The following is a 57,671-nucleotide window of genomic DNA, read 5'->3' as shown; positions in this document are numbered from 1 at the left end:
TGATTTTCTTAACGCGCTCTTCAATATTACTCATATCTCTTCCTATTTAACTTTATGACACCATCACATCCCAAGATGCGAGACGCAATTTTATTAGAACCGATAACACTCTAGCAAGCGTGTTGACGGATTTAGTTATTGCTGATCGACAATTATCAACATCTGTACACAAAAAACAATTCTTTAACGCGAATAATGTACATCAAGACATGTACATGCCACCATTGACATGAATCGTCTCACCTGTTACGTAACTTCCACCTTCACCCGCCAAAAAGCCGACAACAGAGGCTATTTCATTGGGCTGACCTAGTCGTGCCATAGGGATCTGTGCTTGCAGAGTGGCTTTATGCTCCTCTGCCAATCCCGACGTCATATCTGTATCTATGAAGCCAGGGGCTACACAGTTCACCGTAATATTGCGAGACCCTATCTCTCTAGCTAATGCTCGAGAGAAACCCTCTAAGCCTGCTTTGGCTGCCGCATAATTCGCCTGGCCTGCATTACCCATTGAACCCACGACTGAGCTGATGCTGATTATACGTCCCCAACGCACTTTAGTCATGCCACGTAAGCAACCTTTTACTAGGCGATAACTAGAACTTAAGTTGGTGTTGATAACCGAATCCCACTCGTCGTTCTTCATACGCAACATGATATTATCACGAGTAATGCCCGCATTATTCACTAAAATCTCAATCACACCAAACTCATCGGATATGCTCTTCAAGACAGCCTCAACAGACTCAGGAGACGCAACATCCAATACAAGCCCTCGCCCACTATTCCCCAATGCTGCAAGGTAACCACTGATTGCAGCCGCACCCTGATCACTGGTCGCTGTTCCAACCACGATCGCACCTTGGGCTGCCAAATTTTCAGCAATTGCTTTACCTATTCCACGGGTTGCGCCAGTAACCAGCGCGACTTTACCTTCAATACTCATAAGACTTCCTGACAATCTTTATAAACTGAGTGCTTTTTCAAGACCCGCCACATCACAGATTGAAACTACTTCAAGTGACCGGTCAATTTTCTTGTTAAGACCACACAGCACTTTACCGGGACCGCATTCAACCAACGCAGTCACTCCCATCTCGGACATTCGCTGTACTGAAGCCGTCCACAATACAGGATTATACAGCTGCGACAACACATTCTTCTGCAAAATTACGAGATCGTCCGCTATATTGGCATCGACATTTTGCACGATTGGCAAACTGGGCGTAACAAAGTTTAGGCGCGCAAAAGAAGCGGCCAACTCATCAGCTGCAGGTTTCATCAGTTCACAGTGAGAAGGGACGCTGACAGGCAACTCAATTGCGCGCTTGGCACCCGCCTCTTTACAGGCGAGAATACCTCGCTCAACCGCTGCTTTCTCGCCCGCAATAACAACCTGACCTGGACAATTAAAATTCACGGGAGCAACAACTCCACCCTGCTTCGCAGCCTCCAGGCACGCCAATCTGACCGCCTCATCATCCAGCCCTAAAATGGCAGCCATCGCACCAGCACCCGGAGCAACGGCCTGCTGCATTAACTCGCCTCGACGACGAACTAAACGCACACCCTCTTCTAAGGTCAACGCTCCTGCACAAACTAGAGCAGAATACTCACCAAGACTATGCCCAGCCAACACAACTGGCTTCGCTTCACTTAACTGACCCCAAAGACGCCACAAAGCTACGCTGGCGGTTAATAACGCTGGCTGTGTATTTTCAGTCGCATTAAGCACTGACTCTTCACCGCTTTGTACCATAGCCCATAGATCAAAACCAAGCGCTTCCGATGACTGCTCAAAGGTTTCTTGGATAGATGGATAAAGAGCGGCCAACTCTGACAACATTCCAAGCTGTTGAGAACCCTGCCCTGGAAAAACAAAACCCAGCGTATTAGACATATATTCCTCTTATCACCCATCGCAGCCGACATTATACCGGCACAATTCGCCGACGATTCTACACCCTGCGACAGACTACTCTCTAGATAACTGACCCAATTGCGAGGCAATTGTATCACGGATACGGCCCGGCACATCATTATGAATATCAGTAACAGCCTGAGAAATAGCACAAACAAAATGATCTTGGTTTGCACCACCATGACTTTTAATAACAATACCTTGCAAGCCCAAAAAAGCAGCCCCGTTGCGTCGCCCAGGATCTATTTGCTGCTGCAATTCTTTCAAAACAGGACGCGCCAGCCAGCCCAGCATACGTCGATAGATGTTCTGAGAAAAACTGATTCGCAATTTTGAAGCAATAAAGCGTGCCAAACCTTCCGAGCTTTTTAAGGCGATATTGCCTGTAAAACCATCACACACAATAACATCTGCACGATGATCAAACACAGAGTCTGCCTCAATAAAGCCGATGTAATTCAATTGAGACTGCACTTTGAATCGCTCAGCGGCCAAGCGTACCTGCTCATTGCCCTTATAGGTTTCAATTCCTATATTTAACAAAGCCACACGAGGATGCTCAAGCCCCTCGACCGCTTTCACCATTCCAGACCCCATTAAAGCAAACTGCAATAAATGGTCGGCACTGCAGTCTACATTTGCACCCAAATCCAAAAGGTAGCAACACCCTTTCGCGGTAGGAACAGCGCTAATGATCGCAGGACGATCAACACCAGGAAGCATGCCCAGTGTTTTGCGAGCAAGCGCCATCAAGGCACCGGTATTTCCAGCACTCACGCAAGCAGAAACGACACCCTCTTTAACCATCTGCAGAGCTTTAGCCATGGAGGAATGCTGGCGATGCCGAAGCGCATACGATGGCTTATCATCCATTGAGACAGCGTCTTGACAATCAATAACAGTAAGACGGTCTAACAAAAGATCAGAATCGACCAACAAAGGATCAATTAAAGATGACTGACCAATTAAATAGATATGCAATGCAGGGTGCAGTGCGAGAGCGTGGAGACAGGCGGGAACGGTGATGCGGGGACCAAAGTCCCCGCCCATTGTATCAACAGCGATACTCAGTTTTGGAACCAAGCTTACTCGTCGTCTTGCTTAGTAATAACCTGACGACCACGGTAGAAGCCATCTGCACTTACGTGGTGACGACGGTGTGTTTCGCCAGTCGTTGCATCAACTGCCAAAGTAGGACCCGTCAACGCATCGTGCGAACGACGCATATCACGTCTTGAACGGGATTTTTTGTTCTGCTGTACTGCCATGGTAATAAAACTCCTGGTTTAACTCTTGTCAGCCTTGTTTTTTAACTGGGCTAACACACTAAAAGGGTTAGGTTTTTGTTGCTCTGGACTAACGGTCTCGGCCTCACCAAATGACATCTGCACACTGCAATCATGGTGCAAAGGCACAGATGGCAGCCCCAGAATTAATTCATCTTCAACCAAAGCAATAAGATCTGCATCTTCATCGAGCATAAGAAGCGGATCGTAATACCCTGGTAGGTTTCTGGCCTGCTCCTCATTGAGGACCACAGCAAGGCAGATCTCTTCATCAAGATCCAGTGCAACGGGCTCAAGGCAGCGCTGACAGGTCATAAATACTTTGGCCTGAACACTTCCTTTCACTGTTCGCAAATACTGTTCATCTGTTGAGAAATTCAACTCAGCCTGAGCCGTGCCTGTTTCTTGACATAAAAAAGAAACAAGACGGGGCATCGCTGAAAATTCAACGCTGCCAGTAATTTGCGCTTCCCGCTCAGCAAGCTTACGCGGGTCTGCTTTTTTGGGTAATTGACCGTTCGACATAAGCGCGCAATTCTAGGCACTGAATGCCTTCGTGTCAAAGGGATTCAGGGCTTTCATTCAATTAAATTGTGTTTATCATATGAATACTGGTTATTTTATCAAAAAAAGGCTCTTTATGAATAGAAACATCGTGCTTGCCTCTAGCTCACCTTACCGAAAAGCGTTACTTGATAAGCTTGGATTCGCTTATCGTTGCAGAAAGCCCGATGTTGACGAAACACCACTTGCAAACGAGTCGGCAGAAAAACTGGTCGCTAGATTGTCCGCAGCCAAGGCAGAAGTGCTCGCCACCCTATACCCAGACACCTTAATTATTGGTTCAGATCAAGTTGCCACTATTGATGGTGACATCCTCGGCAAACCGGGATCAAAAAACAATGCGACGGCTCAGCTAATGCGCCTATCGGGTCGCTGCGTGCAGTTTTTAACCGGATTATCCTTACACAACACGACGACAGGCATCACGCAAACAGAAGTCGTGCCGTTTAATGTGCACTTTAGGCAGCTCACGCCCGTAATGATCGATCGATACCTTGAACGTGAACAGCCATTTGATTGCGCAGGCAGCTTTAAATCCGAAGGGCTGGGAATCATTTTATTTGATAAACTTGAAGGTGATGACCCCAATACGCTAATTGGACTCCCGCTTATTCGCTTGGTACGAATGCTGGAAAATGAAGGGGTTGAGATTCTTTGAGATGTCTCGCCCCTAAGCGGGCGAGACTCTACTACCAAAACACGTCAACACACCTAAGCCCGCTAGTTTAATTGTGGCACCCACTGAATACTCAACTGCTGACTCAAGTGTTTAGCAATCGAAAGCCCCAGACGATCAAACACACGATCAAAGGGTGATGGTTGATAGGTGTAATTCACCATATGTGGAACCTGAACAACTTCTCGAGCCACGTAACTACTGCTACCAAGACCGTCGATCAAACCCAGCGCCAAAGCTTGCTCTCCGCTCCAGATAAAACCGGTGTAAAGTTGAGAGGTGTCCACCAATCGATCTCCACGACCCTCTTCAACCACGGCAATGAATTGACGATGAGTTGTATCCAGAACCGTCTGCCAGAAGGCCTTATCATCGTCTTTCAGGGGACTAAACGGATCTAAAAAGGCCTTATTTTCACCCGCCGTCAAGGTTCTTCGCTCAATCCCCATCCGGTCAATCAGATCCGTAAAACCGAAACCTGATGAAGTCACGCCGATGGAACCCACTAAACTGGCTTTGTCTGCATAAATTTCATCAGCGGCCACTGCAATGTAATACCCACCTGACGCGCCCAAATCGGTAATCACCGCATAGACTTTTTTGTCCGGATGCAAAGCACGCAAACGCTTAATCTCATCATTAATATAGCCTGCCTGAACTGGGCTACCTCCAGGGCTGTTGATACGCAAAATAACAGCTCGACTTTGATTGGCAGAAAATGCATTGCGCAAGGCCGTTACAACATTATCTGCGCTGGCATCCGCACCATCGGCTATGACCCCTGACACCTCTATAAGCGCCACGTGCTCTTTTCGCTCGACACTCTCTTTTGCACCTGAAAAATCTTTTCCGATAAAAAAAATCGCCAACAATGCGAACAAGTAGCTAAACGTCAAAAACTTAAAGAAGATACCCCAGCGTCTTGAGCGACGCTGCTCAACATTGAGTGAGGAAACGATTTTTTCAATCAAACGCCACTCTTTGCTGTTCGTATCCACTGCCGCTTTTTCTAAAGTCTTTTCCAGCTTCGCATCGGGTTTGGCTTCAGTATACGCCTTATCAAGCGACTCGGTTTTAGCCTGCTGTTCCGGATCATCCCAATGATTATTGCTCACGTAAACCTCCTTTTTAACTTTTAAACGATTCGACGGGAACCAACCCATCCAACCACGTCTCTAGATCGGGAAAATGATGAATTTCTTTTACTGGACCCAATGCCGTCAAGCGATCAATATGGTGTGCGCCATAGCTGACCGCAACCGTATCAATACCTGCGTTATTTCCCATTAACAGGTCATATTCCGTATCACCAATCATTAAGGCTTTCTTACGATCTACGCCCGTCAACCAGATGATTTCATCGAGCATATGTGGATCGGGTTTTGATGTCGTTTCATCCGCACACTTTGACACTTCAAAAAGCACACCCAATCCGGTTTCAGTAAACACACGATCCAACCCCCTGCGACTTTTTCCGGTTGCAACAGCCAAGCGATAGCCCTTGGCCTTCAAACGTTCTAGTGTTTCACGAACACCAGGAAACAAGTGCGTTTTGGTTGGATCTGCCTGCATAAACCGTTGCGCATAAGCGATACGCATTTTCTCAACAAACAGATGATCCGCATCTGGAAAGATGCGCATAATTGCCTCAGGAAGCCCAAGCCCAATAATATTCCTGACCACCTCATCCTGAGGCGGCTCAACGCCGACCTCTTGAGCGGCAGACTGCATACAGGAAATAATTAAGGCTTCCGAATCTATGATGGTTCCATCCCAGTCAAAAATAAGCAATTCGTACACAACACGCTCCAAATTAACTCAATGAGGAATTTTCAACCTGAATAATTCTAACGTGACGATGATGCGCATCCGGCAGGGTCCAGTCTATTGTTTGCCCAACAGACAAGCCCAAGAGAGCACTTCCAATAGGTGCGAAGATCGACAACGTTTCAGTACGCCCATTAATCTCATGAGGATAACACAAGGTCAAATGAAATTGCTTACCACTCTCTTCAACCTCAAATGTGACCGTTGAATTCATTCGAACGACGTCCGCAGGCATCGCATCGACAGGCAGCACTTCCGCTCTCGCCAATTCAGAGCGCAGACCATCAAAACGCTTATCATCACGATACGGCTTTTTATCTAACAATCCCTCAAGTCTATCGACATCTAACTCAGACACTTTAATCGGGGGCAACTCAGACATGTCTCAAAACTCCAAAAAAATAAAAACTCGACTTCCAAGACGAAAAGTCGAGCTCACTCATCAATACGAAATTAAACCGGCACTTCGCCAATACAGAAGATATCGCTGAAAGGATATGCGTAGGCTGATTGCAGTGTAGTTGTTATAAACCCAAACACGCTAAGATTGTGCCAGAGACGGACGACTTAATGAAGTCCAATCACCGATTTTAACCCTTCATCTGCTCTTAAGACGCCCAATGCTAGCGCAAACGCTCTATTTCTTGCTTGAGCGACACAATCGACTCAGGCACCAGAGTAATACGAACGGGCTCACCCTGCGCATCAAGTAACACCATTGCCCCATCAAACACATCATGAAGTGAGGCAAACGTTTTTCCATCCGGCGTACCTAAGTCGGCCACTCTAAATTTGATATCACTTTCGAACGCACCCCGAACTTGGTTTAATCGCTCCATGGCTTCCATTCCCGCTGGCATATAACTTTCATGTACCAAAACAACAACGGGCTTTCCTTCACCAATCACGGATAGATCTGTTGAAAAAGGCTTAACCACTAAATAGGTCAGCACAAGCCATCCCAAGAAACCCAGACCAACCACAACAATCAGCGCTTTAACGGACTTCGCCATGTTCACTCCTCATTACTCTTTGTTGACTGCATATGAACGCACAAAGACAGAGAGGTTCCCAATTTTGATGAAATTTGGAGCTAAAAGCGCTTTATAAGGACGTCTTTTGCCCAGCAAACCTGTTTAAACTGCTCGGCATCACCACCGCGATCGGGATGAAGCGCCATCGCTTGCTGCCGCCATGCTTTTTGAATATTGGATGCATCTACATCATTCTCTAAACCCAAAATGGATAAAGCTTGCTGACGTTCATCTGATTGAACGGGCTGAGATAAGCCACGCCAGAAACGATGCAACAACCGCTCAACATCTTCAGCTTCTGTTTTGGCAAGCTCATTGAGGTCTAAATAATACGCGCGCAAAGGGTCATTTAGCACAAGCCCAGCATCACCCTGAACATAGGGACGTAACTGAATTGATAAGGTATGAATCGACAAGCTGCCCTTACCCGCCTCATGCCACTCATCCCGCAAGCGATAAAGATGATGGAACAGCAGAAAATGCGTTTGAAATAGCTTTAAACTGTCGGTGAACGTATCGGGGTCTAAATGAATGATATTGTCCGATTGAAGCGACTTCAATAAGGCAAACTCACTCACCCCCTGTGGATTGGCTTCTAAAATACGCACGATGGCGCGTATACGCTCTGAGTCAGACAAACCCTGCCTCCCATAAGACAGCAGAGCGCGTGTAGACACGGGCTCTGCTGAGTGAGCTTCATGCAGGGGTCAGGGCTTTTGGTGACACTAACACCCCATTGTTATCGGCATACACGTATTGACCGGGCACAAAGGTTACACCACCAAATGTGACCGGAATATTCAATTCGCCGACGCCCTTTTTGTCCGTTTTCATCGGGTGTGAACCCAACGCTTGCACGCCGACATCTAACTGACTGATGGCATTAACATCACGAATGCATCCATAAATGATCAGACCTTCCCAACCATTCTTTTCAGCTTTTTCAGCCAACATATCGCCCAGCATGGCTTTTCGCATCGATCCGCCACCATCAACGACCAGCACCTTTCCCGCTCCAGGCAAGGCAACTTGCTCACGCACCAAGGAATTATCTTCGAAGGCTTTAATCGTCACAATTTCACCTCCAAAAATCTCTCGCCCCCCAAAGCTTGCGAACATTGGCTCCACCACTTGTACCAAGTCTGGATACTGATCACACAACTCAGGCAATAAATCGATCATGCATTTCTCCTTTTTAAAAAATCAGAACGACAAACAGTGTCGCGCATTTATGCTATGAATGCATTACAACTTTTGCAGAACAGCCAAAAGTGCTTGAGCCGGATGCAGTAGCGATTGTTGATCTAAACGCTTAACTTGCGAGCGACAAGAGTAACCCGTTGCCAACAAGGTCGCTTCGCTATCTGGCTTATTGACCACTTCACTCCAACTTAAACTGTAAATTTGTCTGGATAAACGATAATTTTCCGTCTCATGCCCAAAGGTTCCAGCCATCCCGCAACACCCAACCGAAACGACATCCAACGTTTGCCCCAGCGATTGAAAAATAGTCTGCCACTGACGAATTGAAGGCGCAGCTGACGTTTTTTCCGTACAGTGTGGCATCAGTTTAAAATGCTTTTGCGGCAAATCAGCTTTGAAGGACACAGAGCCCAGCGCATCGGCAAGCCACTCCTGTATCAACTGAACCTTCGGCAGCGTATCGCTCACATCCTTATACTCAGATCGATAGGTGAGCGTCATAGAAGGATCGATACCCACTAAAGGAACACCTGTCGCTTCTAACTGCTGCAAAACCTCTAGATTTCGCTCTGCAATTTTGGCAAAGGCCGCCATAAAACCATGCACATGTAAGGGTTTACCATTTGGCATGAAGGGCGCAACCAGCACATTAAAACCAAGCCGACTGAGCAAATCAATCACATCCAATACCAATGCGGTTTCGAAATAACTGGTAAACGCATCCTGAACAATAATAACTGAACGCTGACGCTGATAATCGCTTAAGCTTTCAATTATTGAAGGTGTCGCCCACTCAATTCCGCGCTCTTCTACGCCCTTTCGAAGCGTGTGCGTACACAACAAAGGACTATCAACCATGCCTATTTTTTTGATCACGGCACGGCCTAAGCCATTTTTCATCAGCCAATTATAAGGCTGAGGAAAACGAGACAGCGCTGGTACCATAAACTCAAGACTTGCGACCATATAGTCTTTTAGGGGCCTTAAATAGCGACCGTAGTAGACCTCAAGAAAACGGGCACGGAAATCCGGCACATTGACTTTGATTGGGCACTGACCAACACAAGACTTACAGGCCAGACACCCCATCATCGCCTCATGAACTTCATGAGAAAAATCATACTCGCCTTTACGCTTCTTCAGGGTATTTTTAATTCTGGATGGCAAAGCTTTAATAAAGCTTGCCTGTCTCACTGCTTGGGCAGCTTCATTCACATCCACGCCCTTCACTGACATAACCCGCAGCCACTCTCTCACCAAAGAGGCACGCCCTTTGGGTGAGTGGATGCGCTGGCGCGTCCCCTTCCAAGACGGACACATGGCATCATTCGGATCATAGTTATAGCAAGCCCCATTGCCATTGCAATTCATGGCTGAGTCGTAGGTTTCACGAACGGCCAAGGGAATTTGACGATCATGTTGCCCACGCGTAGGAACCTCATCAATTTTAAGCAGTTCAGCTCCAGACAAGAGTGGTGTGGCAATTTTACCCGGATTGAGCTGGTTTCGGGGATCAAATGCAGCTTTTACCCGCTGCACTTCTGGGTAAAGCTCACCAAAGAATTCCGGTGCATACTCGGAACGCACACCCTTGCCATGCTCGCCCCACAGCAAGCCTTTATACTGCTGAGTCAGACGCACAACTTCGTCGGTAATTGTTCTAATTAAACCTTCTTGCGCTTCATCCTTCATATCGATTGCGGGGCGCACGTGCAAAACTCCCGCATCAACGTGACCAAACATGCCATACGCCAAGCCGTGATCATCCAAGACCTTACGGAAGTCCATAATAAAATCCGCCAGATTTTCTGGCGGTACAGCCGTGTCTTCAACAAAGGGGATTGGTCGTTTTTGCCCTTTCGCGTTGCCTAGCAAACCAACGGCTTTTTTACGCATAGCCCAAATTTTATTAATTTCTGTCGAACCATAGACAACAGAAAAACCAAAGCTTTTTGCTGGCTGACCACTCACTTCACGTAAGTGTGTCGTTAATTTTTCAACCTTTTGACGCAAAATCTCTTCGTCATCACCGGTATACTCAATCAGGTTGATTCCCTGAATCGCTGGTTCATGTGCCTCTTGAGGAAAATAAGCTCGAACCGTGTCCCAAACAATATCCCCCATGGCAAGGTTCAATACTTTTGAGTCGATAGTCTCAATTGAGGTCGGCCCCCACTCCATCAACGCCTTTGCATCGCGCAAAGAGGCTTCAAAACTGTCGTACTTTACGTTAACCAAAGCCGAGTACTTAGGAATGGGCAAAACATTAAGCTTTGCTTCAGAAATAAAGGCTAAAGACCCTTCAGCACCACACAAGATCGAATTTAAATTAAAACGGCCCGACTCATCGCGAATATGGGCCAAATCATAGCCTGTCAGGCAGCGGTTAAGCTTTGGAAACTTTTCGTCAATGAGATCTTTATGCTCTGAATAAAGATCATCCAACATGCGATGGACATCAGCAACACGCCCTGGCTGCTGCTTGATGTTGTCCAATTCTTCATCTGACAACGCCTTAGACAACCAACGCTCACCACCCAACCATACACTTTCCAGCTCAAGGACATGGTCTCGGGTTTTGCCATAGAGCACTGACCCCTGTCCACTGGCATCAGTATTGATCATTCCACCAATGGTGGCTCGATTACTGGTTGACAACTCGGGGGCAAAAAACAGCCCATAAGGTTTCAAAGCTGCATTTAATTGGTCTTTGACCACCCCCGCCTGCACACGCACCCAACGCTGGTCAGGATTGATCTCGATGATACGATTCATATACTTAGAGCAGTCAACCACCAAACCATCGGTTAAAGACTGCCCATTAGTGCCTGTACCGCCCCCACGCGCACTTAGCACAATACTGTTAAACTGCGGCTCTGACGCGAGCCTTGCCAGATAAATAAGATCTTGTGCATTACGGGGATAAACAATCCCTTGTGGCAACACTTGATAGATACTGTTGTCCGTCGCTAACACAACTCGGTGCGCATACTCAGGGTTTAGGTCACCTTGAAAGCCACGCGTTTTTAGTGTCTCGATAAACTCAAGATAGAGACGTTGTGTAGGGTTAATATCGACAACTCTTGGAATCATTAGACAGCCCTGAAAGAACCTAGAAAAAATAAGCTCAATGATCCCGCATTCAAGGATCAGGATCAAATGCAAATTATTGATGGAGGCATCAGAAATAACTATGTCAGCCTCTGTTCAGCTTCACATTGGCACACTAGACCCTGTTCGAAGCACGTCTGTATCTGTACACTGCCCTTTGCTTTTTAAGCACATTATTTTGAGGCCAACTGTATTATGCGAAACACGTTTTTTAAATCTTTAGGGTATATCACCTTTTCAACCAGCCTTGTGTTGGCAGGTTTTGCACACTCGGCACCCAGCTTTCAATCTGCCCAACCTTTGTCGGCCGGTGCTTGGCCTAATCATAGTCAAGACCTGTGCGCTGTTGCCAATGAGACATTAAAATATTTAAAACAAGGCCCCAGCTATGACCCACAAGCCATTCATGGTGGAACCGTCGATGGCATAAAAGTTCCAACTCATCGTATTCAAGACACCTTGGCATTTATTTGCCAGGTGTATCAAGAGGACTTGGCAACAGGCGCATCACGGCTGACCGATCCTGATTTTATCAACTCAGCTTTTGAACGTGTGCAATGGCTACCGGATCAAGCCAAAGCAAAAAGCCTAAGCCAAGACAAACCGCTGTTGCAGCGCTTACCGTCCGACCAATTGCTGCTAACAAAATATTATGTGCGCATGGCGGATGGCTTTCCAGCCAAAACCGCGCAGTCACCTCATGCCTTATACGGCCTTCCATTTGATGAAGCACATTTAAGTCTTGAAGAGGCGGATGCACGTAGGGATCAGATCACGCGTTATCGATTTGGCAAACAAGCCATTCTAAGAGGCGCGCTTGAAACACAACCGGCTCTAGCTCCCCCACTGATTTGGTTAAGTCGCGCCGATCTTGAAGGTGCATTATTGCAAGGAACCGCCGTTTTAGAAGCCGACAATCAGCGCCGCTACTTCAACGTGCATCGCAACAATGGCATTGCATACGACCGCACACAAAAACCCGAAGATCAGGAACGTTATTGGTATTTTAAAGAAGTTCCAGGCGTGCTGGGGTATGGAAAGGATGCGGACTATAAAATTCCAGTCAAACCAAAAGTGACCGTCGCTGGCGATATTTTTCAACTCGGATTGGGACGTGTTGTCCTATTGCAAACCACTGAGCATGGTCAACCGACCTACAGACTGACCGTTTTGGCGGACACGGGTGGAGCTTTTCATGACAATCTTTACCAGCTTGATTGGTTAAGTGGCTACTTCCGCGACTGGGACCACTACCACGCAAACAACCGTCATATTGCAGACTACGCTAAAACCTGGCTGCTTTTGAAAAAAGAATAAGCTTTTCAAAGGCTCAGCACGCTCTGCTGAGCCTTTGACGACCGCCTATTTACACCCCTTGCGATGCAAACACCTTTGAAACCAGAGCCTGCGCCTCAACTAACAAGGTGTCTAAATGTGCTTGGCTTTTGAAGCTTTCAGCGTAAATTTTATACAACGCCTCTGTGCCACTAGGACGAGCCGCAAACCAACCCGCCTCCGTGACGACCTTCAATCCACCAATAGATGCACCATTCCCGGGTGCCTCGACATAACGTGCAACAATCTCATCTCCTGCCAAGGTGGATTGAGTCACACTCTTAGGATTCATTGCAGATAAAACAGCCTTCTGCTCCGTCGATGCAGACGCATCTATACGACGGTAATAAGGCCGACCATACGCCTGCGTCAGCTCCTCATAATATTGATGAGGTGTTTTGCCCGTCACCGCAAGAATTTCAGCCGCTAAGAGTGAAGGAATAATGCCGTCTTTATCGGTACACCACACCTGACCACGGCGAGTTAAAAAGTTTGCACCAGCACTCTCTTCACCGCCAAAGCCCAAACGACCATTAAACAAGCCTTCAACAAACCATTTGAATCCTACAGGAACCTCATAGAGCGAGCACCCGCGGCCTGCCACAACCTTATCAATAATTGATGAGGAAACGAGGGTCTTGCCGATTGCCACGTCCTTGGACCATTCGGGTCGATGAGTCAATAAGTAATCAATACACACAGCCAAGAAATGATTGGGGTTCATTAAACCATCTGGGCCTACAATCCCATGGCGATCGGCATCAGGGTCATTTGCAAAGGCTAACTGGAAGCTATCTTTGATGTTCAGCAAGTTTGCCATCGCCGCTGTGCTCGAACAATCCATCCGGATTTTTCCGTCGTGATCCGGCGGCATAAAGGCAAAATCTGGGGATTGATCTTCATTCACTATGGAAAGATTCAACTCAAAGGTCTTGGCAATTTCCTGCCATACTTCAAGTGCTGAACCGCCCATAGGATCAACTCCCAAGGTCAAATTAGCTTTTTTAATTGATTCAATATCAATTACTTGCTCAAGATCTTTAATGTAATATTTTACGTAGTCAAATGCCTCAGCTTTGGCCGCTGCTTCGGCTTGATCAACACGCAATACCCCCAACAGATTCTGCTCAAGATACTGATTGGCACGCTGCTCAATCCAACGAGTAACCTCTGCTGCGGCAGGCCCACCATCAGCGGCGTTGTACTTTATACCACCGTCTTCTGGCGGATTATGAGAAGGCGTAATAATCAAGCCATCCGACAGAGCGTCTGGAGAGTGTTGATTATGAACAATGATGGCTCTGGACACCAAGGGCGTTGGTACAAACGCATTTTGAGGATGAACGCGCACGTTGATGCCATTTGCAACCAGCACCTCCAGTGCCGATGCATGAGCAGGTCCTGATAATGCATGTGTATCCATCCCCAGATACAACGGACCCGAAAAGCCCTGCTCCTTACGATAATCCGCAACGGCTTGGCAGATTGCCAGAATATGATGCTCGTTGAAGGATGCCTTCAATGCAGAACCTCGATGACCAGAGGTTCCAAACGCCACCCGTTGATCGGCAAGGGTTGGATTCGGAATGACGTTGACATATGCGTTGAGTAACGCTTGAATATCCATGTTTGACACGCTTTACTTCCTTTGGATTGGGCTTGAGTAGAAATTTGGGAATATCCTACCACGTCAAACAATCTGCGCCAAAGTGAATCCGCCAGATGTACTTTTAGACTTTGAAACGCCCAACCCTAGCTTGCAAATCATTGGCAAGCAACGCAATGCCATCACTGGCCGATGCGATATGACTTGAGCCACTCGACAGCTGCTCCACACTATGGCTGATGCGCACCAAGGTCTGACTGACATCATCAGCAACAGCGGACTGCTCTTCAGTGGCAGTTGCAATTTGAGTGTTCATATCATTGATTGTCAAAATGACCCCTGTAATATCTTGAAGCTTATGCGATGCATGCTCCGCGCACTCAACAGCCACATTTGCCTTTGAATAACTGTTATGCATAACATCAACGGCTCGTCGAGATGCATTTTGCAACTGTTCAATAATTTCACGGATTTCCTCAGTGGAGCTTTGTGTGCGTGTTGCCAGCGTCCTCACCTCATCTGCAACAACAGCGAACCCTCGCCCATATTCACCGGCACGTGCTGCTTCTATAGCCGCATTCAAGGCAAGTAGATTGGTTTGTTCAGCGATGCCACGAATAACCTCCAGTACTTTTCCAATGGACTCTGTATCGTCTTGCAAGCGCAGAATCACATCCACAGCTTTTTGAACCTCTTGAGCCAACAAACCAACCTCATTGGCATTTTTCTTGACGACGACCTCTCCATCTTTAACAGACTGATTACAGGTTTCTGCCGCATAGGCCGCTTGAGCGGCATTGCCTGCAACTTGGGTAACCGTCGCTGCCATTTGAGTCATAGAGGTGGCTGCGAGGGTGACTTCATGACTTTGCTGCTGAACTTGCTGGTTCGTCACCTGGCTTGATGCTGCCAACTGCTCTGCTGCGGCGCCGAGTTGTATCGCCGCATCACTCACTTGCTTGATGATTGATTGCACACCGCCGACAAAGCGGTTAAAGCTCCGCGCTAAATCACCTAATTCATCCTGACGCTCTTCGTTCAAACGCTGAGTTAAATCACCATCACCTGCTGCAATTTGATCCAACGCATAACGAGTAGCATTCACTGGCTTCACAATCATCCGAGAAACAAACACGATAATAACAATCAAAACAAGCAGGGTAATGGAAAAAGCCGTCATCAAGGACACGCGCAGATTCAGCGCCGCCGCCATGACTTCCTCATAGGGCAACGCAACAGCCAAAGACCAACTTTGATTACCCGCGATTGGATAGTATGCCGCGATCACTCTTTGCTGGTTATCCAGTACGAGATCGGAGATTCCCGCTTGCCCCTCCACCATTTTCCTTGAAAAAGAGGCGTATTCGGGTATTGGGGACTCCAATGCATTAACTTTCATGCGTCTGCTCGCATCGGGATGCACAACATATACCCCGCGAGAGTCAATCAGCCAGGCACTGGCATTGTCATCGGACACTTCATCAACAAGCGTGGTTAAGGTATCAAGGGTAACAGTGGCGGCCAACAAACCAATGAGCCGACCTGAGGTATCGAAAACAGACTGCGCCAGTACCACAATCGCATTGCCCGTCGTACCCGAGTAGAGTGGATCGCTGACTACTGTGGTGCGACTTTTTTGGACAATTAACTGTTGAAAATAATTTCGATCCGCTCGGCTCGCTATATTGCCGTTGTGATGATAGGCGTTCCCCTCTAGATCAACAAAAAACATCACTTCGAAGTCACTGCCCATACGCTGGCCATAACCCTGAACGAATGCAAAAATCTCGTCGATATTGCCCCCTGTCAGTGCGGATGTCCGAGCCAGCGTTTGAATCACGGTTAAACGCGCATTCACCCAAGCACTGACACTATCGGCACTGGCTAACGCGACCATGCTGACAGCATTTTCACCCTGGCCAGAGACCGTTCGACTGGTATGCTGAATAACAACATAAGCCGCTAGAGAAAGACAAAAAGCTAAAGGCAAGCTGATAATTAGAATCAACCTAGGGGTCATTTTCAAACGGCTCAACATAGTATTATCCTTATTTGACAATCGACGTTGATCTTATCTTAACTACCTTATACGTGAAATCTATTTTTTAAGACTTAAGAATTAAGTCTTACCTTTCGTGAAGCACACTCCCTCCTAGGAGACACTGACCTCTTGGGAGCGAGTGGCTAATTTCTCATGCTGAGACACTCCAACACTTTTTCTTAAATAACACTGTTTTAAAACGCACCAAAGAGGCTTCCCAAGACCACCAGCAACACCAGTGAAAGTATCGGGAACACCACCGCAACCATAAATACATCCTTATACGCTTCGCGATGCGTGAGTCCACAAATGGCCAGCAGTGTCACAACGGCACCATTGTGCGGCAAACTGTCGAGACCTCCGGTTGCCACTGTCGTCACACGATGCAATAGATCAGGCGAGATGCCCAACTGATTAGCCAATGCCAAGTACTCAGCGCCAAGCGTTTGCAGAGCAATGCTCATCCCCCCCGAGGCTGACCCTGTAACACCTGCCAACACATTGACAGATAAAGCTAGGGATACCAAGGGGTTACCTCCACCTAGATCGTCAACAAACCCTTTAATAATGTCAAATGCGGGTAACGCCGCGATAACCGCACCAAAGCCAACTAAACTGGCCGTATTAAAGATCGGCAGTACCGAAGCATTCGCTCCATCATCTAAGGTGCGACGTAGCTCACCCAAACGACGCCAATTCATCCCGATAAGCAACAATGAGGCAAAGGTTAAAGAAGCAATAATTGCCCAGATCCCTCTGACCGCATCCAAAGACGTACTGCCATAGATTGGCTCGGCGAGATACTGAGTATCCAAACGAGGTATCAGGTGAGTACTCAGTAAATAGTTTAAAACAATGACCAGCACCACAGGGGCAATTGCCAAGGCAAATGGAGGCAAGCCACTTGCTTTGATGTCTGGCTCAATCAGCGTGACATCAAACCCCTCACCCGCGCTCAACTCCCGCTGAGTTTTATCAAAACTGACAGGCTGATCCTCGTGGGCGCCATAGCCTTCACCTACCCCCTTCGCAAGTTTGGCTTGTCTCGACAGCCACCATTGCCCCAATCCAAACATCACCAATGCCGTGATGATGCCTAAAAATGGAGCCGCGAAGGGCGTTGTCCCAAAATGAGGCATAGGAATTGCGTTTTGTATAGCAGGCGTGCCAGGTAAGGCAGTCATGGTGAACGTGAAGGCACCAAGAGCAATGGTTGCAGGTACCAGTCGCTTGGGAATGTCTGCTTGTCGAAACAGCGCTGCTGCAATCGGATAGACGGCAAACGCCACAACAAACAACGAGACCCCGCCATAGGTCAATACGGCACAGGCAAGCACAACAGCCAGAATGGCTCGCTCTGATCCCAAGTGGCCAACGATTGTTTGACTGATTGCTTCGGCAGAACCACTATCATCCATCAACTTCCCAAATATGGCTCCCAGTAAGAAGAGAGGGAAATATTGAATGATAAACTGTCCAGCCGAGCCCATGAAGAGCTGAGTATAACTTGCCATTAAAGGCGTCCCAGCCGCAAAAAGTGTTGCCAAAAGCGCCATGAGCGGGCCTAACAGCAATACACTGATGCCTCGATACGCCAGCCAGATCAATAGCACCAGCGCAAATACAACCCCTAACAAACCGATCATCAGTTACACTCCTTTGTTACGCTGAACAGGTCTAACCGCATCCTCAAGCAACCAATCAGGGTCAAAGCTTGAGTGCTCACCCAATGCGTGCTTATTCTGCTCCAACCATGCATCAGTACGCTGCCGCCCTAGATCACGCAAATGGCAAAGATACTCCCACTCAGCATTGAGCTTACTAGAGGCCTCTAATGGCCAAAGATCATCCTCTCCATGAATACAATGCAAACGCATATCACGATAACGCTCGTGCTCCAGCCCCTCTGTCTGAATTAAGTCTCGCAGTAGCATAATGCTACGTAACTCTTTAACCAAGCTGGTATTAAACGTGATTTCATTCAGTCGATTGATAATTTCACGGGCGCTGCGTGGCAATTCCTTCCGATAAAATGGATTGATCTGCACCAAAACCAAATCACGTGCATCGCATTCATCGACTAGAGGGTAGAGTGCGGGATTACCTAAATACCCACCATCCCAGTAGGCCTCCCCTTCGATTTCCACGGCTTGAAACATAAAAGGTAAGGCTGCCGACGCCATCAGTGAATCGACCGTTAAATCCGGCTGGCGAAATATTTTAGGACGCCCACTGCGAACATTGGTTGCGGTGACAAATAACTTAATGGCGGTGCAACGATTCACTCGATCAAAATCAACCAAATCCGCCACTAAGTCTCGCAGAGGATTAAGGTTCATAGGATTCAGTTCGTAAGGCGAAAACACCCTCGACAAATGATCAAAGAACAAATACGAAGGTGAGCTATCAAGGCTCCAAGTACCATTGATGCGTGACCAAATATCACGTTGAAAAGGGCTGTTTTTAGCGCCATCACTGACGGCCCGCCAAAAACGTTCCAATGCGGCGCGTGCGCCCTCACGTCCGCCCTCTTCCAAGCCATCCGTCAACACCACAGCGTTCATCGCCCCTGCACTGGTTCCACTAACGCCCTCAATATGCAGGTCGGTTTCTTCCAGCAGTCGATCTAAGACACCCCAGGTAAGCGCTCCATGAGAACCACCCCCCTGCAACGCCAACTCAATCGTTTTGCGTTTTGCATTCATGTGTATACCTCTTAATAATCCATTAATATCTAATCATACCGCAATGCAGCATAACAGATTTTGCCCCATGACTAAAACGCGGGTTTCAGTCACTTAACACTAAGCCTCTTGACCCTAATCAAGGCTCTCCCCCCTGAATCTTGCTAGACTTAAGTATCAATATTCATAAGGAGTAACGACATGGCTTTTAGTGAGTTTCACATTCCAGCGCTTAACTTAATGGGCGAAGGAGCACTGCAGAAAGCAATTGACACCCTCCAAAAACGTAATTTTTCTCGTGCTTTAATTGTTACGGATGCGGGTCTCGTCAGTACAGGATTGGTTGATCAAGTGGTGACATCTCTTAAGCATGTCGGTATCGACAGTCTAGTATTTTCAGAGGTACAGCCAAACCCAACCACTGCAAACGTTGAGTCCGGTCTTGCACTGTTACGCAGCAGCGACTGTGACTTTGTGATTTCCTTGGGCGGCGGCTCACCTCATGACTGCGCAAAAGGCATCGCATTAGTCGCCACTAATGGTGGCAGCATTAAAGATTATGAGGGCGTCGATCAATCTCTACTTCCTCAACTACCTTTAGTCTCTATTAATACTACAGCGGGCACTGCTAGCGAAATGACTCGCTTCTGTATCATTACGGATGAAGCCCGTCATATCAAAATGGCCATTGTTGACAAGCACACCACACCGATTCTGTCAGTTAATGATCCGCTTACTATGCTAGGTATGCCAAAGGGGTTGACTGCAGCCACTGGAATGGATGCACTGACTCACGCAATTGAAGCGTATGTATCCACCGCAGCCACTCCAATTACAGATGCCTGCGCACTGAAAGCTGTTGAAATCATTACTGAATACTTACCCAAAGCTGTAGAGAATGGACAGTATATTGAAGCTCGCGAACAAATGGCCTATGCCCAATTTCTGGCTGGCATGGCATTTAATAATGCATCGTTAGGATACGTTCATGCCATGGCTCACCAACTGGGTGGCTTTTATGATCTACCGCACGGTGTTTGTAATGCCGTTTTACTGCCGCACGTTGAAGCGTTTAACAGCAAAGTGGCCGCTGAGCGTCTTGCAAAAGTAGGCCAGTCCATGGGCGTCATTCCAACAGGTGATGCAGATGCTGATGCAAACACATGCATTAAAGCCATCAAAGCACTCAAGGAGAAAGTTGGCATTCCGCGTGGACTGGCAGATTTAGGTGCCAAACAAGAAGATATTCCAGTATTAGCCGCAAATGCACTCAAAGACGCTTGCGGATTCACCAATCCAATACAAGCGTCCCAAGAAGAAATTGAAGCGATTTTCAAAGCCGCTTGGTAAACTCGAATAAGAACAAGGGCATGAGTATTTAACCTTAAGCCATGCCCTTCTTACCTTTCATCTGCATGTTTAAACACATCGGCTACAACCCGATTACGTCCAGCTGTTTTAGCTTGATAAAGGGCCCTATCGGCCCGTGCAAGGGCAATATCAGGACGTTCGTCTTCCTGACACATAAGGGTACACCCAATACTCACCGTCACGTCAATCGTGTGCTGCTCAAATGTAAAGGTAAAGGCATCTTCAAGGTTAAAGCATTATTTAAGCACGATTTGATCAAAAAATGGCATCATGACCTGCACAATGCGCTGATGCATCTCTCGCCGTTCTTCACGCCCTTCAAAACAAACAAAGCGATCATCCGGCTCTTCCGCGCTCAAAACGGCAAGCCCATGCTCAGTACACACACCTAAAAAATCAAAATGCCCCAATTGTTCAGGTTCGTGATACGTCACAACATCAGGCTTAAGATGCTCAATTAAGTAACGTGACTCGATATTCAGATCAAGTCCTAGGGTGTCTCTAGGCGCACCGAACACCAACATAGGCACATTGATCATTTTCACACTCTCCGGATCAAAACTTTGACTCCCCCCTAAATCAAAAATAGCAAACGCCTTAATGCGTGTATCCGACCAATCCAATTCCATTTGCTGCCGGTCTGTTTCAGTCTTAGCGACCTGCCACTCGTTGAACAAACCGCAAACCAATTCGCCAATATGGTGAACGCAAAAATCATCAAAATGTCGAGAACTATAGCGTGCACCCGCCAGTAACATGGCCGTATGCCCGCCTAGAGAGTGTCCTGCCATGTAAATTTCATCGGATCGAATAGATGTGGACAAGACAAAGTCAGAGGTTAAGTAATCAATCACTCTTGAAATGTCGCGGGCGCGCTGCCACAGCTCGCGCCGCTGATCGGCATCTCGAAAAAAGTGAGAGGTCCCGGGATGGTTAATGGCAACCACTATATAGCCCTGTGCAACCAAAGCTTTCGCTAGCCAAGCTTGATTATGAGCCGTTCCGAACAATCCATGTGATAGCAATAGCACAGGAAATGTACCTACGGCAGGTTCGGCATCGATGATAACCTCAATCGGCTCCCACACGCGCTCCCAATTACCGTGCTCCCAAACAGCATCTGCACTATCATGGGTAGGATACCAAATATAGCCTTCAAGCGTTCGCCCAGATATCGAATCATCAAGGTTTAACATCATCCTCCCTGTCGAAGGATGAGGACTCTTTAGATCCTGTGCATAAAGATTCGAAATACCCAGCCAGCAAGTTAGGATCAGAAGACTGTGCAGCAAGATGCGAATCGGGTTTAGAGTTTTCATGGTTCGTCTCCTTAGACATTCATTTGAACAACACCTCCGCATTTTTGCTAACTACCGGACATTTCGCGCCTTAATTGATGATCAAGGACGTCCTAAATCAGGTTCTAGGACGCCAATCATCGCGCTGTGCGTTTCATTCATCGAATGATTCCATTAGGCTACTGTTGAACTGAGCGCTTCTCTCGTAATTCAGAAACATAAACGCTAGGATACTGAATGATTGCGATTCCCTTGCCCTTTATTGTGTCAATGTTGCTTTTTTTACTGGCATTTTTTTTGTGGGTAAATACCTCCAAAAAAGCGAAATCATCAAGTATTTTTGCTTTCATCTGTGCATTAACGACGACCATCGTTGGCTTACGCTGGAGTGTTGATTGGACCCTATTACGGGCATTGCAACCTGTTTTAGCGTCCTTAGTGCCTGTCTGCGCTTGGCTTTGCTTTAGCCAAGCCCATGGCACGAGAATGAATAAATGGCATGCACTGGGTCCTGGAATCATCACCTTGGGCTCTCTGAGCTACCCTCATTTCCAACCGCCTTTAGATGTTTTCCTCACCTTGATGTATGTTGGCTACGGCATCGCCTTATTACGCTTAGCGCCAACCCCTGCTGAAGACATTAGATTATCCGATACCGAAGGCTTTTCTCAGGCTGAACGTATAGCAGGCGCTCTATTGCTATTCTCAGCCGTCATAGATGGTGCGCTTGCTGTCAACTTTATGTTCTATGAAGGACGCCATGCCATCTATATTCTCACCATCAGCTATGCGCTCTTACTGCCGGCATTGGTGTTGATTATCGCGTGGGTCGGTCTACAAGTTCACACGGTGGAGGTAAAAAGTCATCCCTCTCTTCCAGAAGCACCCTCAGTAGAACAGACACGACACCCGATACTCGACAGTGATGCTCAGCTCATCGTTAATCAGTTTAAACAGTTAATGCAGGATAAGCAGACGTTTCGAGACCCTGACTTGACTTTAAACCGCTTGTCGCGAAAGCTCGTCATTCCATCTCGGCAATTGTCTTCAGCCATCAATCAGGTCTATGGCCGCAATGTGTCACAAGTGATTAATGAGTTTCGAATCAACTATGCCAAACAGCGCCTTATTGAAAGCGATGACAGCATCACCCAAATCTATATGAGTGCTGGCTTCCACAGTAAGTCTAATTTCAATCGCGAGTTCAGCCGTATTACGGGGCAAACACCGAGTGAATTTAGACACGCCGAAATGTATTTGTCATGAATAATCTATTGTAAAAGCTTAATTAGCATGGCTTAATCTTGTTAAGTGATTTAAACAGGAAGTGAGCCGTGTCACAGTTGCTTTTATCCTATTCCAAGATACTGGAAATTGTTGGTGATCTCGTTAAGGTGTATGTGCCCGAACCAGACAGCAACACAACGGGCAATATTGGTTTTGGTGATCTCGCCATTATCGAAAATCCTCTTGATCCGGCTCAACTGCCGGCTTTGGCTCAAGTCATAGAAATGGATCGCGACAGGATTTCATTGCAAGTTTTTTCTGGCACTAAGGGACTTTCCACACAAGCCAGTATTCGTTTTTTGGGTCACTCTATGCAGGTGGCCTTCTCGACAAATATTCTGGGTCGAGCCTTTTCAGGCGTTGGCGTACCCATTGATGGGGGACCTGATCTAAAGGAAGAGCCTCATATCGAGATTGACGGCCCCACCGTTAACCCAGCTCGACGTGTGCTAGCGTCTCGTATGATCCGCACAGATGTGCCAATGATTGATATCTTCAACACCTTAGTCGAAAGCCAAAAGATTCCAATCTTTTCGGTCGCAGGTGAACCTTACAATCAATTACTTGCTCAGATAGGTGCTCATGCCGACGCCGACATTATCGTTTTTGGCGGTATCGGTTTGATATTTGATGACTACTACTTCTTTAAAAAAGCCTTTGAAGACGCGGGTGTTCTTGCCAAAACCGTAATGTATGTTCACTTAGGCTCAGATCCGACTGTCGAAGCCCTTCTGGTTCCCGATATGGCATTGGCCGTGGCCGAACGCTTCGCTGTAGATGAAGGCAAACGCGTCTTAGTTCTACTGACCGATATGACTGCCTATGCCGATGCCTTAAAAGAAGTCGGCGTGGCCATGGAACATGTACCCTCGAATCGTGGCTATATCGGCGATCTCTACTCGCAATTAGCACGCCGCTACGAAAAAGCCTGTGATTATAAAGGGGCTGGTTCCGTCACAATTCTATCCGTGACAACCATGCCAGGTGATGATGTGACGCATCCCGTCCCCGACAATACCGGCTATATCACCGAAGGTCAGTTCTACTTACACGATGGCGTGCTGGACCCCTTCGGCTCATTATCGCGCTTAAAACAACATGTGATCGGCAAAGTCACACGTGAAGACCACGGCCAGATCATGAATACCATGGTTCGATTTTATGCCGCAGCACAGGATGCTCAACAAAAGCAAGCCATGTCATTTGAGCTGACGGAGTACGACCTACGTTTATTGCGTTTCGGTGATCTTTTTCGAAAGCGCTTTATGGACATCAGTGTCACGATTCCTTTGGAAAAAGCTTTAGACCTTTGCTGGAAGACACTGGCCGAATGCTTTGAAGCAGAAGAGTTATTAATGAAACAAGACTTAGTCGATAAGTATTTTCCAGTGGGCTCACAACGGAGTTAATCATGGCTCGATTAGCGCTCAATAAAAGCACATTGAATAAAGAAGGTCGCAAAGTACGTGCCTATCAAAAGTTTGTGCCAGCGCTAGACTTAAAACGCAAACAACTGCTTGCGGCTCGTGCAACAGCTGAGCAAACCCTGAAACAGCAACAGCATGCACTTTTACAAATAGAGCAGCAAGTACGTGCAGAGCTTTCCATGTTGCCCAACTTTCAAGGCAGGGTTGATCAGCTCGTTAGCATTCAATCGATTGAAATAGAACAGGTTAATTTAGTGGGCATCCACTTGCCTGAATTAAGATCGCTCAAGGTGGTGCTTGAACCCTACTCATGCTTGGGCACAGACCATTGGCTGGATCACTTGGCTAACCTCCTCCAGTCGCAGGTCACCCTGCAAGTCCAGCAACAGTTGATCCATAAGCGCTTGGAATGCTTGAATAAGGGTCTGCAAAAAACCACCCAACGTTTGAATTTATTTGACAAGGTATTGATCCCACAGGCACGTCAAAATATACGTAAGATCCAGATTGCCCTAGCCGATGCTGAACGCGCCGGGGTGGTTCGCGCCAAAATTGCTAAACGTAAGCGCTTGGGTGTCGCACTATGAGCATTTTACGACTTAACAAGGTGTCCTTGGTTGGCTTAACCGAACACAAGCCTACACTTTTAGAGGCCCTGCAAGTGCTCGGGGTCATGCATGTCATCCCTCTTCAAGAGGTGGAGCCACGCTCAACGTCAGACGAAAGCGTGAATCCTGAGCGCCTAAAAAGAGCGCTGCAATATTTGTTAAGCAGCCGTGAAAAGCGTCGACAAGTGGTGCGTTTGAAGCAGTTTAATCTGTCTGAAATGCTGGATCGGATTGATCACAATCGCACTCAACGATTAGATTTGATGGCACGTCGTGACTTTCTAGAAAAACGTATTACGGACTTAACCCCCTGGGGCGACTTTATCTTACCTGAGCTAGCGGATCTAGCGGGGCAAAAACTCTGGTTTTACTTGGTCCCCAATTATAAGCTTCCAGCGGTTGAGAGCTCCGGTTTAACCTGGTGCTGCGTGCATCGTGATAATCGTCATGCCTATGTAGTGGTTTTATCCGAAGATGAACCTGATGCGAACCGCATGCCCGTTACACGAACCTTCACGGGCAATATACCTCTGAGTCAATTAGAGCAAAACCTGGAAGATCTTGAAATTGAATTAGAGGCCGTTGAAGCCGAACGCGAAGCCTTAACACGTTGGATCTATCAATTGCAACGCTGTATCGCGGATACAGAAGACCGTGCATTTTTAGCGGATGTCTCGGATCAGACGCTGGACTATGAAGACATTTTTGCAATTCAAGGCTGGGTGGCTGAAAGCAGTGTCGCTGACATTGAACGCTTTGCCAAAAGCCACCAGTTGGCTCTGCTGATTGAACAGCCCAAACCGGATGAATTGCCTCCCACGCTACTGGACAACCCGGAGAAACTTCGCGGGGGCCAAGAGTTGGTGAGTTTTTTTCAAATGCCGGGCTATCGAAGCTGGGACCCTTCACGCGTCGTTTTTTTCTCGTTTGCCGCCTTCTTCGCCATTATTATGTCCGATGCAGGTTACGCTGCCTTAATGGGCTTGGTGCTCATCTACTATTGGAAGGATATGTCGAGCAGTGAAACCTCAAGACGCTTGCGTTCGTTAGCCGTCACGCTGACCGCAACAAGCTTGGTTTGGGGGGTGTTGGTCGGCAGCTATTTTGGTGCCAATGCGCCCTTCTCTTGGCTGGCGACACTTAAAATACTCGACTTACAAGACTTTGACGCCATGATGCGCTTTTCAATTACCTTTGGTGCCTTGCATTTAGTGCTCGCCAATCTAATGATGGCCTGGGTCAGGCGCAGCCAACTTGAAGCTTGGGCATCGGTTGGCTGGGCACTCGCGGTTTTGTCCTGCTTACTCGGATGGCTACAAGGCTTCCATTTTATACACTGGTTCGTATTTGTTATTGCCCTATTGGCCGTCTTGTTAATGTCAAATCAGCAAGACAAATGGCAGTTGCGTCAGGTCATTTGGGGCACCTTAGCACTCACCAATATCACTAAGCTATTTGGTGATGTGTTGAGTTATTTACGACTGTTTGCCTTAGGCCTCGCCAGCGCCTCATTAGCGATTACCTTTAATCAACTCTCAGTCGATGTGGCCAATGCACTGCCGGGCATCGGTGTCTTCTTACAACTCCTGATTTTACTGGCTGGGCACATGCTGAACTTCGTGCTCACCGTGGTCAGTGGAGTCATTCACGGTTTGCGTCTCAACTTAATTGAATTTTACAACTGGAGTTTAGCGGATGAAGGCTATGCCTTCCGCCCTTTCTCAAAACAGGAGGTTACACCTTGGACAACCTGATTATGGCATTAGGCTGGGCAGGTCTTTACGGCCCTATGGCACTTGGCGCGATTGGAAGTATGATCGGCTGTTCGTTAGCGGGTCAAGCCGCTGCTGGTGCACTACTCGAAACAGAAACAGGACACGGGCGCTATATTGGCATCTCAGCAATGCCCTCTTCGCAGTCTATTTATGGGATCGTAGTGATGTTTGCGTTAAGCCGCGAGATAACCCCAGAGAATGCTCCTGGCTTAGCAGGCATAGGGTTGCTATGTGGCTTGGCACTCATGTTCAGCGCGATCTATCAGGGGCGTAGTTGTGCATCGGCCATCAATGTCTCCAAGATTCGCCCTGAGATTTTTGGTATGTCGCTGGCCCCTGCAGCCATTGTAGAAGGCTTTGCCGTGTTTGCGTTTATTTTTGCCTTGGTGATCAGTGCTGGTGTACCAGCGTAGGAGCCGATGATGAATCACACAGAAAAACATCATCCCTCTTCAGGCGTAGAAGCCTTAATTGAGCAACTGCGTGACCAGGGCGTGCAAAAAGGTCGCGAAGAAGCCGATCAGCTATTGAAGGATGCACGGCAAAAAGCCAATCAAATTCTGGACGAAGCGCGTCATGACGCCGATATTCTTCGTCAACAGGCCAAAAAAGAAGCCGAACAAACGCGTAAAGCGGGTGAAGATGCGCTGAAAATGGCCGCCCGAGACCTATTGTTAACCTTAAAAGAAACCATGGCTCTAAGTTTTGCAGATCAAGTTGAACGTTTAGTCGAGCAGCAAATGGATAACGAAGAGTTCATGCGTCGACTGATTCTTGAATTGGCGGGTAAGGTTCGCGACCAATCTCAATTGAACAAGCATCCGATTGAAATTCTGTTGCCTGACGAGTTTATTGGATTAGATGAATTGCGCCGAAATGCTCATGAATACCGTCAAGGCCATTTAAGCCAGTTTGTTCAATCCTTGTCCGCTGATCTTTTGCGTGAGGGTGTGAGTGTCAGTTCCCATTCAGGTCGTGGATTACGCATACGCTTGGTTGGCAAAGAGGTCGAGATAGATTTGACCGATGCTCGATTGCTGAAGTGCTGCTCAAACACCTACAGCCTCGTTTTCGTGCGTTGTTAGAGGGAGTTATTCGTTAGTGGCAGATTACTACACGCTGGTCACTTGCCTGCCTTGGCTGCCTGAGCAGATGGAAAAATGCAGTCAGTTACCTTTGTCACGGATTGCACTAAACCGACGACTTTCGTTGTTGGACTCGCATGATCAGCAAGGCCTTGCTGTTGCCGAGGCACTCTATCACCCGAACTTGGCCAATACGCAGCCGGATCGAGAACGAGTACTGCTCTGGCAAAAGCAAATTGCCGAACTTCCTTCCAGGGTGTTGCAGGAAGTGATTACACAGCGGTTAGAAATACAAACACTCTTAGCCGCATTACGCTATCGACGACGCCCTAACACATCGGCAGAACACTTTTACGGATACGGGCGCTGGACAGAATGGATACGGCAACACTGGAAAGATCCTTTATTCGCCTTAGAAACACAGATCCCCCTCTTGGAGCGCTGGGGCGAGTTGTTTAATCAGGGGCACACGGGAGAGTTACAGTTTGAGATGGATCGTTATTTTTGGCAGCAACTACTTGCAGTGGAGCGAAGCCATCATTTTTCCGTCGAGACAGTGGTGTGCTTTGTGTTGCGCTGGGGCATCGCAGAGCGTCGCCTAAAAAGTGATGCAGATGCGGCATTGGCCGATTTTCAACTACTGAGCGATACACTCCTGCACAACAGCGGTATCCAACAGCAACTGAATAGCTTGTTTGAGGACATAAATCGATGAATGGAACACCCGTTACAGCCCGAGTTGCTGGGGTACGAGACGATATCATAACCCTTCGTTTAATGAAGGATGAACATGGCGAATACTACCCCCTCATCAAAAATGAAGTGGTCTACATCTGCCCAGAACGTCGTCCATCCGACCAACGTCAAGAACGCTTGCAAGCAGAAGTATTGCGTGTTCGTCATGGTGAGGCCGATGTGCAAGTCTTCGAGAATACCCGAGGTGTGTCGATAGGAGACCCTGTCGAGCAAACCGAGCGTTTACTCTCTGTGGCGTTAGGGCCGGGTTTATTGGGTCAAATTTACGACGGTTTGCAAAACCCACTCGAACTGATTGCCGCACAGCATGGTTTCTTTTTACCCAGAGGATTGGATGTTGAAGGGATTGATAATCAACATTTGTGGGCCTTTCAACCAACCGTTAAAATTGGTGCTCGAGTACGGGCCGGAGATCCACTGGGCAAAGTTCAAGAAAGACGCTTCACACATAAAATTATGACACCCTTCAAGTTGCGTGGTGAACTTGAAGTGACCTGGATTCAGGAAGGTAGCTTTACCGTCACGACTCCGATTGTCAGACTTAAAGATATGCATGGTGAAGAACATGAGATCACCATGCGTCAGTTCTGGCCAGTACGCGTACCCGTTAATCGTGATTTATTGCGCACAGGGTCAAGTGAGCGCTTGTATCCTGATCAACCCATGTTAACGACTCTTCGCCTGATCGATACATTTTTTCCGGTAGCCAAGGGTGGAACCGCCTGTATTCCAGGTCCATTTGGCGCGGGTAAAACGGTACTGCAAAGCTTAATTTCACGCTATTCCGATGTGGATATTGTAGTGATTGTGGCCTGCGGTGAACGAGCGGGTGAAGTCGTCGAAACGATTACCGAGTTTCCCAAAACCCCCGATCCGAAAGGCGGGACCTTGATGGATCGCACCGTCATCATTTGTAACACCTCTTCCATGCCAGTTGCGGCGCGTGAAGCCTCTATTTATACGGGTATCACCATCAGTGAATACTATCGTCAAATGGGATACAACGTGTTGCTGATTGCCGACTCAACCTCCCGCTGGGCACAGGCGATGCGTGAAACATCCGGTCGATTAGAAGAGATTCCTGGCGAAGAAGCATTTCCCGCGTATCTTGATTCCGCCGTCAGAGCACTTTATGAACGTGCAGGACTTGTGCGCACCAATGATGGCTCCGTCGGGAGCTTAACCCTCATCGGAACCGTATCGCCTGCAGGCGGTAACTTTGAAGAGCCCGTTACGCAATCAACACTGAGAACAGTAAAAACCTTCTTAGGCTTGAGTGCTGATAGAGCGTACAAACGCGCCTATCCGGCCGTTGATCCATTGATCTCTTGGTCACGTTATCTGTCTCAACTGGAAAATTGGTTTAATACACACTTAGATCCTGAATGGGTGCCCCAAGTCCGTGACATGCTCAATTTGCTCAGGCAAGGGGAAGAGGTTCAGCAAATGATGCAGGTGACGGGCGAAGAAGGCGTAACCTTAACCGATTATATTCTATGGCAGAAATCCCAGTGCCTTGATCAGGTCTATTTACAGCAAGATGCCTTTGATCCCGTGGACATTTCAACGCCCATCCAACGACAGCGAGATTTGTTTCGTTTACTGGTTAGGTGCTTAGAGGGCCTTCCTGCTCTAGAAACAAAAGAAGCGGTTCGCAGGCACTTTGTGCACTTAACTGGCTTGCTTAGAAACCTAAACTATACGCGGCAAGACAGCCCTGAGTATCAGCGCCTATGGCAAGAAATCGAAGCGCTTTCGGCACCTCATGATTGAGGGGTGCCGATTTCGATACTTACTTCTACCCTCTTATTCTGTGCTGTATCTTCGCACCAGCACTCAATACTTATTGCACTAACATGATATGATGGGACCCGTCTAAGAACCGCGATCCTATCGTCATGTCCAGCAGAACCCAAATGACACCGTATTTTTTTCGCTTTGTTGCGCTCTTTGTCAGTCTATTCGTTGCAAGCATTGCTCAGGCCGATAGACCCATTCTGGTAGGGGGCGACTTAAACTATCCTCCTTATGAATTTCTTAACGAGCAGGGTGAACCGGATGGCTACAATACCGAACTAACCCTTGCTATTGCTGAAGTCATGGGGATGGACGTCAATATCCAATTGGGTAGCTGGGATGACATGCGCAGCCTTCTTGAACAAGGCAAACTCGATGTTTTACAAGGCATGGCCTACTCCACTGGTCGCACCGACAAATACGATTTTTCACCCGCCCATGCTCTGGTTCATCAGTCCATTTTTGCCCGTAAAGGAACTGCAAAAGTAAACAACCTAAATGAACTCGCCGGTAAAGAGATTATTGTCCAGCGTGCTGGAGTGATGCACGACTTTTTCATTAACAGTGGTATTGATGCCAAATTAATTTTAGTGGATACCCATGCGGCTGCATTGCGCCTACTTGCATCGGGTCAATACGATTACGCGCTGGTTGCCAACCTACCCGGCTTGTATCTAGGCAAAGAGCTTGAGCTTTCAAACATCACACCGGTTGGCCGCCCTTTTGGTGCTAATCAATATGGCTATGCAGTGATGAAAGGCAATACCGACCTGCTCGCACAATTTAGCGAAGGATTAGCCATTCTAAAGAACACGGGCCGCCACCAAAAAATTTATGACAAATGGCTGGGTCCACTTGAGCAAGATGGCTTTCCATGGAAAGAAGTCGGACTGATTACGGGCAGTATTTCGGGAATATTACTGGTGATACTGGGCGGGATTGTTGTATGGAACCGTATGCTAACCCGTGAAGTGAGCCGCCGTACTGACGAGCTCAAGCAACAGCAAAAACAACTGATGCAAGCCGACAAAATGGCTTCTCTAGGAATTTTAGTGTCAGGCGTTGCTCATGAAATCAATAATCCAAGCAGTCTACTGTTACTGAATCTACCCGTCATTCAAGAATTTTATTCTGACGCTGAAGAGATTCTAGAAGCCCACTTTCAAGCGCATGGCGACTTTTACATTGCAGGACTTGAATACAGCCGAATGCGTGATGAAATTCCATCCATGCTGCAGGATATGCTCACAGGCGCACAAAAAATTCGCCGTATTGTGAATGATCTAAAAGACTTTGCCCGCGAAACACCTGATGACCTAAAAGAGCCAGTGGACCTTAATGAAATTTTAGAAGTCGCCATCCGACTGGTCGACAATACCATACGCCAAAGCTGCAACCAATTTAAGGTTGAATATACTCAACCGCTGCCATATTTTTATGGCAGCGCTCAAAAAATTGAGCAAGTGATTATTAATCTTATTGTCAACGCATGTCAGGCGCTGGAAACCTCCAACCAAGCCATTAATGTTCGTACATTTCTTAAAGATGAGCATCACCTGTGTTTAGAAGTTTGGGACCAAGGTAAAGGCATCGCGCCTGCGCATATGGCCCGCTTATGCGACCCGTTTTTTACCACTCGACGTGAAGAGGGCGGCACGGGTCTTGGTCTTTTCATATCCAGTAAAATCGTCCAAGAGCATGGAGGCAGTCTGGTATACGAATCCAGCTCGCAGGGCACGAAAGCTATCTTGACCTTTTCAGTTGCTTAGGAAGACCCATATGCAAAAAAATCTTTACCCTCAATTTGGTATTCTGCTAATTGATGATGAAGAAGCCTTTTTACGCAGTATGAGCATTGCATTGGAGCGTAAAGCCGGGTTTACCCACCTATATCGCTGCCAAGACAGCCGTGATGCCATGGCCATGATTGCCGAACACCCTATCGGAATCGTGCTTCTAGACATGACCATGCCGCATATATCAGGTGACAAACTTCTGCAGACAATTGTCACTGAGCGTCCGGACATTAGTGTCATTGTCCTCAGTGGACTGAATCAAATAGAAACGGCCCTAGATTGCATGCGCCTTGGTGCGTTTGATTATTTTGTCAAAACCACAGAAGAGCAAAAACTCATTGAAGGCATCAAGCGGGCCGTGCGAATGCAAGAAATGCACGTTGAGAACCAAGCATTGCGGCGTCATGTATTAACCAACACATTGGAGCAACCCGATGTGTTCGCAAACATCATCACGCAAGACAAACGCATGCGTGCCGTGTTTCAATACCTAGAATCAATTTCTTCAAGTCTGCAACCGGCGCTCATCACGGGCGAAAGTGGCGTAGGCAAAGAACAAATAGCTCAAGCCATTCATGACCTAAGTAAAAATACAGGTCCACTTGTCAGCGTCAACGTAGCCGGATTGGACGACAATGTCTTTTCTGACACGCTGTTTGGTCATAGTCGAGGGGCCTTCACAGGTGCAGAGAGTGCGCGCTCGGGTATGATTGAGCAAGCGAATGGAGGCACCTTATTTTTGGATGAAATAGGTGATTTAAGCCCAACCGCTCAAGTCAAACTCTTACGCCTGTTGCAAGAAGGCGAATATTATCCTTTAGGCAGTGACCGGCCTAAGCGACTGCGTGCCAGAATCGTCGCGGCAACCCATCAGAATTTAACTGAAAAACAAGCATCCGGTCATTTTCGTAAAGATTTATATTACCGTTTAAAAATCCATCATGTTGAAATTCCAGCCCTGCGGCACCGTGTCGATGACCTGCCCTTACTCTTCGAGTATTTCCTCACCCAAGCTGCAGAGGAAATGGGCAAAACCAAACCCACTATTCCCAAGGAACTGCCCATTTTATTGGCCAATTATCAATGGCCTGGGAATATCAGAGAATTAAAGGCGCTGATTTACGACGCTGTCAGTCGCCATCGAAGCAAAGTACTCTCGATGGAAACCTTCCGCTCAGTTTTAACCAATAATGGCCCTAGTGCGCCTCAGGACCCGTCAGCAAACAACACAGCACGGGTATTTTTTCCAATAGATCAGCCCTTACCATCCTTGCAGGAAATCAACGACCTTCTTGTCGAAGAAGCGATGAAGCGTGCACAAGGCAATCAGTCTCTTGCATCACGTCTCATTGGCGTGTCTCAACCAGCACTGAGTAAACGTTTAAATAAAAAAACATCATAAACTCCCGCCAAAAACCCCTATAACCTTGGTTATAACTATAACCAAGGTTATTCCACAGCCAACTCTCTGATACAAAACCTTTTCTAGAAAATTATTGAAGAGTCACTATTCCATTAGGAATACCCCTTCCAATGATTCCAAACAGATCAAAGCCTATTTTTAAAAACAAAATCAAATACTTAAACTCATCCTCACGATTGGCACAGTGCTTGCTTTAATGAAATCCATCATTGCATCTAGATACGGCACAGGTTGTACCGTCTAGGCATGACTTTGTCCTCAACATTGGGGAATCCAACGTTAACAACTCTGACAAATAACAACTAAAAAGGCAGTACTATGAAAGACTCTCAACACGCCAAACAACCCGGGTTTTGGAGCAGAATGCCACTGTGGCAAAAAATTCTGATTGGTATGGTGCTAGGCGCTATCGCAGGCTCCATCATGGGTCCAAACGCAGAAATGCTTAAACCCCTTGGGACACTGTTTCTCAACGCCATACGAATGCTGATTGTTCCGCTGGTTTTTTGCTCACTCGTTGTTGGCGTTACCTCCATGCAGGACACTCGTAAAATGGGGCGCATAGGCGTAAAGTCCCTTGTGTTATATATGGGGACGACAGCCGTTGCGATCACCATTGGTCTGGGATTGGGTACTATTTTCGCCCCAGGCGCTGGTTTAGACATGACCGCTCCAGCCGTAGCCCAAGCGGCAAAAGAAGCGCCGACGCTGGTCGAAACGCTGCTCAACATGATTCCAACCAATCCTATTGGTGCACTTGCTGCTGGAAATATTCTACAAATTATTATCTTCGCATTGGGTTTGGGTATTGCATTGACCCTGTCCGGCGATATTGCAAAACCCGCAATTGCTTTATTTGAAAGCCTTGCTGAAGCCATGTACACCTTAACGGGCTTGGTCATGAAACTGGCACCTTACGGTGTGTTTGGTTTAATGGCCTGGGTTGCTGGCACCTATGGTCTGGAAATCTTGCTGCCTCTAATAAAGGTCATCACTGTCGTTTATATTGGCTGCATCCTCCATGTGGTGGTATTTTATAGCGGTCTGCTGAGCGTTGTCGGTCGCCTAAATCCAATCAATTACTTGAAAGGCATCGTGAGTCCTGCAGCAGTGGCCTTTACCACCACCAGCAGTGCTGGCACCTTGCCAGTCAGCATCAAAGCCGCTCAGGAGGAATTAGGGGTATCTAAAGGTATTTCCAGCTTCGTACTGCCCATGGGCGCAACGATTAATATGGATGGAACGGCACTTTACCAAGCGTTTGCGCGCTGTTCATCGCACAAGCCTTTGGCATTGACCTAGAAATGTCTGACTACATCGTCATCATCGCCACTTCTACACTGGCGTCGATTGGCACTGCAGGGGTTCCAGGTGCAGGTATCATTATGCTATCGTTAGTCTTAACCACGGTAGGTTTGCCGATTGAAGGCTTAGCGATTATTGCAGGTATCGACCGAATTTTAGACATGGCCCGTACAACAGTAAACGTATGCGGTGATTTGATGGTATCGACACTGGTTGCCAAAAGCGAAAATGAACTCGATCAAGAGATTTATTCCGCGCTTCCAACAGCAAACCAAATCAATACTTAAACAGTCCCGTTTAAGCCTTCCACTAGCGCCAGATGGACGCCGTCTATCTGGCCTTAGATCGCTGATCACCACTTGGTGGTCACTATAAAAAGCGTTCTATACTAGGTGCCGAAATGAAAGTATCCCAAAAAGTCGCTCTCTATGCCTCCGCAATTGTGATATTGGCTTTCTCCCTCTACTCGTGGATACAGTACAGTAGTTTGAAAAATGCCCTATTCACCAAAACCACAACAAGCACCCAAGAAAGCAGTCGTGCCTTAGCCGTACAGGTAAATAACTGGTTGAATGGTAAACTCGCTTTAATTGATGTTGCATCACAAGCGATTGACAGTGACTTCTCTAATCAATCCATTCAAAAAACCTTTGATCTACCGATCTACAAACAAGAGTTTTTGTTGATGTTTGGGGGACTGGATGCCGAGGCCGTGCGCTTTAGCAATGATCCGAATTGGAACCCGCCGGGTTGGGATGCTCGCAAACGTCCTTGGTACCCTGTTGCTAACGCCCATAAACGCGCCGTGTTTACGGAACCTTACCTGTCGACTGAAGGTGACGTACTGATTTCGGCTGTCGCAAACTTCTATGACAAAGGCCAGTTTAAAGGTGCATTCGGCGGAGACCTGAGTCTTAGAACCGTTTCCGATGCTGTCAACACCCTTAATTTCAATGGGACTGGCTATGCGTATCTTGTCAATGAGGCTGGCAAAATCATCAGCCACCCCGACACCGACCTGAATGGAAAGAACATCACAGAGTTTATCGCAGGTAACCTGCCACAGCTAAGTACCGAACTGACACGCGTCAGTCTAAAAGACGGCAGTCATGCTACATTACCTTTACCCCACTACCGAACCTATATGGCGCTAAATGGTTTATTGGTGTTGTCCTTGACGAAAACAAAGTGTTACAGGATGTCCGTGAGTTTGGCTGGATTGCGATGATCAGCACCCTTATTGCCGCCGTTATTGCGTCCATTACTCTGTACTTGGTCGTGAGCGGTCTGCTGAAACCCTTGCAAGGCCTGCATAAATCCTTACAAGAGATCAACAGCGGTGATGGCGACCTAACCAAACGCCTCAGCATTGTGAGTAAAGATGAGTTTGGTCAAGTGTCAGCCGACTTCAATCATTTTATTGACTATCTACAAGCGCTGATACAAGAAGTAAAACATTTGTCTAGCGATGTCCGACTCAACACTGACAAAACCGCTGACTCGTCAGTACGATCTGCCAAACAACTGCAGAAGCAATTAAGTGAGCTGGATCAGTTAGCGGCCGCCATGCATGAAATGTCCGCAACAGCGCACGATGTAGCAGACAATGCTCAAACCGCCGCTGATCGCGCAAATCAAGCCGATATTGCAGCAAAAGACGGTGAAGCCGTCGTAATGCGTACAACCCAAACCATCGCTCAGTTGACCGAGCAAATGAGCGGGGTTGTGAATACCATCAATGATCTCGTTGGATACAGTAACAATATTGAATCCATCCTCACGGTTATCACGGACATTGCGGATCAGACCAACTTACTGGCCCTAAACGCGGCTATCGAAGCTGCGCGCGCTGGCGAACAAGGTCGAGGCTTTGCGGTTGTTGCGGATGAAGTGCGCACGCTTGCCCTCAAAACACAAGAGTCCACTAAACAAATCAAAGCCATGATTCATCAATTGCAAGGCGGTGTTAAAAGTGCTGAGAGCGTCATACTCAAAAGTCGTGAAAACGCCAACCAGACGCAAGAGGTCGCCAATCAAGCGCGTGATTCGTTGCAGGTCATCCGTAAAAGCATCATTGAAATCAACAATATGAACGTACAAATCGCCACCGCTGCAGAACAGCAAAGTGCGACAACCCTTGAAATCAACCGCAATACTACGAATATCCGTGATATCAGCCAAGCCGTTGCCGAAGCCGCTCAACATCAAGAAAGCCTTTGCAACACCATGGTGGATCTGACCAACCAACAAGCCAACGCGCTAGACAAATTCAAAGTCTAGTACTCAAGATAGGCTACCTTTGACCTTAAGCCTGCGCGCAGGGCCAAAGGTAGCCTCCAACATCGCCAACACCGCCTCTCAAACACGCCCTGCGACATTATGCCACAACACCTTTTAGATCAGTTGGCTATACAATTCAGCGCAATAATATCGAACTCATTGAAAGGCATGGTTTATGAAGCGACTGATCAGCGCATTGAGCATTACATTTTTACTACACTCGGGCATCTCTTTTGCTGAGATCGTAATCAATGACATTCAAGGCAGAAGCGTCACATTGAATGCACACCCTGAAAAAGTTGCCCTTGGCTTCTACTACGAAGACTACTTAGCTGTTGCAGGTACTGAAGGCTTCAACAAACTCGTTTCGTTATCTAAAGCCCCATGGGAAAGCTGGAGACCCGGCCAATGGAATGCTTACACAGATGCCTTCCCTCCCTTAGCCACTCTGCCTGATTTTGGTAACGCCGAGGATGGAACCTTATCGACCGAAGCATTGATCGCAACCTCACCCGATGTTTTAATTCTCGCGAGTTGGCAGTTTGATTCGATTGGCACAGGCATACAACAAATTGAAGCCGCTGGCATTCCTATCGTAACCCTTGACTACAATGCACAAACACTCGAAAAGCACATCGCCTCAACTCGAATTCTAGGTCAATTGTTAAATCAAGAAGATCGTGCTGAAGCATTAGTAAACTTATACGAAGCAAAACATCAGGATACACTACAACGTGTTAAGACTGCGCATAGCCATGGAGCCATCTCAAAGAAAATCTATGTAGAGCTCGCACAAAACGGCCCTGATGCGCAAGGGAATAGCTATAGTAAAGGCATGTGGGGCGGCGTTATAGACCTGCTTCAAGGGCAAAACATCGCAGCTGGGCAAATCGAAAACTGGGGACCTCTCTCACCGGAATACATCATCGCATCGCAGCCGGACGTTATTCTTTTAGCAGGCTCTGAATGGCTTAATCGACCCTACTCCGTTCAACTTGGTTTTGGAGCCGATGCATCCTTGACGCATCAACGCATGGAAGCCTATCTCAGTCGTGCAGGCTGGTCGTCTCTCCCCGCTGTTCAGAACAGAGACGTGTATGGCGTGTATCACGGAGGCAATCGCACCTTGTCAGATTTTGTGTACATGCGCGCGATTGGCCAAGCGCTATACCCTGACTACTTCACAGATGTCGATCCTGCTCAAGAGCTCCAAGACTTCTATGCTGAGTGGATGCCTATTTCTGCGACGGGTCTCTTCGTCACACGTCTACAATAATGTTCTTCTCTCTGCTGTCAACAATGCGCAACTCTGCCCTATACAGAATTGCGCTCTGTTTTGTATGCCTGATGATATTGATCGTTTTTGATCTGCTTACGGGCCCATCGGGAATGACTCTTCATCAGGTGATTGTGACACTCTTAGAAGGCCCTAATGGAGACAACAAGGCGTTCTCAACCATTATTTGGCTGATTCGTTTGCCGCAAACCCTCACGGCAATTGCCGTCGGATTTTGCTTAGGTTACGCAGGCTTAATGATGCAAACAATTCTAGCCAACCCTTTGGCAAGCCCCTACACACTCGGTTTTTCAGCCGCTGCTGGCTTTGGTGCCGCCTTGAGCATTCTGTTTGGTGCATCCTTACCCATCGCTGTGTGGATACTGGTTCCAGTGTCTGCCTTTGCATCCACACTTTTAGCCTGTGCTATTATTTATGCGATTGCGCACCTAAAAGGCAGCCACTCAGAAATTCTTGTGCTAGCCGGTATTGCGGTATTGTTCTTTTTCCAGTCGCTACAGTCCCTCCTGCAATATTTAGCAGCGCCAGAAGTACTGCAACAAATCGTTTTTTGGTTATTTGGCAGCTTACTCAAAGCCAACTGGACATCTGTATGGGTGATCACTGCAATCCTCGCCGTGACCCTACCCTTTAGCTTAAAAGAAGTGTGGAATTTAACGACACTTCGACTGGGCGATGACAATGCTGCAAGTCTTGGTTTAAATGTGAACGCATTGCGTAAACGCATTTTTATACATGTTGCACTATTGACTGCAGCCGCCGTTAGTTTTACCGGAACGATCGGATTTATTGGCTTAATATCACCCCATGTCAGCCGCGCCATCGTTGGTGAAGATCATCGATACTCGCTTTTATTGTCCGGTATGATCGGGTCAATTCTGCTGGTCTCTGCGTCCATTTTGAGCAAAACTATTTCAGCAGGAGCCGTTATCCCTGTTGGCATTATTACCGCAATCGTTGGTGTTCCGATGCTACTTATCGTCATTCTGAAAAAACAAGGCTAATCGGCTCATGCTGTTACTCACCGACTTTCAGGTTAAGATTGATCACAAAACTCGTTTAAACATCCCTAAAGCCGAATTAAGCAATTCGGGCATAATTGGAGTGATTGGCCCCAATGGCTCCGGTAAATCAACGCTTTTAAAAAGTTTAGCGGGCTTTTTAAATCACTCAGGCAAAAAGCAACTCGATCATCAGTGGCCATCCTCAAATCAAATTAGCTATATGCCCCAAGCCTACTTGGTCAAATCCAAGCTTAAGGTGGAAGATTGCGTGTTGTTAGGGCAACGCGAACAACTGAGTTGGAGAATAACCGAGACTCAGCGCTCAAAAGCGATGGAAATACTCAATGAGTTACAGCTGTCTCATTTAGCTAAACGATCAATGGACTCTCTTTCAGGGGGGCAGCAACAAATGGTACTTCTTGCCCAACGTCTTTCACGCAATCCAACGCTGCTGCTGTTGGATGAACCGACAAGTGCGCTTGATATGTACCACCAACTCGAAGTGTTATCAATTCTACAGTCTTTTATCCAAACCCATAGAACAACGGTTATCATTGCCCTCCATGAACTCACTCTGGCCAGCCGATTTACTGATCAATTAATCATCTTAAAAGAGGGTCAGCTAGTCAGCTATGGAAACACCCATCAGCTTATAACAGAAGCACTGATCAGTCAGGTCTATCAAATCGATTGTCAAATTTTGACAACACATGAGCAAAAACCAGTCGTTGTGCCGATTAGATCCAAACGCTGTGTTTAGGCGTTTAGGTGTTTAGGTGTTTAGGTAGGATGTTGATGAATCTGATTCGACCCTCCTGAACGCTCTAGGTCAATTTTGTTCAATACCTCACCCACGCCCTTCTCTATCCTTCATTGCTCAACTCAATGGAGGAAACCATGACCCTTTCAATGCTGTTCACTATGTCTGCTTTTGCTTTAGCAGCATCCATCTCACCGGGACCTGTCAATCTTGTCTGTTTAAGCTGCGGAACGCGCTTTCCGATTCGCACAGGTCTTGTGTTTGTCACCGGAGCAACGCTTGGCTTTATTGCTCTGTTTTATGCTGTGGGATTTGGGCTTTACTCCGTGCTCACCGTGTTTCCATTTATTGAAATTCTGCTACGTTGGTTGGGTGTGGCATTTTTACTTTTTATGAGTTTCAAACTGGCAAGTGACAAGGGCGTCGTGACCGAGAAATCAACCCACCCCACCCCCGGATTTATGACAGGCGCCCTTATGCAATGGCTAAATCCAAAAGCTTGGTTAGCTTCTGCCGCAGGGATAGGTGCGTATACAACCGCCAATGATCCACAACAGGTTGTCATCTTCGGGTTGCTCTACCTACCCATTTGTTGGCTATCCTTAAGCGCTTGGGTCTATGCAGGTGTGTTTTTACGCAAACACGTAGAAAACCCTCGCCTGCTTATGTTGATTAACCGTACGCTCGCATTACTCCTGGCGCTCAGCTGCATTTATCTACTGATTGATTAAGGTCCGTCTATATTGATTCGGCGTGGCAGCATGTGGCGTTTAAAGACACGCTGAAAATGCGGCTGATCCGCAAAGCCAACATTTTGAGCCACGTCGGCAATGGCCTTCCCCGTTTTCAGTTGCGTTCTACCTAGCTGAATGCGGCGATTGAGCAAATACGCATGGGGAGTCATACCAAAGTGCTGACTAAAAGCACGAATAAGGTAGCCCGAGCTATAACTAAAACGTTTGCATAAGGTATCTAGCGAAATCTCTTCTGTGACCTGCTCATCTAAGTAACGCGCAATGTAGAGATCCTCACGATAGCGATAGGTGCTTTTACCAGCTGTAATGGCACCAAGCGACCACTGTGTATGACTGTGCAGCGCATAATTGACCTGACGACCGTCCTCCACCTTGCGCAGTTCAACGTAAGGCATGCGCGGATCACGCCAAAAAATGGGAAGCGAGGTCTTAGATGTCATGTTTTGCAGCGTCCAACGCTAGTTGAAGGTAGTGTGCGAGCTGTTTATCTTGAATATCCTGCAACACATAAAGCTTGATGTGTCTGCGTCCTTTTCCTGTGCCTTCTAGATGCCCAAGCGAGTCATGAATTTTTGCACCCGACACAAATTCAACCGATACATGCTTTTTGTAGGCAAACACACCGCAAAATTGAACATCCGACGAGAATAAAATACCACCGTACTTCACCTCCTCGGAGATGGGTGCAAAAAGCTCACTGACCAGCGCACGCACCTGTTCTACAAGCGCGTATTGTTCAACACCTAGAACATGAATATCCTCTAATAACGCATCCACTGTTTTACCTTTCATGGTCTGCTCCTTTATTTACGTTGCAGTGACACATCAGACGCAAAATGATGCCACTGTTTGCACCGTTTGCTCAAACACCGGGACCTACAGGCGGGTACTTTATAAACTCTGGCTCATTCTCCATGCGAGCAGATAGGGCAACCAACGCTGGAAAATTCTCAGCGGGTACCAGTGTTGCAAGCATAGACTGAGTAAACTGCCAAGCCACTGCAGACGTAATGCTTGCCTGACTCCGTGAGACCTCAAAGATCGGCCTCTGTAATACCACTTCCTGCTCCAAGCTCTCGTAGGCGGCTAATAGCTGGCATCGCACGCGCTCCATCCAAGGCTCGAACTGTGCTGACGCAGGTCGTAAGTTGCGCTCATACACTATTTGTATAGTCTTTTCACAAGCAGCCAACGCAAGACTGACCGCACGCATCTCATGCTGCATTGTCGCCGCACTCTGAGACCATAGCGAGACTCCTTGGCTTTTGGTTGCCTCGATAAACTGCAGGATGAGCGAGGAGTCCATTAAAACCTCTCCGTCATCGCATATGAGTGACGGTGCTTTAACGACAGGATTAATGCTTTGGAACTCTTCAAATGTACTGAAAACCGATACCGCTTTGTGTTCAAACGGAACACCCAAGCACTCTAAAGAAATAGCAACTCGCCTTACGTAGGGTGAATCAAGCATTCCAATCAATTGCATAGAACCTTCCTTTTAATGCTAAGGAGCCTGTGGGATTAGACATTTTGAAATTAAAAACTCCAGCAAACAGCACGCCCTTTACTATAATCTTTATTCACCCTGAAACAAGCGAATAACACGACCTTCAGCAGAATTGCCGGATCATAGGCTGGTGCGCCGTTGTCGTCATTTCGTTGAGGCTCTGCTTGAATTGTTTGCTCGCATGCGTGCCAAAGTGACACAATGATTGCTTTTTGTATATTTAAGCACCACAATGAAGATGTGACAGTTTGACACAAAGGAGATTACATTATGGCTACCACTTTACCTCGTATCACTGCGAGAGTTGATGTCGATACACAAAACTTATTAACCAAAGCTGCTGCTCTCACCGGCATGTCTAGTATTAACTCATTTGTATTGAATGCCGCAATCGAAAAAGCAAAACAAGTGATTGAACATGAGCAAACACTAAAATTAAGCCAAGCAGATGCCATATTACTTATGGAAGCTCTCGATAAACCAACAACATTAAATGAAAAGCTTAAAACTGCCGCCAAACGCTATGAGACCAAAACCCAATGATGAAAACGGTATTGCTCGATAAAGATAAACACGATAGAAGCCGATTCAACTGCGGAATTGATGCGCTTAATAACTATTTGAAAGTCATGGCTAGTCAGCAAGCTAAAAAAGACAATACTCGAACATTTGTTTTAGAGGATGAAAAAAACACATCACTTATCATCGGCTTTTATACTTTAACAATGACACCCATTGACCTAAAAGCATTGCCCGATAAGTTACAGAAAAAGTATCAGTCATCAACTTCTGGCGGACTCATTGCTCGCTTAGCTATCGATGAACGCTATAAAGGTAAAGGATTTGGCGAATGGTTACTTATCGATGCTCTACGAAAACTACTGGCAGCTAGTGATAGTGTGGCATTTCCAGTCGTTATTGTTGACGCAAAAGATGGTGCTAAACACTTCTATGAGCGCTATGGTTTTAAAGCGTTTCAAGATGCAGAAAATAAGCTATTTATCACCATTTCAGATATTAGGGCAAGTTTAAGCTAGTTTATTGCTCGCCTTTAGGAAGCTAACGAGCCTGTCGGATTAGACATTTTGAAATCAAAATCCCCAGCATCAACAGCCCGTCATTTATTCTAATATTTATTTACCCTGAAACAAGAAAATAACACAACCTTCAGCAGAATGGCCGGATCATAGGCTGGTGCGCCGTTGCCGTCATTTCGATAGCGAGATTCAAACACGCTGAAATCTAAATCATTATCCACGACATGATTCAAATAGTATTCAAACGTACTAGGTTCGATCTAATCCGAAAACCGCAGAGGTATCATCTTGGTTTGGTTGTAATCGTAGTGTTTATACCGCGCCATCCCTTGCCACCTCTGAGGTAAGGTTTAGTTAACGGATTAGCCTTCATCTGTCACATAAGCCAAGGGCTATGGGGCTAATCCGACAGTCTCAACGCTCAGCTCACCGCGCAAACTTTGGGTGGCGGCTTTTATTCATCTTTGTACATAAAAGATGACGGCTAAAGTTTGTCCGGTGGAGCTGTTGGTTAGCATTTTTATGATGCCAAGGCTCTGAGCACAGTTTCCGGTTCTTTAGAAACTACATTTAGAAGAACTAAAGCTGGTCCTTGAGGTTTACGATCCCCTCTTTCCCAGTGACGAAGAGTACTGACACTTATACCGAAAGCTGAAGCAAACTCGCTTTGCGACATACCTACTTGAGCTCGAACTTGCTTTACATCTAGTGGACTGAACTCATGTACAATCGCACTTTTTACTTTACCACCAGAATAATCAATGGCCTCTTGGAGGCCCTGCTTAATACTTGAGAATGCGCTAGTCATTTGAACCACCATAATTTTGCAGAAGTAAACTTGTGAATTTAGCGAGGTCATTGCGCTCAGCTTTACTGAGGTTTGCCTTTTCACCTTTACCAAAAACGGTAAGAAGAAAAAGAGGTATAGCACCATTGTGATAATAATAAATCACCCGAACACCACCGCTTTTACCTCTTCCTTGTGCAGACCACCGTAACTTCCTAATACCACCAGTGCCTTGCATAAGATCGCCTGATTGCGGGTGCGTAGCTAAGTAATTTATGATACTCGCCCTTTCATCTTCTTTGAGCAAGCTCGAAACTCGCTTTTGAAATTCTGGTAGCTCTACGATAGTTTGCATAACACAAACTATAATCCAATGGATCACACCCGGTCAACTGATTTTTTGATGCAATCTGGATAGGGAGACGCCTCACGGCGCCTCTCCTCCCACACCACTGCGCATACGGATCACGCACAGTTGCCCCTTTGTCAGCTGTTCCTTCAACATCATGCAGATCTCTCAGGGTAAGACACGTAGCTTTCCTGACGTAGATGCCAGATTTATGAAATACAGCCTAATCGCAGATGGAAGGCTTTGCGGTCACGTGCCCGCTCGCCCCAGCTGTATCACACCTCAGATCTGGTTCGTGTACATCATCCCGTCATTTTGGATTGGGCATCCGTCAGCACCTGCCTCGCGGCAACACCCTTGCCCTTTTCCTAGCCTTCGGCTCTGCGAACATCAGGCAAGAGGACTTTCACCTCTCTAGTTACGTGTCATGCCCGACACACACGCCTCAATAACCGGCGCAACTTTTCAGCGTCCGGCACCGAAGGCGCGAAGTTAATTGACTTGTTAGCTACCATTTTCCAGAGGAAGGCGGCTAAGCAAGGTTGTCCCAGATGACGTGATCTCGGTAACACCCGCCGACAAGGATTCCTCACGCAAATTTTTTGCCGCCCATCCACCGCAGAAAATGAAATATGGGACGTCACTTCGTATTGTTTGAATAGTCCTAGCCAACGTGATACCAGCTTTCTTATCTTCAGGCCTATCCATATCTGAGATGACAATATCGTATGGACTTTCTTCGAATTTTCTAATGCCCTCTTCGGTATCGAGCGCGATATCTACGATATGCCCCATTTCTTGCAACGATGCTACAAGGTAGCTATTGTTCTTAGGCGTATCATCAACCCACAAAATGCGCTTACTTCTGGCAACAGGCTGTGCTCAGTGTTTAGTGATATTTCCTCCTTTCTCTCCAAGTGTTTTTCGATTGCCGCCAATCGCGATTGCACATCATTGACGATTTTCCTCTGTTGCTCAGACGCTTCCTCCATCGTTAACTCGTTACCGGCAACTTTGATCGTGAATTTCCGCCCTCGGGCAGATTCGATAAGCGTTTTGATTGGCTTATGAAACTTGTACAGAAAAAAGCCGAATATCGCTGGCCACGCTAAAGAAGACAACGCTGTAATCAGTTTTGACAGAGATTCCATTAGATAGTCCTTTTTACAGCTAACGAGCCTGTAGAAAAACCTAATCTCGACACGTTTTTCTACCAGAGATCGCTGTATATTGTTCATTTTCAATTGCTGACTTTAATCAACAATCAGTTCTTTATCCTGCCTTGATGGCTTTAACTTATGCAGACCTTCGGCAATTGGCTTGCAGAGCCTCATTTAATAGCAAGGGCATTCTGATTTCCACCGCCTTATCCGCTCAATCCACTATCAACATCTGGTTGTAGTCAGAATGCTTGAACTTTGCCATCCCAGAACCTCCGTTTCCTGAAAGTCTTATCAAGGCATAGATGGAGAGGTTTTTCTACAGCCTGAACGTCTGCAGCTGCGGCAAATTGCGAGCACAGGGCAGTAAGAAATCATGGACTACTGGCGTTATAGCTGCCCAAAATTCACACAACAGACCTTTGTTGAATGGGCTGGCCAAAGCGTACGCTTTTCATTTTGGGCGAGGGCCTACTATTACCAACAAATTAGCCGTGCTAAATCACATAATATGGCGATTCGAGCACTGGCATTTAAGTGTATCAGAATCGCTTTCCGCTGCTGGCAAACAAAAACGCTTACAATGAGAGCACCTACCTTGAAAGCCTGAAAAAGCGCAATTCACCGCTCTTAAACTATGCGCCTTCAACGTAAATCATCGCTGTTGTCCACCTCAGGATGTGTTGTTATGTGAATATTCACAAGTTATCAATAAATATTGCCTTATGAACCTCATAAGAATCTTCAGAAATTGCTGCTCTTCTAATTTCAACACCGTTAAAATCACGCGCTGCTTCTATAATTTCTTTGTCTGTAACTCCACAGCTTATACCGAGGATAATTTCTTTTAACTCGATAGTGCTGTCAAAATTTTTAAAGTGTAAATCATTATTCTCATCAAGGCTATTTAGATCAAAGAACACTCTACTTTCCTTTTCATAACTCCAATCTATGAACTTGCAGCACCTTGCAAACTTTACTTTTCGCCATTCATCATCAGTTCCTCCATGGCTTGAAAAAAAAAACAATATAAGGCTCTTCTCTATACTCGACATCATTTAGAATCTTATCATCCACATCAAATCCGAGAGCTATACCTTGATGTCTGTCTGCATAATGTGACCATTGTACTGGGTTTCTATAATCTCTACTGAAGCATATCATACCCAGTTCTTCGTTCCATTGCTCTCTTAAATATGTAAAATCATCACGCCAGCCGTTCAATATACGGACAAAACAATCAAAAGGGTCATTTAAGTTATTAATTCTCGACACTTTTATATGTTTATTTTTTAAATTGCTAAGCCCCCAACGACTACTTGTAAAATAATATACTCTCATATGGTTAACTCGAACTGAAGTCTAGTGCAACACATAACAAATAAACGGTTATACAGCGACTCAGCCACATCTATAACTACCTGTTGAACGCCGCTCAGCACTTAATGCTTTTTATGATCGGTGGAGGTTCCGTGGCGTTAGCGCCTTTCATTCGAACCAGCACTATCGTGCTACTCGATCTCAATCCCTTAAAGCTTATTTACTTTGTGGCTTTAATGAACTTTATAGCCACATTTCTGCTGTTTAGCAACACACTCACCTAAACAGGTCACTGGCTCATGACCACATAATTGACAGTGCGCAGGGTATGAACTAACGACTTGAACTGCCTGATCACACTCAACCTTTAGCCCCTGTCCCAGCTGCCGCCGAATCAGAGTCAGTAACAAACATCGTCGCTTAATTGCATTCGATAAAAATCCATAGTGTCGAGGTAGTGCCCCAAGTCAACTCGCAAGGAGCTACTCGACTTGGCAGCGGTTAATAACCTCGCTAAGTAAGCCTCAGTAAGCGACCGAAGGAAGTGCCTCTGGCCCTACTGAATGAAACCGCGAATGCCATCACAACGCCATCTGAACGTCATATTCCTCCGCTAATGTATGCATATTGACGAATTTTTATATGACCCTACTCTCAGGAATAAATATGAACAGCTATGTAACGCCTCCCTTTCTTTCGCTAGCAGGCAAAAAAGGACTGATTACGGGCATTGCCAATGATAAGTCAATCGCCTATGCCGTCGCCAAGGCGATTGTCGAACTAGGTGGTGAAATTATTATCACGTATCAAAATGAAAAAACAGCGCAGTATACTAGACCCCTTGCGGCAGCACTGGGAGCCACAGATTTTCTAAAACTGGATGTAACCGAGCCAGAAAGTTTAGAGACGGTAGTGGCTAAATGTCGGGACGCTTTTGGCGAGATTGATTTTGCTATCCACTCCATGGCCTTTTGCAAAGCCGATGATTTACACGGTCGTGTGATTGATTCCTCCGAGGATGGCTTTAATTTAGCCATGAACATTTCGTGTCACAGTTTTCTGCGGATGGGCAAAGCCCTTGAGCCACTGATGGCACACGGCGGCGCTTTGATTACGATGTCCTATTTAGGAGCAGAGCGAGTGGTACATGATTATGGCGTGATGGGGATTGTGAAAGCGGCGCTCGAATCTTCAGTGCGTTATATGGCATACGATCTAGGGCCTAAGGGAATTCGTGTTTTCGCAGTTTCACCGGGCCCGATAATGACTCGAGCGGCTTCCGGTATCAGCAACTTTAGTCATCTACTTGAGGCAGACGCGCACAAAGCACCTCTGGGTCGGACGGTGACGATTGATGAAGTCGGAGCCCTAACGGCTTTTCTCTGCGCCAAAGGGTCATCAGGGATGACAGGTCAAACGATTTATGTGGACGCAGGCGCGCATATTATCGCGTAAGGTATTCAATTTAGCCCACTTGAAGTCTAGGTGGGCTAAAATCACAACGCTCAACGACCATCCCCACACTCTTTGCAACACCCATATAAAATAATTTCGTGATCTTCCACCCTAAACCCTGAGGGTGCCATCATCTGTAAATTACCGGGACATGCATCAACATCAAACACACGCTCACATTGTCTACACTGAAAATAATGATGATGTGTGTGCACTTCAAGCTCGTAGCGTGGATTCTGGCCCGGCAGCACCACACTCTTAATCCGGCCTTCGCTCTGAAGGGCTTTGAGATTTCGGTATACCGTCGCAAGTGACAGACTGGGCACATGACACGTTGCTAAGTCCAGAACTTCCTGGGCGAGCAACGGACGCCCGGCTGTCGCAATCACGTCAAGGATGGCTTCATATTGACGCGTTTTTCGTTCCATAGATTTTCACTCATTTATTTTCAAAGCTACTGACCAAAATACCAAGCAAGCACACAGCAACAGAATACTGACAGCTATACATAATTCTTGTCAATTCATTAATGATAATGCATTATCATTAGCAACAAGACAAAAATGAAGACATACGATAACTTAGCGATCAGTTAAATGCCTAAACGGGACACCCTAGATGAATGCGCCACTTCCTGATGTTTCATTAACCGACATAGCACCCACGTTACGCCCTTTGCAGTGGGTGGGTATGCAATCCATTGATATTCCTGTCACTCTTGAGGAAGTCGGTTATCGGCGAGAGCTTCATGCACGTGCCGACGTACAGGTTAACTTACCGACACCCCACATAAAGGGCATTCATATGTCCAGACTCTATCAATTACTGGACAAGCTCAGTCATGGGATGGCGCTTTCACCCGCTCGTTTACACGAACTGCTTGAAGCAATGATCGATAGCCATCACGATTGCCACACCCAGAGCGCTAGATTGCGTCTGAACGTTGATCTCCTAGTGCGCCGACCCGCACTGGTTACACAAGGCCTATCCGGATGGAAGTCTTACCCTCTACGTATCGATGCTGAGTTGATCGATGGAACCTTTCACTGCCAGCTTAGAGTAAGGGTTGACTACTCATCGACCTGCCCTTGCTCTGCAGCATTATCACGCCAACTTATAGCAAACGCCTTCCTTCAGGAATTTGGCCGTACCGCTCAAGTAGAGCCATCAGTCGTAGCATCTTGGCTTCAGCAATTTGCCAGTCTTGCTACGCCTCACAGTCAGCGAAGTGAAGCCGAAGTGACGGTTAGTTTACCCTCTGATGCTGAGATGCTGGGCGCTTTAAAACTCATAGAATGCATTGAACACGCTGTTGGCACTCCTGTACAAACAGCCGTCAAGAGAGCCGATGAACAAGAGTTTGCTGCGCTCAATGGCCAAAATCTGATGTTCGTGGAAGACGCCGCACGCCGCATAGAAGCGGCCCTTTTCGCTTACACGGAACCCCAGGTTCATGTACGCCATTTAGAAAGCCTTCACCCTCATGATGCCGTGGCCTGGACGATGCCAGCTTGAAGGTGCCCCCTTATCACTCAATCAACCGGAGGTTGAGCACCGTATGCCACCAAAATTAACGCTCGATAAACGACTAACGCAACAACACGCCGACCTGCTGATCAAAGGCGGCATCGCCATAACCCCCAGTGGGGCTGAACAACTTGATATTGCCTGTATCGAAGGCACCATCGTGGCACTCGGTGCGCTGGCCGGAACCTGGACAGCGGATACTGAACTTGATGCGCGAGGGTTGCATATACTCCCCGGTGTTATCGATAGCCAAGTGCATTTTCGTGAGCCCGGTCTGACCCACAAAGAAGATCTGGAAACAGGTACACGAGGCGCTGTACTGGGTGGAGTCACAGGTATTTTCGAAATGCCGAATACGAACCCACTCACGCTTTGGCAGATGACTTACACGCAAAGCTCGACGCTGCCAAAGGACGTGCTTGGTGTAATTATGCCTTTTATATGGGCGGCTCTGCGGTGAATGCTGATCAGCTTCACACCTTAGAAAAAATACCTGGATGCGCAGGAATCAAAGTGTTTATGGGGAGTTCTTTCGGCGATTTGCTGACCGATGATGACACAGTGTTACGACGTATTTTAGCAAATGGCCATCGACGCATGGCCGTCCATGCAGAGGATGAAGCGCGTTTGCGTGAGCGAAAAGCAATCGTTGAAGCCAGTCAGGACGTTCGTGATCATACGATCTGGCGCGATGTTGAAAGTGCGCTTAAAGCAACTCAGCGGATTGTTAATTTAGCTGCTAACACAGGGCGTCGGCTGCACCTGTTGCATGTTTCAACAGCAGAGGAAATGCGCTTCTTAGCGAGGCACAAACGCTATGTCAGTGTCGAGGTGACACCCCACCATCTCACCCTATGTGCACCCGAATGCTATGAGCAACTGGGCAGTTTGGCACAGATGAATCCTCCTGTGCGTGAGAAGCGCCATCAAGACGCTTTATGGGAAGCCCTTCGCAACGGACTTGTCGATGTCATTGGCAGCGACCATGCACCTCATACCCTAGACGAAAAAGCGCAACCCTACCCACAATCCCCCAGTGGAATGACAGGAGTACAAACCCTACTCCCCACTATGCTGAATCATGTAAATTCCGGTCACCTAACACTGCAACGCTTGGTCGATTTAACCAGCGCAGGCCCTGCGCGCATTTTTGGTATTGCCGGAAAAGGACGCATCGCTTTAGGCTATGATGCCGATCTAACCCTAGTCGACCTATCGGCTAAGCGTAGAATTGAACATAACTGGATTGCCAGTCATAGCGGATGGACACCTTATGATGGCATGGACGTCACTGGCTGGCCGATTCACACGGTCATCCATGGGCAAGGCGTGATGATCGATGAAGCATTGGTGGGGAAACCCATGGGTCAACCCTTACAGTTTCTGGAGATCCCCTCGAAAGCCTTATCTGACGTTTGAGACACCCACCCACCTTACCCAGATCAACGCTTGTCTGGGTAAGGTTACGAGTGAATGATTAGAATGTTAGCTTCACGCCGACATACGCTGAACGCCCCATCCCTGGAACGGCTATGCCCCATGGAATACCATTGATGGCCATTGTTCGACCTTGTCCCATGTATGCCCCACCTGTCGGTAGGCTGTAATTGCGGTCAAACAGGTTTTCTACACCAAAATCCAAACGCACTTGCTTCCAACTGTGACTTGCACGCACATTGACCAAATGATAACCGGAGGTCGTTACCTCATTACGAACCCCTGATACCTTCCGCCTATCATCTACCAGGATTAACTCCATAGCATTGTCCCAATTATTCTTTTGATGACGTAAAGTGAAGCGAGCATTTAAAGGCATGATATTGTAAAGGCTGTCACCACTGTCTCGATTCTTACCATCCGTGTAATTGAGCACTGTATTAAGCCCCCATTGCCCCCAATCATTAGACATCAAGGGCAAACCCATGGCTAAATCAACACCGTATAAACGAGCCGACTGATTGGTAAACTGCAAAACATTAAATTGATCGGCTCCCCAGCTAGACCGTTTGATGGCATCGATATAATCATCAACATGGGTATAGAAAGGCGTCGCACTGATATTCCAACGACGGTCAGGAGCATGCCAATCAAAGGTTGCGGATACTGTATACGCCGTTTCGGGTTTAAGATTCACATCGCCTATGTAGCCGTTGCCATCTCCCACAAAATTGTTCATAGTTGCCGCCATCGGCCAACTTGACCAAGTATAGCGTTCGTACACATTAGGCGAGCGTACTTTACGTGCAAGCCCTAACTCAATGTCTAGGGTGTCACTGTGACGATAACGTGCCAACAGTGCTAAATCGATATTATGATCGGTTTGTTTACGCGACTGTGCGTTGAAAGCCGTAGATTCTGCTAGCTGATTGCCAGGCATATTCGCTGCTGCATATCCCTGCACGGCATCAGCATTCATACGAACATGCTCATACCGAATCCCTGACAGGCTGCTCCAACGTTCACTGTGCTGTTGCTCTACTTCAGCAAACACGGCGGTTCGATCACGCTGCCCATTATTGATGTTTAGAAAGGTATTCGGCCCCATACCACCGCCCGAAGCGGTCCAATAATCATCCAAACGGTAACGTTGCAGATCAGACCCAACTCGTAGCAAGCGAGTGTTTGTCAGCTCAATATCGCCTTTTAAACTAACGCCTGTATTGTCACTTTCCGAATACATGGGCATTCCGGCTGCACAGGTACCCGCTGGATCTCCATGGAAACGTATTGGGTCACAAGGGTTTCCTGGCCCAGAGAGGGTTCCATACCAAAAACGCTTATCTGCACCAAAATCCATAAAATGGTCAACCCTTTCATGGTATACGCGCGCTTCCATTAATCCCCAATTAAAATCACGTCTCCACCCAAGATTCACCAGCTTTTGAGTGTTTTTCAGTAAATCCATGCGCTGATTCGGAAAGAGCTGTTCTGGCATCTCCTGATAACTGAAGCGAGTGTCAAAGAGATTATCACCGGCTTGTATTGCGATACCGAGTGCATGATTCTGCGTTTCATAGGCTGTCGAACCGACCTCATCTAAACGCAGGGTGTGGCCTGGACGATCCGTGCCAGTGAAGTCTTTAAATGCGCCTCCCGCTTTGTAGTTGTCTGCTTGACTCCACGCTCCATCGTATTGAATGTTGATTTGTTCAGTTGCATAACTGGCTTTAAGATTTCCGCCTAATGCATTGTTATTGCTTCGATAAAAGGCACCAAGCTCTCCTTTAACCCTAGACTCCTCTCCAGAGGATGCAAATTCAGGTACGGCACGCTCAGCGATAATCGTACCACCAATACTATCGCCTCCTACACTGACGGGAGTGATCCCAGCGTAGACTTTTAACAGGCTAATATTGCTTGGCTCAACATACGAAAGTGGTGGATTCATGTGATTCGGACATGCAGCAATCAAATCCATTCCATCCACTTTGACTCGTAATCGATCATCGGCCAAACCACGAATAGAAGGTAAACTCGATACACCACCCGCCCCGTATAGGCTCACACCCGGAATATCCCTAAGTAAACTGGCGGTGTCATTGGTAATTGATCGTAGCATTTCGATGTTGGCTGGACTTTGCCTGATAGCGGCATCCATGTTTAGCGGTAAAGGTTTAGTAACCTCCAATCGGGTATCCGCATGCACTGGATTAGCACCTCCTGTCTGACTGAATAGAATACAAGCAATCGCGCAGGATAAGGATGTCGGTTTTACAATCAGCTCTTTTATGTTCACACGCATGTTATTTCCCAAAGAGTGGTATATCCACTTCAACGCCTTTTCTAATCCTAAGGGTCCAGAAGACCCTCATGATTAGAAAAAACTACATTAGATATTAAATACCGATAAATTTTATGGGAAAAGCAGGAACATTACGTGTGACATGATGTCGCATCAGGCAGGTGACTCTGATCGCGGCATTCCCAGAGCTGAGCCTGAGCAGTGGTTAGTCACCGTATTTCATAAAGACGGCCTCTTCACCGTAACTTGCTAGCTTGCGCTTTAATGTATCGCTCGGTGTCACTGGACAAAATCCATAACGCTGCCAATAGGCCTGAGAGCCTTGAACCGCTGTAAGCGTTGCCCGCGAGAATCCAAATTCTTCCGACGTGGTTAAAAACTGCCGCACCAGTAATTGCCCTGCGCCTGTTTTACGCGCATATGGGCTGACGGCTAAATCGTGTAAATAAACACAATCAGGTTCTTTACAAGCTTGATCATTGACTCGATTTAACTCAGGTGGGGCTGATGATGTCCAGGGTAAGGCCAATAGATAGCCAACAACCTTCTCTCCCTCACATGCAACAAAGCAAGTCTCTGGAGAGACCGCCAACTTTGAAGCCAAAGACTCGATAGATTCAAGAACCACTTCTGTATAACACATCGCTTGAATCTCAACGACCGAGACCAAGTCCTGCAACACCATGCGTCTAACACTAGGCAAACCTGCCATTTACAACTCCAAGTAGATCAGTTAATTAAAAAAGAGCACTTAAGCGTAATGATCTATAGAATTCAACTCAAGTTTTGGTTAATTTAGCGAAGATTAATTGATGTCAATGCGAATGGGTGAATCGGCACCTTATCCAACCCTTAACGCAGTGACAAGAGCCCATGACTGAGATTCAAGGAGTGAACATGGCATCATCATTAGAAGTCAAAACGGCCACCTCTTCCATACTGCTACTTTGCATCACAGCCTATTTCACATTTGAGATACTTTGGGTTTGGCTGTTTGTTCTTCTGATTGTATTGCCTGTTTTATCAAGTCGATTTCCAGCCATTGGCTACCTTTTTGGTGCAAGCTTACTACTCACTCCATTCGTGATCATGCGTTTTGACACGTCGGTTTATCTTCTGCTGTTTTCAATCGGAGTGGCTATCTACGGTGGTTTTTTGATCAAATCGACCCACGCTCAAATTACACACCGTCAGGACTCGGCATCATCAACCCCAAAAAACACAACACGCATCTCTGAACTGACTGATCAAACGTCTTTATTTGATCAGATTAAGCAAAGACAACAGGAGCCTCTCCAAACACCCTTTCGGAAGGGTCTGTTCGAGAGCTTAGTTCGTGCCCTCGACGGCATAACGCTTGTGGCCGTTGGATTGGTCAGCATACCGACGTTTCTAGCGCTTTGCTATTTTGGTTTAAAATGGCCAATCGTACTTGGATTAATCACCTTTGCTGTGTACCTGTGGCGAGTAACCCGCTATCCTGACACTCTAGCCATCAAAAACCCTTGGGATCTGCGCTGGCACGGATTAGTGCTTTGCATGTGCTGTTTACTTTGGGTATTGCTGATCAATCTAGTGCCTCAACACACTCTACTGAGCTTCAATTCAACACTTCCAGCAATCCTGGCGAGTTCGGCTTGGTTTGAATACGGCAGCCTACTCAGCACTTACTTAAATCAAATCATTACCATGCTCACCACTGGTATTTTCTTGGCCGTGTTATCAATCCTCCCAACAGTTTTATGCCTTCTACTCTTGGGCTGGCTGTTCATTCGCGCGTACCTCGGCCTCTCCGGTGATATTCAGCAACGTTTTGACATTATGCGCTGGCCCTTCGCGGCCTCAATTTTAATCCTTATCATGATTTGGCCTAACCTGGAAACCTTTCACGCCTATTTATTTGATTGGATGCTCAACTACGAAATTCAACTCACTTACCTAGTTGAGCTTTTTATTATTGGTTTTTTACCTTGGCGCGTTTGGACGATTATTTTTAAATCACGACGCCAATTGCTTGAATTTCAACGCACGTAAGCCATTGGCGACCACGAGTAAGCTCACTCCCATATCGGCAAAGACCGCCATCCACATGCTCGCCTGTCCCAAAAAAGCCAAGAGTATGAAGATACATTTTATCCCAATGGCCAACGCAATATTTTGCTTGAGCAATCGCATGCAGAATCTCGACAAACGAATATAGGTGGCGATTTTACGAGGGTCATCATCCATCAGGGCTATATCCGCCGTTTCAATGGCCGTATCCGTTCCTGCCGCGCCCATCGCCAACCCCAAATTTGCCTGAGCCAATGCAGGGGCGTCATTAATGCCATCACCGACCATTGCAACCTGATGCCCTTCCTTCATGATGTTTTTAATGGCTTCGAGTTTGTCCTCTGGCATCAAGTTGGCTTGAACATCGGTTATGCCCACCTCCTGCGCGATAGACCTCGCCGTATTAAGATTGTCTCCACTGAGCATAAGGGTACTCAGACCCAGCGCATGTAAGGCGTTAATGGCCTCCTGACTATTGGGCTTCAACGGATCAGCGACTCCAAACAGTCCCAAAACACGAGCATCTTCTATTAGTAATACACAGGATTCACCTTGGGATTCGATCCTTGCAACATCGGCAGTATAGGCTTCTAGGGGCACATTCATGGCGTGCGCTAGACGGTCATTGCCCAAACCATATCGATGCGAGTTAAGTGCCACTTGAAGACCTTGGCCTGGCAATGCAATCAGGGACTCTACCGTCAAGCGTTCACCGACATGCGCCAACGTCAGCGTTTTTGAAACAGGGTGGCTTGAATGCTGAGCGATACTAGAAGCTAGCCGCAGCACGTCTTCATCTGGCATCCCGCTGAGGTTTTTAAAGGATCTTAGCTCTGGCTGTCCCTGTGTCAGGGTTCCGGTTTTATCAAATGCCACGCGATTGAGCCGACTGCCTGCCTCTAAATGACTCCCGCCTTTAATCAAAATCCCTAAGCGCGCTGCTCTGGCAAGGCCGCTGACAATCGTAACAGGCGTAGAAATAACCAACGCACAAGGACAGGCAATGACTAATAAAACAAGTGCTCTGTAAAGCCAATCCAAAAAGGCTCCCCCGAACAAAACAGGCGGTACGAGCGCCGTCGCCAAGGCGATGAAAAAGATAATCGGGGTATAGATACGCGCAAACTGATCAACCAGACGTTGTGTAGGAGCCTTATCCGCTTGCGCCTCCTCTACACGCTTAATAATTCGTGCCAGCGTCGTATTCGACGCCTCAGCTGTCACTTGAAACTCAAACAACTCGGTTTCATTCAAGGTTCCTGCATACACCGAATCGCCCAATTGTTTTTCAACCGCCAGACTCTCACCCGTGATCGCGGCTTGGTTAATAAACGTGTGCCCCTTCAAAATGCGGCCATCCAAACCAATTCTCTCACCTGGCTGCACCTGTACACGCTGACCAATTTTTACCTGTGTCACCGGA

Annotated in this window: 58 protein-coding genes and 2 pseudogenes (2 of these 60 cut by a window edge); 27 read left to right on the top strand and 33 right to left on the bottom strand. The window is 47.1% G+C overall.

Going from position 1 to position 57,671, the window contains the following annotated elements; translation table 11 throughout:
- The 6 genes from acpP to D791_RS08360 all read right to left on the bottom strand — a co-directional run.
- A protein-coding gene (acpP, locus tag D791_RS08385; protein WP_010323864.1) for an acyl carrier protein crosses the window boundary here: on the bottom strand, positions 1-34 show its start. It extends 200 nt beyond the left edge of the window; only the first 34 of its 234 coding nucleotides appear in the window; the start codon lies at positions 32-34; its stop codon lies beyond the left edge, outside the window.
- A gap of 168 nt (positions 35-202) precedes the next feature.
- Entirely contained in the window at positions 203-946 is a 744-nt protein-coding gene (gene fabG / locus D791_RS08380; protein WP_036510173.1) for a 3-oxoacyl-ACP reductase FabG, read from the bottom strand.
- Positions 947-964: 18 nt separating this feature from the next.
- Positions 965-1,900: an ACP S-malonyltransferase gene (gene fabD / locus D791_RS08375; RefSeq protein ID WP_036510170.1), complete on the bottom strand. Its 936-nt coding sequence runs from the start codon at positions 1,898-1,900 to the stop codon at positions 965-967.
- A gap of 75 nt (positions 1,901-1,975) precedes the next feature.
- Complete coding sequence (plsX, locus tag D791_RS08370) at positions 1,976-3,004, bottom strand: phosphate acyltransferase PlsX (RefSeq protein WP_237748572.1); 1,029 nt, start codon at positions 3,002-3,004, stop codon at positions 1,976-1,978.
- A gap of 2 nt (positions 3,005-3,006) precedes the next feature.
- Entirely contained in the window at positions 3,007-3,189 is a 183-nt protein-coding gene (gene rpmF / locus D791_RS08365) for a 50S ribosomal protein L32 (protein ID WP_036510167.1), read from the bottom strand.
- An 18-nt stretch (positions 3,190-3,207) separates the two neighbouring features.
- Entirely contained in the window at positions 3,208-3,732 is a 525-nt protein-coding gene (locus tag D791_RS08360; RefSeq protein WP_036510164.1) for a YceD family protein, read from the bottom strand.
- A 115-nt stretch (positions 3,733-3,847) separates the two neighbouring features.
- Between D791_RS08360 and D791_RS08355 the strand changes: the two genes are divergently transcribed.
- Positions 3,848-4,429, top strand: a complete 582-nt coding sequence (locus D791_RS08355) for a Maf family protein (protein ID WP_036510305.1) — start codon at positions 3,848-3,850, stop codon at positions 4,427-4,429.
- A 62-nt stretch (positions 4,430-4,491) separates the two neighbouring features.
- On the opposite strand, the gene sppA is transcribed toward D791_RS08355, so the two are convergent.
- The 7 genes from sppA to ydiJ all read right to left on the bottom strand — a co-directional run bounded on the left by sppA (position 4,492) and on the right by ydiJ (position 11,604).
- Entirely contained in the window at positions 4,492-5,562 is a 1,071-nt protein-coding gene (sppA, locus tag D791_RS08350) for a signal peptide peptidase SppA (protein WP_036510161.1), read from the bottom strand.
- Positions 5,563-5,575: 13 nt separating this feature from the next.
- The gene (locus D791_RS08345) at positions 5,576-6,247 is read right to left on the bottom strand and encodes an HAD-IA family hydrolase (protein ID WP_036510302.1); all 672 of its coding nucleotides are present in this window, start codon (positions 6,245-6,247) and stop codon (positions 5,576-5,578) included.
- 13 nt (positions 6,248-6,260) lie between these two features.
- On the bottom strand, positions 6,261-6,656 hold the full coding sequence (gene rnk, locus D791_RS08340; protein WP_036510158.1) for a nucleoside diphosphate kinase regulator: 396 nt from the start codon (positions 6,654-6,656) through the stop codon (positions 6,261-6,263).
- Positions 6,657-6,897: 241 nt separating this feature from the next.
- Complete coding sequence (locus tag D791_RS08335; protein ID WP_036510155.1) at positions 6,898-7,287, bottom strand: hypothetical protein; 390 nt, start codon at positions 7,285-7,287, stop codon at positions 6,898-6,900.
- A gap of 80 nt (positions 7,288-7,367) precedes the next feature.
- Positions 7,368-7,946: a DNA-J related domain-containing protein gene (locus tag D791_RS08330; RefSeq protein ID WP_051514351.1), complete on the bottom strand. Its 579-nt coding sequence runs from the start codon at positions 7,944-7,946 to the stop codon at positions 7,368-7,370.
- 58 nt (positions 7,947-8,004) lie between these two features.
- The gene (gene rraA, locus D791_RS08325) at positions 8,005-8,490 is read right to left on the bottom strand and encodes a ribonuclease E activity regulator RraA (RefSeq protein ID WP_036510152.1); all 486 of its coding nucleotides are present in this window, start codon (positions 8,488-8,490) and stop codon (positions 8,005-8,007) included.
- A gap of 63 nt (positions 8,491-8,553) precedes the next feature.
- Positions 8,554-11,604: a D-2-hydroxyglutarate dehydrogenase YdiJ gene (ydiJ, locus tag D791_RS08320; protein WP_036510150.1), complete on the bottom strand. Its 3,051-nt coding sequence runs from the start codon at positions 11,602-11,604 to the stop codon at positions 8,554-8,556.
- 213 nt (positions 11,605-11,817) lie between these two features.
- Between ydiJ and D791_RS08315 the strand changes: the two genes are divergently transcribed.
- Positions 11,818-12,939: a hypothetical protein gene (locus D791_RS08315; RefSeq protein WP_051514350.1), complete on the top strand. Its 1,122-nt coding sequence runs from the start codon at positions 11,818-11,820 to the stop codon at positions 12,937-12,939.
- A 49-nt stretch (positions 12,940-12,988) separates the two neighbouring features.
- Here D791_RS08315 and pgm read toward each other — a convergent pair whose 3' ends face one another.
- The 4 genes from pgm to D791_RS08295 form a co-directional block, all read right to left on the bottom strand.
- On the bottom strand, positions 12,989-14,584 hold the full coding sequence (gene pgm, locus D791_RS08310; RefSeq protein WP_081763785.1) for a phosphoglucomutase (alpha-D-glucose-1,6-bisphosphate-dependent): 1,596 nt from the start codon (positions 14,582-14,584) through the stop codon (positions 12,989-12,991).
- A gap of 103 nt (positions 14,585-14,687) precedes the next feature.
- Complete coding sequence (locus D791_RS18885) at positions 14,688-16,601, bottom strand: methyl-accepting chemotaxis protein (protein WP_051514349.1); 1,914 nt, start codon at positions 16,599-16,601, stop codon at positions 14,688-14,690.
- 197 nt (positions 16,602-16,798) lie between these two features.
- A complete protein-coding gene (locus tag D791_RS08300; protein WP_036510147.1) occupies positions 16,799-18,250 on the bottom strand; it encodes a GntP family permease in 1,452 nt (483 codons plus the stop codon).
- 3 nt (positions 18,251-18,253) lie between these two features.
- A complete protein-coding gene (locus D791_RS08295; RefSeq protein WP_036510144.1) occupies positions 18,254-19,309 on the bottom strand; it encodes a patatin-like phospholipase family protein in 1,056 nt (351 codons plus the stop codon).
- A gap of 180 nt (positions 19,310-19,489) precedes the next feature.
- On the opposite strand from D791_RS08295, the gene yiaY reads away from it, so the two are divergent.
- Complete coding sequence (yiaY, locus tag D791_RS08290) at positions 19,490-20,638, top strand: L-threonine dehydrogenase (RefSeq protein ID WP_036510141.1); 1,149 nt, start codon at positions 19,490-19,492, stop codon at positions 20,636-20,638.
- Between the two features lie 50 nt (positions 20,639-20,688).
- Here the strand turns inward: yiaY and D791_RS19615 are convergent.
- A pseudogene (locus D791_RS19615) lies at positions 20,689-20,859 on the bottom strand (diguanylate cyclase domain-containing protein); the annotation flags it as partial.
- Positions 20,860-20,895: 36 nt separating this feature from the next.
- The gene (locus D791_RS08285) at positions 20,896-21,978 is read right to left on the bottom strand and encodes an alpha/beta hydrolase family protein (protein WP_051514348.1); all 1,083 of its coding nucleotides are present in this window, start codon (positions 21,976-21,978) and stop codon (positions 20,896-20,898) included.
- 216 nt (positions 21,979-22,194) lie between these two features.
- Between D791_RS08285 and D791_RS08280 the strand changes: the two genes are divergently transcribed.
- From D791_RS08280 to D791_RS08205, 17 genes and pseudogenes are all read left to right on the top strand, one after another.
- Entirely contained in the window at positions 22,195-23,223 is a 1,029-nt protein-coding gene (locus D791_RS08280) for a helix-turn-helix domain-containing protein (protein ID WP_036510138.1), read from the top strand.
- A gap of 68 nt (positions 23,224-23,291) precedes the next feature.
- The gene (locus D791_RS08275) at positions 23,292-24,653 is read left to right on the top strand and encodes a V-type ATP synthase subunit B (RefSeq protein ID WP_036510136.1); all 1,362 of its coding nucleotides are present in this window, start codon (positions 23,292-23,294) and stop codon (positions 24,651-24,653) included.
- A gap of 2 nt (positions 24,654-24,655) precedes the next feature.
- Entirely contained in the window at positions 24,656-25,258 is a 603-nt protein-coding gene (locus tag D791_RS08270; protein ID WP_036510133.1) for a V-type ATP synthase subunit D, read from the top strand.
- Entirely contained in the window at positions 25,255-27,033 is a 1,779-nt protein-coding gene (locus D791_RS08265) for a V-type ATP synthase subunit I (protein ID WP_036510131.1), read from the top strand. Before D791_RS08270 ends, D791_RS08265 begins: the two co-directional genes overlap by 4 nt.
- Positions 27,021-27,467 (top strand): ATP synthase subunit C, encoded by a 447-nt coding sequence (locus D791_RS08260; protein WP_036510128.1) that lies wholly within the window; start codon positions 27,021-27,023, stop codon positions 27,465-27,467. The genes D791_RS08265 and D791_RS08260 overlap by 13 nt, the downstream gene beginning before the upstream one ends.
- Positions 27,468-27,476: 9 nt before the next feature.
- Positions 27,477-28,139 (top strand): hypothetical protein, encoded by a 663-nt coding sequence (locus D791_RS08255; protein ID WP_051514347.1) that lies wholly within the window; start codon positions 27,477-27,479, stop codon positions 28,137-28,139.
- 16 nt (positions 28,140-28,155) lie between these two features.
- Positions 28,156-28,854: a DUF2764 family protein gene (locus D791_RS08250; protein ID WP_036510125.1), complete on the top strand. Its 699-nt coding sequence runs from the start codon at positions 28,156-28,158 to the stop codon at positions 28,852-28,854.
- Entirely contained in the window at positions 28,851-30,668 is a 1,818-nt protein-coding gene (locus D791_RS08245; RefSeq protein ID WP_036510122.1) for a V-type ATP synthase subunit A, read from the top strand. Before D791_RS08250 ends, D791_RS08245 begins: the two co-directional genes overlap by 4 nt.
- Before the next feature lie 143 nt (positions 30,669-30,811).
- Positions 30,812-32,461 carry a transporter substrate-binding domain-containing protein gene (locus D791_RS08240; RefSeq protein ID WP_237748571.1) on the top strand — a complete coding sequence of 550 codons (1,650 nt, stop codon included), beginning with the start codon at positions 30,812-30,814 and terminating at the stop codon, positions 32,459-32,461.
- A 10-nt stretch (positions 32,462-32,471) separates the two neighbouring features.
- Complete coding sequence (locus D791_RS08235) at positions 32,472-33,890, top strand: sigma-54-dependent transcriptional regulator (RefSeq protein WP_036510116.1); 1,419 nt, start codon at positions 32,472-32,474, stop codon at positions 33,888-33,890.
- A gap of 339 nt (positions 33,891-34,229) precedes the next feature.
- Positions 34,230-35,503 (top strand): annotated as a pseudogene (locus tag D791_RS08230) (dicarboxylate/amino acid:cation symporter).
- Between the two features lie 113 nt (positions 35,504-35,616).
- On the top strand, positions 35,617-36,444 hold the full coding sequence (locus D791_RS20840; RefSeq protein ID WP_237748570.1) for a cache domain-containing protein: 828 nt from the start codon (positions 35,617-35,619) through the stop codon (positions 36,442-36,444).
- Positions 36,405-37,496: a methyl-accepting chemotaxis protein gene (locus D791_RS20835; protein ID WP_237748569.1), complete on the top strand. Its 1,092-nt coding sequence runs from the start codon at positions 36,405-36,407 to the stop codon at positions 37,494-37,496. Before D791_RS20840 ends, D791_RS20835 begins: the two co-directional genes overlap by 40 nt.
- A 175-nt stretch (positions 37,497-37,671) precedes the next feature.
- Positions 37,672-38,772, top strand: coding sequence for an ABC transporter substrate-binding protein (locus tag D791_RS08220; RefSeq protein ID WP_036510113.1), 1,101 nt, complete (start codon positions 37,672-37,674; stop codon positions 38,770-38,772).
- A gap of 71 nt (positions 38,773-38,843) precedes the next feature.
- The gene (locus D791_RS08215; protein WP_202806837.1) at positions 38,844-39,797 is read left to right on the top strand and encodes a FecCD family ABC transporter permease; all 954 of its coding nucleotides are present in this window, start codon (positions 38,844-38,846) and stop codon (positions 39,795-39,797) included.
- Between the two features lie 7 nt (positions 39,798-39,804).
- The gene (locus D791_RS08210) at positions 39,805-40,557 is read left to right on the top strand and encodes an ABC transporter ATP-binding protein (RefSeq protein ID WP_036510111.1); all 753 of its coding nucleotides are present in this window, start codon (positions 39,805-39,807) and stop codon (positions 40,555-40,557) included.
- 137 nt (positions 40,558-40,694) lie between these two features.
- Positions 40,695-41,288: a LysE family translocator gene (locus D791_RS08205; RefSeq protein ID WP_036510108.1), complete on the top strand. Its 594-nt coding sequence runs from the start codon at positions 40,695-40,697 to the stop codon at positions 41,286-41,288.
- Here D791_RS08205 and D791_RS08200 read toward each other — a convergent pair.
- From D791_RS08200 to D791_RS08190, 3 genes are all read right to left on the bottom strand, one after another.
- Positions 41,285-41,752, bottom strand: a complete 468-nt coding sequence (locus D791_RS08200) for a helix-turn-helix domain-containing protein (RefSeq protein WP_036510105.1) — start codon at positions 41,750-41,752, stop codon at positions 41,285-41,287. The two genes, D791_RS08205 and D791_RS08200, sit on opposite strands and share 4 nt — an antisense overlap.
- Positions 41,742-42,104, bottom strand: a complete 363-nt coding sequence (locus tag D791_RS08195) for a DUF1801 domain-containing protein (RefSeq protein ID WP_036510103.1) — start codon at positions 42,102-42,104, stop codon at positions 41,742-41,744. Before D791_RS08195 ends, D791_RS08200 begins: the two co-directional genes overlap by 11 nt.
- A gap of 70 nt (positions 42,105-42,174) precedes the next feature.
- Positions 42,175-42,798 carry a glutathione S-transferase gene (locus tag D791_RS08190; protein WP_036510100.1) on the bottom strand — a complete coding sequence of 208 codons (624 nt, stop codon included), beginning with the start codon at positions 42,796-42,798 and terminating at the stop codon, positions 42,175-42,177.
- A gap of 291 nt (positions 42,799-43,089) precedes the next feature.
- On the opposite strand from D791_RS08190, the gene D791_RS08185 reads away from it, so the two are divergent.
- Both D791_RS08185 and D791_RS08180 read left to right on the top strand, forming a co-directional pair.
- Positions 43,090-43,362, top strand: a complete 273-nt coding sequence (locus D791_RS08185) for a type II toxin-antitoxin system TacA family antitoxin (protein ID WP_036510097.1) — start codon at positions 43,090-43,092, stop codon at positions 43,360-43,362.
- Positions 43,359-43,856 carry a GNAT family N-acetyltransferase gene (locus D791_RS08180; protein WP_036510096.1) on the top strand — a complete coding sequence of 166 codons (498 nt, stop codon included), beginning with the start codon at positions 43,359-43,361 and terminating at the stop codon, positions 43,854-43,856. Before D791_RS08185 ends, D791_RS08180 begins: the two co-directional genes overlap by 4 nt.
- A gap of 89 nt (positions 43,857-43,945) precedes the next feature.
- Here the strand turns inward: D791_RS08180 and D791_RS22190 are convergent, their stop codons facing one another.
- The 7 genes from D791_RS22190 to D791_RS22015 form a co-directional block, all read right to left on the bottom strand.
- Positions 43,946-44,116 (bottom strand): transposase, encoded by a 171-nt coding sequence (locus D791_RS22190; protein ID WP_475095953.1) that lies wholly within the window; start codon positions 44,114-44,116, stop codon positions 43,946-43,948.
- Between the two features lie 260 nt (positions 44,117-44,376).
- Positions 44,377-44,664 (bottom strand): NadS family protein, encoded by a 288-nt coding sequence (nadS, locus tag D791_RS08175; protein ID WP_036510093.1) that lies wholly within the window; start codon positions 44,662-44,664, stop codon positions 44,377-44,379.
- Positions 44,657-44,998: a type II toxin-antitoxin system RelE/ParE family toxin gene (locus D791_RS08170; protein ID WP_036510089.1), complete on the bottom strand. Its 342-nt coding sequence runs from the start codon at positions 44,996-44,998 to the stop codon at positions 44,657-44,659. Before D791_RS08170 ends, nadS begins: the two co-directional genes overlap by 8 nt.
- A 498-nt stretch (positions 44,999-45,496) precedes the next feature.
- Complete coding sequence (locus D791_RS20335; RefSeq protein ID WP_202806836.1) at positions 45,497-45,844, bottom strand: response regulator transcription factor; 348 nt, start codon at positions 45,842-45,844, stop codon at positions 45,497-45,499.
- Complete coding sequence (locus D791_RS20330) at positions 45,802-46,143, bottom strand: hypothetical protein (RefSeq protein WP_202806835.1); 342 nt, start codon at positions 46,141-46,143, stop codon at positions 45,802-45,804. Before D791_RS20330 ends, D791_RS20335 begins: the two co-directional genes overlap by 43 nt.
- A gap of 707 nt (positions 46,144-46,850) precedes the next feature.
- Positions 46,851-47,075, bottom strand: coding sequence for a hypothetical protein (locus D791_RS20010; protein WP_157682283.1), 225 nt, complete (start codon positions 47,073-47,075; stop codon positions 46,851-46,853).
- A gap of 73 nt (positions 47,076-47,148) precedes the next feature.
- Entirely contained in the window at positions 47,149-47,316 is a 168-nt protein-coding gene (locus tag D791_RS22015; RefSeq protein ID WP_420329342.1) for a DUF2971 domain-containing protein, read from the bottom strand.
- Positions 47,317-48,138: 822 nt separating this feature from the next.
- Between D791_RS22015 and fabI the strand changes: the two genes are divergently transcribed.
- Positions 48,139-48,927, top strand: coding sequence for an enoyl-ACP reductase FabI (fabI, locus tag D791_RS08155; RefSeq protein ID WP_036510084.1), 789 nt, complete (start codon positions 48,139-48,141; stop codon positions 48,925-48,927).
- Positions 48,928-48,977: 50 nt separating this feature from the next.
- On the opposite strand, the gene D791_RS08150 is transcribed toward fabI, so the two are convergent.
- Positions 48,978-49,355, bottom strand: a complete 378-nt coding sequence (locus D791_RS08150) for a Fur family transcriptional regulator (RefSeq protein WP_036510081.1) — start codon at positions 49,353-49,355, stop codon at positions 48,978-48,980.
- 190 nt (positions 49,356-49,545) lie between these two features.
- Between D791_RS08150 and folE2 the strand changes: the two genes are divergently transcribed.
- The 3 genes from folE2 to D791_RS08140 are packed head-to-tail and all read left to right on the top strand — an operon-like array spanning position 49,546 to position 51,873.
- On the top strand, positions 49,546-50,442 hold the full coding sequence (gene folE2 / locus D791_RS08145) for a GTP cyclohydrolase FolE2 (RefSeq protein ID WP_036510078.1): 897 nt from the start codon (positions 49,546-49,548) through the stop codon (positions 50,440-50,442).
- Positions 50,411-50,914, top strand: coding sequence for a dihydroorotase (locus D791_RS20830; protein ID WP_237748568.1), 504 nt, complete (start codon positions 50,411-50,413; stop codon positions 50,912-50,914). The genes folE2 and D791_RS20830 overlap by 32 nt, the downstream gene beginning before the upstream one ends.
- Positions 50,827-51,873: a dihydroorotase gene (locus tag D791_RS08140; RefSeq protein ID WP_237748567.1), complete on the top strand. Its 1,047-nt coding sequence runs from the start codon at positions 50,827-50,829 to the stop codon at positions 51,871-51,873. The genes D791_RS20830 and D791_RS08140 overlap by 88 nt, the downstream gene beginning before the upstream one ends.
- 58 nt (positions 51,874-51,931) lie before the next feature.
- Here the strand turns inward: D791_RS08140 and D791_RS08135 are convergent, their stop codons facing one another.
- Together D791_RS08135 and D791_RS08130 are read right to left on the bottom strand one after the other, a co-directional pair.
- Positions 51,932-54,196: a TonB-dependent receptor gene (locus D791_RS08135; RefSeq protein ID WP_036510075.1), complete on the bottom strand. Its 2,265-nt coding sequence runs from the start codon at positions 54,194-54,196 to the stop codon at positions 51,932-51,934.
- Between the two features lie 205 nt (positions 54,197-54,401).
- Complete coding sequence (locus D791_RS08130) at positions 54,402-54,908, bottom strand: GNAT family N-acetyltransferase (RefSeq protein ID WP_081763782.1); 507 nt, start codon at positions 54,906-54,908, stop codon at positions 54,402-54,404.
- Between the two features lie 185 nt (positions 54,909-55,093).
- On the opposite strand from D791_RS08130, the gene D791_RS08125 reads away from it, so the two are divergent.
- On the top strand, positions 55,094-56,230 hold the full coding sequence (locus D791_RS08125; protein WP_036510073.1) for a hypothetical protein: 1,137 nt from the start codon (positions 55,094-55,096) through the stop codon (positions 56,228-56,230).
- On the opposite strand, the gene D791_RS08120 is transcribed toward D791_RS08125, so the two are convergent.
- Positions 56,195-57,671 carry the 3' portion of a heavy metal translocating P-type ATPase gene (locus tag D791_RS08120; protein WP_051514344.1) on the bottom strand. The gene runs 458 nt beyond the window's last position, so 1,477 of the gene's 1,935 nt are visible here — the last part of the coding sequence; its start codon lies beyond the right edge, outside the window — the gene reads right to left on this strand; the stop codon is at positions 56,195-56,197. The two genes, D791_RS08125 and D791_RS08120, sit on opposite strands and share 36 nt — an antisense overlap.

Origin of the sequence: Nitrincola nitratireducens (assembly GCF_000585235.1) — a bacterium.
Classification (GTDB): Bacteria; Pseudomonadota; Gammaproteobacteria; order Pseudomonadales; family Balneatricaceae; genus Nitrincola; species Nitrincola alkalisediminis.
The sequence above is the reverse complement of the archived record's forward strand: the minus strand, read 5'-3'. Positions and strand labels throughout refer to the sequence as shown.

Coding starts and splice junctions, on each gene's coding strand:
- fabG (WP_036510173.1), bottom strand. CDS start 946: ATGAGTATTGAAGGTAAAGTCGCGCTGGTTACTGGCGCAACCCGTGGA.
- fabD (WP_036510170.1), bottom strand. CDS start 1,900: ATGTCTAATACGCTGGGTTTTGTTTTTCCAGGGCAGGGTTCTCAACAG.
- rpmF (WP_036510167.1), bottom strand. CDS start 3,189: ATGGCAGTACAGCAGAACAAAAAATCCCGTTCAAGACGTGATATGCGT.
- D791_RS08360 (WP_036510164.1), bottom strand. CDS start 3,732: ATGTCGAACGGTCAATTACCCAAAAAAGCAGACCCGCGTAAGCTTGCT.
- D791_RS08355 (WP_036510305.1), top strand. CDS start 3,848: ATGAATAGAAACATCGTGCTTGCCTCTAGCTCACCTTACCGAAAAGCG.
- rnk (WP_036510158.1), bottom strand. CDS start 6,656: ATGTCTGAGTTGCCCCCGATTAAAGTGTCTGAGTTAGATGTCGATAGA.
- D791_RS08335 (WP_036510155.1), bottom strand. CDS start 7,287: ATGGCGAAGTCCGTTAAAGCGCTGATTGTTGTGGTTGGTCTGGGTTTC.
- rraA (WP_036510152.1), bottom strand. CDS start 8,490: ATGATCGATTTATTGCCTGAGTTGTGTGATCAGTATCCAGACTTGGTA.
- ydiJ (WP_036510150.1), bottom strand. CDS start 11,604: ATGATTCCAAGAGTTGTCGATATTAACCCTACACAACGTCTCTATCTT.
- D791_RS08315 (WP_051514350.1), top strand. CDS start 11,818: ATGCGAAACACGTTTTTTAAATCTTTAGGGTATATCACCTTTTCAACC.
- pgm (WP_081763785.1), bottom strand. CDS start 14,584: ATGGATATTCAAGCGTTACTCAACGCATATGTCAACGTCATTCCGAAT.
- D791_RS18885 (WP_051514349.1), bottom strand. CDS start 16,601: ATGTTGAGCCGTTTGAAAATGACCCCTAGGTTGATTCTAATTATCAGC.
- D791_RS08300 (WP_036510147.1), bottom strand. CDS start 18,250: ATGATCGGTTTGTTAGGGGTTGTATTTGCGCTGGTGCTATTGATCTGG.
- D791_RS08295 (WP_036510144.1), bottom strand. CDS start 19,309: ATGAATGCAAAACGCAAAACGATTGAGTTGGCGTTGCAGGGGGGTGGT.
- yiaY (WP_036510141.1), top strand. CDS start 19,490: ATGGCTTTTAGTGAGTTTCACATTCCAGCGCTTAACTTAATGGGCGAA.
- D791_RS08285 (WP_051514348.1), bottom strand. CDS start 21,978: ATGAAAACTCTAAACCCGATTCGCATCTTGCTGCACAGTCTTCTGATC.
- D791_RS08280 (WP_036510138.1), top strand. CDS start 22,195: ATGATTGCGATTCCCTTGCCCTTTATTGTGTCAATGTTGCTTTTTTTA.
- D791_RS08270 (WP_036510133.1), top strand. CDS start 24,656: ATGGCTCGATTAGCGCTCAATAAAAGCACATTGAATAAAGAAGGTCGC.
- D791_RS08265 (WP_036510131.1), top strand. CDS start 25,255: ATGAGCATTTTACGACTTAACAAGGTGTCCTTGGTTGGCTTAACCGAA.
- D791_RS08255 (WP_051514347.1), top strand. CDS start 27,477: ATGAATCACACAGAAAAACATCATCCCTCTTCAGGCGTAGAAGCCTTA.
- D791_RS08245 (WP_036510122.1), top strand. CDS start 28,851: ATGAATGGAACACCCGTTACAGCCCGAGTTGCTGGGGTACGAGACGAT.
- D791_RS08240 (WP_237748571.1), top strand. CDS start 30,812: ATGACACCGTATTTTTTTCGCTTTGTTGCGCTCTTTGTCAGTCTATTC.
- D791_RS08235 (WP_036510116.1), top strand. CDS start 32,472: ATGCAAAAAAATCTTTACCCTCAATTTGGTATTCTGCTAATTGATGAT.
- D791_RS20840 (WP_237748570.1), top strand. CDS start 35,617: ATGAAAGTATCCCAAAAAGTCGCTCTCTATGCCTCCGCAATTGTGATA.
- D791_RS08220 (WP_036510113.1), top strand. CDS start 37,672: ATGAAGCGACTGATCAGCGCATTGAGCATTACATTTTTACTACACTCG.
- D791_RS08215 (WP_202806837.1), top strand. CDS start 38,844: ATGATATTGATCGTTTTTGATCTGCTTACGGGCCCATCGGGAATGACT.
- D791_RS08210 (WP_036510111.1), top strand. CDS start 39,805: ATGCTGTTACTCACCGACTTTCAGGTTAAGATTGATCACAAAACTCGT.
- D791_RS08205 (WP_036510108.1), top strand. CDS start 40,695: ATGACCCTTTCAATGCTGTTCACTATGTCTGCTTTTGCTTTAGCAGCA.
- D791_RS08200 (WP_036510105.1), bottom strand. CDS start 41,752: ATGACATCTAAGACCTCGCTTCCCATTTTTTGGCGTGATCCGCGCATG.
- D791_RS08195 (WP_036510103.1), bottom strand. CDS start 42,104: ATGAAAGGTAAAACAGTGGATGCGTTATTAGAGGATATTCATGTTCTA.
- D791_RS08190 (WP_036510100.1), bottom strand. CDS start 42,798: ATGCAATTGATTGGAATGCTTGATTCACCCTACGTAAGGCGAGTTGCT.
- D791_RS08185 (WP_036510097.1), top strand. CDS start 43,090: ATGGCTACCACTTTACCTCGTATCACTGCGAGAGTTGATGTCGATACA.
- D791_RS08180 (WP_036510096.1), top strand. CDS start 43,359: ATGATGAAAACGGTATTGCTCGATAAAGATAAACACGATAGAAGCCGA.
- nadS (WP_036510093.1), bottom strand. CDS start 44,664: ATGACTAGCGCATTCTCAAGTATTAAGCAGGGCCTCCAAGAGGCCATT.
- D791_RS08170 (WP_036510089.1), bottom strand. CDS start 44,998: ATGCAAACTATCGTAGAGCTACCAGAATTTCAAAAGCGAGTTTCGAGC.
- D791_RS20330 (WP_202806835.1), bottom strand. CDS start 46,143: ATGGAATCTCTGTCAAAACTGATTACAGCGTTGTCTTCTTTAGCGTGG.
- D791_RS22015 (WP_420329342.1), bottom strand. CDS start 47,316: ATGATATGCTTCAGTAGAGATTATAGAAACCCAGTACAATGGTCACAT.
- fabI (WP_036510084.1), top strand. CDS start 48,139: ATGAACAGCTATGTAACGCCTCCCTTTCTTTCGCTAGCAGGCAAAAAA.
- D791_RS08150 (WP_036510081.1), bottom strand. CDS start 49,355: ATGGAACGAAAAACGCGTCAATATGAAGCCATCCTTGACGTGATTGCG.
- folE2 (WP_036510078.1), top strand. CDS start 49,546: ATGAATGCGCCACTTCCTGATGTTTCATTAACCGACATAGCACCCACG.
- D791_RS20830 (WP_237748568.1), top strand. CDS start 50,411: ATGATGCCGTGGCCTGGACGATGCCAGCTTGAAGGTGCCCCCTTATCA.
- D791_RS08135 (WP_036510075.1), bottom strand. CDS start 54,196: ATGCGTGTGAACATAAAAGAGCTGATTGTAAAACCGACATCCTTATCC.
- D791_RS08130 (WP_081763782.1), bottom strand. CDS start 54,908: ATGGCAGGTTTGCCTAGTGTTAGACGCATGGTGTTGCAGGACTTGGTC.
- D791_RS08125 (WP_036510073.1), top strand. CDS start 55,094: ATGGCATCATCATTAGAAGTCAAAACGGCCACCTCTTCCATACTGCTA.